Below are 49,012 nucleotides of genomic sequence, written 5' to 3'. Positions count from 1 at the left end.
CGACCCACGGAGGCACTGTTGTTTGAGCAAAGCGATTTGGCAGAGATGCGTAGCATCGGCGCCAAATACGGCCTCAAGTAGCCGAATAGGCGGTAGGCCAAAAAAGATGGGGCCTTAGCTCAGCTGGGAGAGCGCCTGATTTGCATTCAGGAGGTCAGGAGTTCGATCCTCCTAGGCTCCACCATTCCTCGCTTCGCTCGTCATGGTGAAGCCTAGGATTTGTGATGCGCCAATCGTCAAGTCGATTGGCGGTGGCTCCACCATATCACTTCGATTTGATCATCGAGCACTTGTTTGAGTGCTGGATCATCCAATCGGATGGACGTCCTCAAGTAGCCGAATAGGCGGTAGGACACACTAATTTACATCGTATAGAGAGAAATCAATCAACACTGTTTGATCGTGCCGAGTGTGGCACTGATCTCGGTCGTTCTTGTCTTCGTCCTCAAGTAGCCGAATAGGCGGTAGGACAAAAAGGGGATGAGCGGCGCGGTTTGGGTCTAGCCGGCCTTTAATGCGTATCGCGACTGAAACGAACAGAGTTGTCCAAGTCAAATATACTAACCCGAGCGACCTGCGTTGATCAGCTGCACGGCTGAGAGACCATATGGGGTTGCTCATTTGTCCTCGTCCAAGTGGCGGGGGCGGGAAATGTATGTTTTTGGTTCAGAAGAATGACTGCCTTTAGTTACCAGCTGGGCGGTCTCGATTGACATGAGTTCTGGCGCAGCTTCGGTTGTGGACGGTTAAACGTCCTCAAGTAGCCGAATAGGCGGTAGGACAAATATAGTGTGCTCAAGTAGCCGAATAGGCGGTAGCGCACTAAGTTATGTCTTTCTTTTTCTGGATCAAATCAAGCGCGAGAAGGGCGTTTGGTGAATGCCTTGGCAGCAAGAGGCGATGAAAGACGTGATACTCTGCGATAAGCCATGGGGAGCTGAGAATAAGCTTTGATCCATGGATTTCTGAATGGGGCAACCCACCTGATACACTCTTATTTATTCGACTGCATGTTTTGCTATGCGAGGTTCGTCCTCAAGTAGCCGAATAGGCGGTAGGACAAAATAAGTGTGTTAAACAGGTACTTAAGACCTGAATACATAGGGTTTTAAGAGCAAACCCGGGGAACTGAAACATCTAAGTACCCGGAGGAAAGGAAATCAATTGATACTCCCCCAGTAGCGGCGAGCGAACGGGGACCAGCCGAGCCGTGAGTGTGAATAGAACCTGTTGGGAAGCAGGACCATAGAGGGTGATAGTCCCGTATATGAAGCATGATCGGACGTATTAAGTAGGGCGGAACACGTGAAATTCTGTCTGAAGATCGGAGGACCACCTTCGAAGGCTAAGTACTCCTTGCTGACCGATAGCGAACCAGTACCGTGAGGGAAAGGTGAAAAGCACCCCGACGAGGGGAGTGAAACAGTACCTGAAACCGAACGCCTACAATCAGTCGGAGGCTCCTTGCGAGCTGACGGCGTACCTTTTGTATAATGGGTCATCGACTTGGTCTCACGAGCAAGCTTAAGCCGTTAGGTGTAGGCGTAGCGAAAGCGAGTCTTAATAGGGCGTTGAGTTCGTGGGATCAGACCCGAAACCGAGTGATCTAGGCATGGCCAGGTTGAAGGTAAGGTAACACTTACTGGAGGACCGAACCCACATCCGTTGAAAAGGATCGGGATGAGCTGTGCCTAGGGGTGAAAGGCCAATCAAACTCGGAGATAGCTGGTTCTCTGCGAAATCTATTTAGGTAGAGCGTCATCCGAATACCCCGGGGGGTAGAGCACTGGATGGGTAATGGGGCCCCACAGGCTTACTGATCCTAACCAAACTCCGAATACCCGGGAGTACTAGATGGCAGACACACTGCGGATGCTAACGTCCGTAGTGGAGAGGGAAACAACCCTGACCTACGACTAAGGCCCCCAATTCATGGCTAAGTGGGAAAGCAGGTGGGACGACCAAAACAACCAGGAGGTTGGCTTAGAAGCAGCCATCCTTTAAAGATAGCGTAACAGCTCACTGGTCTAAATAAGTTGTCCTGCGGCGAAGATGTAACGGGGCTCAAGCCATGAGCCGAAGTCTAGGGATGCGTAAGCATCGGTAGCAGAGCGTAGTGTGACATAGAACTCATCCGTATTTGCATCTGTGTTGTGTAAGCAGCTGGATGTAATGACGGATCGAGTTCTTTCGATGAAGCCGGGGCGTGAGCCATCCGGTGGAGAGATCACTAGTGAGAATGATGACATGAGTAGCGACAAAGAGTGTGAGAGACACTCTCGCCGAAAGTCCAAGGGTTCCTGCTTAAAGCTAATCTGAGCAGGGTAAGCCGGCCCCTAAGCCGAGGCCGAAAGGCGTAGGCGATGGGAACTAGGTTAATATTCCTAGGCCAGGAGGATGTGACGGATTGCAGATGTAGTTCAGCCTTATCGGATTGGTTGGGCTGCTGAGCAGTTCCTGGAAATAGCCCTCCATCAGACCGTACCCTAAACCGACACAGGTGGACTGGTAGAGCATACCAAGGCGCTTGAGAGAACGATGTTGAAGGAACTCGGCAAAATACCTCCGTAAGTTCGCGAGAAGGAGGCCCGGTTCCTAGGCAACTAGGGGCTGGGGGCACAAACCAGGGGGTGGCGACTGTTTATTAAAAACACAGGGCTCTGCGAAGTCGCAAGACGACGTATAGGGTCTGACGCCTGCCCGGTGCCTGAAGGTTAAAAGGAGAGGTGAGAGCCTTGAATTGAAGCCCAGGTAAACGGCGGCCGTAACTATAACGGTCCTAAGGTAGCGAAATTCCTTGTCGGGTAAGTTCCGACCTGCACGAATGGCGTAACGACTTCCCCGCTGTCTCCAACATCGACTCAGCGAAATTGAATTGCCTGTCAAGATGCAGGCTTCCCGCGGTTAGACGGAAAGACCCCGTGCACCTTTACTACAGCTTCGCACTGGCATCAGGATTGTGATGTGCAGGATAGGTGGTAGGCTTTGAAACCGTGACGCCAGTCGCGGTGGAGCCTCCCTTGAGATACCACCCTTCGCACTCTTGATGTCTAACCGCGGTCCGTTACCCGGATCCGGGACCCTGCGTGGCGGGTAGTTTGACTGGGGCGGTCGCCTCCTAAAGCGTAACGGAGGCGCGCGAAGGTTGGCTCAGAGCGGTCGGAAATCGCTCGTTGAGTGCAATGGCAGAAGCCAGCCTGACTGCAAGACTGACAAGTCGAGCAGAGTCGAAAGACGGCCATAGTGATCCGGTGGTCCCGAGTGGAAGGGCCATCGCTCAACGGATAAAAGGTACGCCGGGGATAACAGGCTGATACTGCCCAAGAGTCCATATCGACGGCAGTGTTTGGCACCTCGATGTCGGCTCATCTCATCCTGGGGCTGGAGCAGGTCCCAAGGGTACGGCTGTTCGCCGTTTAAAGAGGTACGTGAGCTGGGTTTAGAACGTCGTGAGACAGTTCGGTCCCTATCTGCCGTGGGTGTAGGAGACTTGAGAGGAGTTGCCCCTAGTACGAGAGGACCGGGGTGAACGATCCACTGGTGGACCAGTTGTCGTGCCAACGGCAGTGCTGGGTAGCTATGATCGGAAAGGATAACCGCTGAAGGCATCTAAGCGGGAAGCCCCCCTCAAAACAAGGTCTCCCTGAGGGCCGTGGAAGACCACCACGTCAATAGGCCGGAGATGTACGCGCAGTAATGCGTTCAGTTGACCGGTACTAATCGCCCGATAGGCTTGATTTGATCCAGTAACAGAAAGACAAATCAAAAACATACACCTCAGTAAACATGGATAACTTCGTCGCTTCAAACGACGATGTTGATTGACATAGCAACCGTGCAGGAACGCGCATCCGCTTCGCGAATACGCTGCCTCCTGCGCGTCGCCTTTTTGCAAAGCAAAAAGAGCGACGGGGATTTTCCTCGGTTTGGTGGTCATAGCGCAAGTGAAACACCCGGTCCCATCCCGAACCCGGAAGTTAAGCACTGCCGCGCCAATGGTACTTGGGCTTAAGCCCCGGGAGAGTAGGTCACCGCCAAACCTAGAAAAATCCCCAATCTCTCAAAACGATGAAAAGAACACTACCCGGTCTCAAGTAGCCGAATAGGCGGTAGACCAACGCTAAGTGTCGCGGGATGGAGCAGCCCGGTAGCTCGTCAGGCTCATAACCTGAAGGTCGCAGGTTCAAATCCTGCTCCCGCAACCAGCGTTTCCGACATAGCCCCCGCCATTCGCGGGGGCCTTGTTGTATCCAGATCTCCGAAACTCAGAATGCCCGCAAGTTCCCCAACAAGTTCAATGGCATGGCCATAGCGCGCTGCCGCGTCCGGCATCATCCGAACCTCTGAAATCAGCCCCCGCAAGCTTTCTGCCGCCTCTCGTTTGACTTCGGGTGCGTTTAGTGAGCCGGCGAGATCTTCGATCTGCTCGCGGTACAGGGTCGACAGGCTTGGGTGCAGCCGCAGGGCAGGGGGCTCGGGGCTCTCCGCCAACACGGACTGCAGTCTAGACTGTTCCGCTTCCAGCTAGGTCATCTTTGCCTTCATCGAGGCGTGGTACATGCCGTCTTCAATGGCCTTGAGGATACTAGCGATCTTGGTCTTGATCTGATTTAGCGCGTTTGCGGCCTTCTGCCGGTCCTGTGCCGCCCCGGCAGCGGACGCGTTGAAGGCTTTGCGGTACTCCTCTGTGAAATGGCCAAGCAGTTCTGGGGAAAGAAACCGGTGTTTTAGTCCGGAAAGGACCCGATCTTCGACCACTTCGCGCTCAATGGTCGCGCGATTGCTGCAGATCGCGCCTCCCTTGTTGCGGGCGGCGGCGCAGCCATAGCGGGTTTTGTTGATCAACGTGTAGCTGGCGCCGCAGCAGGCGCAGCGAAGAAGGCCAGAGAGCAGATAGGTCGGGCGGCGCGCCCGTTCTGGTCTTGGGCGCTCTGTCAAAATCCCGGCTGGGTTCATGGCTTGCCGCACGTCGTCCTGGCGGGCCTTGACGCGGTCCTAAAGGGCGTCGTCAACGATCCTCAGGTCGGGAACGGACTTGGCCTTCCATTCCGACGTAGGGTTTAGCCGTTACTGTCGTTTGCCGGTGTCGGGGTTGCGATCATAGGTCAGCCGATTCCAGACCCGTCGACCAGCGTAGAGCTCATTGTTGAGGATGCCGGTGCACTCTTAACATTCCCTGAAATCGTTGAGGGTTTCCAGGTTCCGGTGCCTTTGCCGCTTTGCGGGGCAGCGATGCCCTCGGCGTTCAAGGTCGCGGCAATGGCGCGCGCGGACTGCCCCGCTGCGTATTCTTGGAAAATCCGGTTCACGACTTCGGCCTCCGAAGGCTCGATGGTCAGATCACCGGTAGTGGCCGTTCCATCCGCGCGGATCTCTCGCTTTACTCGATATCCATAGCTGAGGCCGCCAGCAGACTTACCCGCGACAACGCGGCCTACCAAGCCTCGGCGGGTCTTTTGAGCGATGTCCTTGATATAGAGGGCGGAGACGAGACCGCCGACTCCGACCTTCAACTCGTCTAGGTCCTGATCTGCGACTGTGTGCAGGCGAACCCCGAAAAAGCTCATGCGTTTGAACAAAGACGCGGTGTCGGTCTGATCCCGCGACAGGCGGTTGAGGCTTTCGGCCACGATAACGTCGACTTCGCCGCGCTCTGCGGCCTGCAAAAGGCGCAAGTAATCAGGACGTTGGCTGGTGGTGCCGCTGATACCGTGATCGGCGTAGACTTCGGTGACCAGCCATCCCTTTTGGTTGCAGTGGCGGCGGCAGAGACGGAGTTGGTCGTCGACGGAGGTCTCTTTTTGCTTGTCGGTGGAATAGCGGGCATAGATAGCAGCGCGAAGGGGGCGGTGGCTGGCATGGATCAGTCCTTTTGTTCTGGGCCCTTCCTCATCTCGGCAGCATCCTCTTCTGCGGCATGGCGCGCGAGCAGGCGGACAAGTAAGAGGAAGGCAGGGGGTGTTGCCGCGCCATTGCCCGCCCGCACAGGTTTAGATGGGACAGTTCGGGTAAATCTCTCTTGGTCTCGTGCCATGGGCCGAGGTCTCCTACCCGCTTGCGGGCTGGCCCGAAGAGCTCATGATCAAAGGTTAGTGCCGGGGAGCGGCTGTTCCCTTGATCATAGAGGGTGCGGCAGGTGACGAGGATCCGATCCGTCAAAGTTTTACCAAGAGAGAGTTCTCCGTATTTTGAGAGCGATCGCGGCGCCATTGCGGCGAGTTTGCCAATGTAAAATGGCAAACCCGCGTCTTCTCAGTGAGGATTGAAACCAGCGTGCGTGCTGTCAGTTGGGGTGTGGGCTGAGGGGATCAGATCGTACAGCCACGGGTGGAGGGCATCGGCGTCCATCCCCCGCACCTTCTAGCAGGTAGGCGGCAAGGTGTTCCAGTCGGTCGTGATGGGGTTCCAGAAAGCGCACGGCCCGGCGCTCCATTTTGTCGAGTTTGACCCGCAGCCGGTCCCGGTCGTGATGTGTCAGGCGAGACATGTCTGCCTTGCCGAGCCAGCTATTGCCATGGATGCCAAGACCTGCCTGGCGATCGCAGCTCAGGAGTAGCTGCGTGGCCAGTTGCAGGTCGCTGCCTTCGGCGCCACCGGCGCCCGCGCTGATCCAGAAGTTCGTATTCCGGCATTGGCTCATGCCCGCCTTTTAGGAAACGCTGCCACAGGCGCTCACGGTGCCCCCAGTAGTGGTGTCGATTGGCTCCGTCATCTCCTTTTATCAAACCTCCCCCGGCGGCATTCTTCGGCGACTAGCGGTTACGATTAACAAAACCGGGCGAATAGGCAGGTTCGATAATTGCATCTGGCGGCGGCGTTCGTGCATCGAGATCTCTTAGTCCCTGCATTGCATCTTCTGGGAAACCCGATGAAAAGCGGGACTTATGTGTTGTTTTTTTCTGTCGCTTCTTCTCGCTTATCGCGACCTTCAGTTGGCCCATTATCTGGCTTTTCATCTCCGAACCCATCTCACATCTTTGACTTCTGACTTTGGCGAATTGATGGTTAACGGTTGGTAAACACCCCAATTGCGTTTCCACAGCGAACGGTGGTTTCACGTAAGTTTAGGGAGACGTTGAGACACTGCAGCCTGATCCAAGCACAGGCAACAAGATGCCTCACACATTTTCAGATTTTCTGCGCACTGGCGGAGAAGGCGAGTTTGTACTGTCCCGGTATCGCCACGGTATGGTCGGGCGGAGAATGGGGTTGTCCGTCAAGAGTACGTTTCCCAACTACGCCGATCTTTAAGATGCATTTGCCAACCGTTTGCATGCGGCGGTTCGTGAAAACGCTGAAGCTCTGATAAAAACCTATGCCGGGTTTCTGGACGAACCGATTTCGCCCGAATCCCTTCCCGATGTCGCCGACGCATTAGATTAAACCATAGAAGAATGGGATAGTAGGCTGGCCGCGATCTGGGCCGAGTGGAACACCCATCCCCAACGACTTCAGCCAGTACGGCAATCTATGGAAAACAGGCTGTTACGGGGATGCAGCGGCCTCATCGGCGAGCTTCGGCAGCGCGCATTGGGCGTTGAATTTTATGTTTGGCGTTCCGAAGACGACGCGAAAGTCCGGCACTCTCACGCTGTTTACGACGACCAAGTTTTTCGTTGGGATGACCTGCCTCAAGACGGACACCCCGGTCAGGCAATCAATTGCCGCTGTCACGCAGAACCTTTTATTCCCGGCGTGACTGACAATGTTGCCGAAAGCTCCGCTGGAATTTGGGATGGATTCACCACTCGCAACCCGAACGGCAACCGAATTCAAGAGTTCCGTAATGCCGCAGCGGAAATGCGTACACTGCGGTCCGCGCTTGAAGCCCTTGCGGCGAACCCAAACAAGTCTGCCGCTCAGGAAGCGGAACAACGGTTGCTGACCCAAGCTTTCCGCGAAGCTGCTTACAGATACTCTCTGGCAGCACCTTTGCCGAATGCTCTGGCATCAAGTGGCTTGTTGTTCGGCCCCCAAGCTGAGCAAAACCGCCTGATTGGAGAGGCTGAAGCCTTCCGCCAAGGGATGCTCGACTTTGCGCGGGGACTCGAAGAAAGCCCTTTCTTCGATGGCATCAGTACCAGCGAAATTCTTGAACAACTGCGCGACTCTGCACCGGAAAGCTCTGGTCGTTATCTTGATGCGGTCGCTCTTCTGGCAGGTGTTGAGCATCTACCACAATCTCTTCTTGTCGGAGATGAACGACGTGATGTGCTGCGCAATCTCGGACGCGGTTTGGTGTCTGCCGCGCGTGGAATCGAGCAAGAGCGTTGGGGTGGACGCTCGGTATTTAGCAATCAAGGCGAATTGGCCCAATGGGACGCCCTGCACGATGAGTTTCAACGGATTGCAGGTTTCGGTGTTTCAGATGCCGACGCGCGGGCCGTCAGGGCTGGTTTGCGCGAAGAAACAGGTCGCAGATTCTACCCTGAGGCTCTGTCAGCCATTTCTGGTGGCATCCTTGGCGCTATTGGTCGTGCTGCATCAAGCCCCATTCGGCTCAAACCGGAGATGCTGGACAATAGCGGACGCTTTCTTGGGCAACGCAACGCTGGCTCTCAAACGCCTCGATTTGGCCGCTGGCTGGAAAATCCCGACAATGTCGTCGAGATTATGCCCGGTGGGCAAGTACGATATACGACGCGGATCAACGAACCGAGCTCGGCGTTTTACGGACAGAATGTTTCGGTCTCTTACACCAACGGAGTGCCGGATTTCTCGCAACTCGGAATCGCCCATGTCAACATCACCAACCCTTTAGGGCGAGGTCCAGGCATCAATGGTTATGCCGATCTAAAGGCTGCAAGCCGCGCATTGTGGCGGGAGATTGAGGCTGACCGGGTATCGCGCTCATTGTTCACACGAGAACAACTGGATGATCTCGCGGATGGCATCGCAAATCCAAGTGGTTTGACATGGCACCACAATGGGACACAACTGAACCCAGATGGCACCGGACCCATGCTGTTGCTCGACACCTCCGCACATGGGGTTTTTCGGCATGTGGGTTGGGCAAGCAGGATAAACAGGTAACCAAAATGATAAAAGACTATGAATGGGGTAGCCACCGAACCAATCCGGCCCCGGGGAATTCACCTGAAAGGATTGACGCTCTGGAGAAACGCTTGGATGTTTCATTCCCCACTGCCTTACGCGAGGGTTACGGGTTCTCTGACAACGCTTCAATCTTCAAACAAGGGCAACGATGTGAAATCGCTGTAACAGGTCCAAAATCTGAAGGTGGCACTTACGCTGGTTATTTTAGCTATCTTGAGGGTCTGGAGAGTATACCGCGTGAAGCGAATGGTCTCCAAGACTGGGTCGATGACGTTTTTGAGCGTGAGATCTTGAACGTCTTTCCATTTGCAACACTTGGTGGCGGTGGATGGGTATGCCTGAATTATCAAGGAGACCCCACACGGGCAAACCCCGAAATTTGGCAATTCGACCAAAATGGAACGTCCTTTGAAGACTGTTTCACGAAAGTTGCGGACAGTTTTGACGACCTAATCGACATACTTGTATCGGACGAGGAACTACGAAAACTTGGGTTCAAGTAAGCAGGGGCGCATCCCTTTCGGGTCGGGCTGTTGTGAACCGAGCCTGTAGTCTCGGCCATATGGCTTCCATCCCTTGCGCAGAAGAGTTGTGGCGGCAGGCATGCCGCCAATTTCAATTCCGCATGCCTTGGCATGCTTGGAACCTGTTCTTTCAGCTTGCATCAAATCCGGGGACGCTTTGGGCTTCGGGTCAATCATCTTGCCGCCGCTTTGGCGGTCTCCCGAGAAGATGTTGACCCATCCCCGGAAAGTTTGATCGAGATGTCCTAACCGCTTCCTCAGATACCTTCGTCGGCGCTTTCAAGTTGGACACTCGCCGCTGGGCAGAGGTTCAAGCGCGGGGCTGATTGTTCGTCTTTGCGGCACTGGCGAGGCGGCACTATCTGGGCGTTGAGCTTGAGTAAAAGTATTGCCGTTTGGTTAAATCCCGTCTTGCTGGTGTGGAACGCTACAAACGTGGCAAGGGCGCACAAGTTCATTCCAATGCTTCAAAGCCAACCGAGACAGCAGGGATTGCCGCGTATGCGCCCAAAAATGTTCAAGCACCGTCTCCATCGGAACCGCGATCCGCAAAAACACACGCGTACCCCAACCTCTTCACATTGCCAAACGCAAAGCTCCCAAATACTTCCGAGGCAAATTCACAGAGTTGCAGACTCGTAGGGTTCTTTGGACGCCGCTTTTCAGGTTGCAGGCTTTTTTGCGATGACTAGGCCGAGTAAAACGCAGCCAAGTCAACGTCGTTGGATTGGATTAACCGGCCTTGAGCCGTTTCACTGTCCCGTACAATGGCGCATCGTATGTTCCAAAACGTGTTCTACCAAGCCCGACACGATATCAAAGGACGCGCGAAAGGAAAGCCTTGGTGCGGGGTTCACGCGGTGCGACGAATAACTCGTTTGGTGAGCCCTGCTCAAGGATGCGACCGGCGTCAAGGAAACAGACTTTATCTGCCAACTCCCGGGCGAAACCCATCTCATGCGTAGCAAGAACCATGGTCATACCCTGCCGGTGTAGTTCACGCAGTACATCAAGCACCTCCCCTACCAGCTCAGGATCCAAAGCGCTTGTAATCTCGTCAAAAAGCATGATTTGCGGTTCCATCGCCAGTGCTCGGATGATCGCAACCCTCTGTTGTTGGCCACCGGAAAGCTGATCTGGATAGTGCTCCATGCGATCGTCCAGCCCAAAGCGGGAAAAAAGCTGTGTCACCCGCGGTCGCAGGTTTTCCCGACTCAGGCCGCGCACGCGGCGCGGAGCGAGCATTACGTTCTCTGCCGCGGTCATATGGGGAAAAAGGTTGTAGCTTTGGAATACAATCCCGATCTTTTGGCGCACGGGTTGAGGATCAAGTCCGGGCTCGGAAATATCAGTACCGTCCAGCCAGATTGTCCCGTCATCAATAGGTTCAAGCAAATTCATGCAACGAAGGAGCGTCGATTTACCTGAACCTGACGCCCCAATAAGACAGACCATTTCCCCTTCTGCCACATCAAGATCAATGCCCTTGCACACCTCATGATCGCCAAACCGCTTGCGTACACCTCGCAGCGATAACTTCATCGTCATGTTCGCGCTCGATTTTGCTTGTTCATGAGATAGTCCGCATAACGTGTGGCAGGAACTGTAAGCGCAAGGAAGATGAGCGCTGCGCCCACATAGGGCGTAAAGTTCGCATAGAGTGATTTGTAAACACCGGCCTGGCGAAAGACCTCCACCGGCCCAATAAAGGACAAAAGCGCCACATCTTTCTGCAGGGCGATGAAAAGGTTCATATTGGCTGGAACCACATTGCGAATGGCCTGTGGCAGCACCACAAATCGCATTGTGTCCTGTTCCGTCAATCCAAGCGATGCGGCGGCAGACCGTTGCGATTGGTGAATCGAGTCTATGCCTGAACGGATCACCTCAGCAACGTAAGCCGAATAGACCAAGACCAGCGCAAGTGTGCCCCAAATATAGGGGCTGTTCCAGGGCCTCGGAAGGCCGAGCCCCGGCACGCCAAAGCCAATGATGTAAATGACAAGAACAACCGGCAGACCGCGGAAGACATCCGTATAGGCAATCCCGAAGAGCCGAAGAGGAAATAGTGCCGGCGCGCGGGTATCGCGACAAAGTGCAATTCCGAGGCCTGTAACTGCGATGAGCGGCGCGGACCAGGCGAAGATCATTGCATTCAAAATAAAGGCATCGAGCAGCCCGGGAAATGTTGCCGCGAACACTCTGCCGTTAAAAAATGCACGCTGTACGGCCTCCCAACCCGGTGCGAGCGGCACCAGCACGACAAGCGCAAGGACCACGCTGACCGTAGAGATCAGCGCAATGCGGTTCGCGCGTCGCCGAACCCCAGCCTCGTAGATTTCGCGACGTGTGGGGCCCAAGGCAGAGGGCTCGGATGTACTGTTTTGCACCGAAGTTTTGTCCATCTACTGAATGACTGGAACTCCAGTGGCCTCTGACAGCCATTGGGCCTCGATCTCGGCAAGCTCTCCACTTTCAGCAAGCTCCGAAATGGCGGCGTCCACGCATTCCTTCAGCGGATTTCCGTCTTCCATCAATAGCCCGAACTGGTCAGGGCTTTCGGACTGCCCTGGCGGGAATTGTCCCAACAGAACACCATCCTCTACAACCACTGCCGACAGATAAAGTGCTGTGGGCAAGTCGTAGAGTGCCGCATCTATCTGGCCTGCCATTATTGCAGCATTTACGTCGGCGTTGTCATTATACAGCAAAGGATCGCTCGTTGGCTGGATCACCTCATTCAGCATAGGGATTGCAGTGGTCGTTGCCACAGCGCCCCATTTGAGTTCCTTAAGGCTATCCAGCGTCGGTTCAGCCCCGGTTGAGACCACGCTTTTGGTGGTTAGAATAGCCATGGCTGAAGTGTAATAGGGCAAACTAAAATCAACCATTTCTTCCCGCTCGGGGGTTATCGAGTATTGTTGCACGTTAAAGTCAAAATTCTTTGCACCGGGTTGTATGGCTTCGTCAAAGCTCGTGCGCACCCAAGCTACATTCTCTGACTGAAAACCCATTTTTTCAGCGATGGCATAGGCAACGGCGGCCTCGAATCCTTCACCACTTTCAGGTGCGTCATTCATTACCCAAGGATAATACGCCGGATTGCCGGTTGCGATGGTCAATGTGCCTTCGCTAAGGGTCTTGCCTGTTGCGCAAGCCCCATTACCCGTAGCAAGCACAGAGGTTGTTGAAAGAATTAAAGACAGAGCGGCGCCAGCAATCAGTTTCATCCAAACGTCTCCATTGTTTTCTGATTGCAAGCAGGTTCTTATGCGAAGGCGAATTTGTCCAGTGTCGCGGTTCCAAACTGAAAACAGCTTACAATCCCGTTCGCCAATAATTGCTTTGAGCTCGGAACTGACTATTGATCACCTTTTCTAAGCTTCAGACTAATTGAATCTTGGAGTCATAAGATAGCCACGGCTGCGAGCGCAATGGCCGACAGGAATGCCTTCGGGCATCTGTCGTAACGTGTTGCAACGCTTAGCCAATCCTTCAAGCGACCAAACATGATCTCGATGCGGCTGCGGCGCTTGTATCTGTGTTTACCGTACCGGACAGGTTTGTCACGCGATGTCCCGCCGGGGTTGCATGGGACTATCCCTTTGTCTTTCAAAGCGTCTCGGAACCAGCAGGTATCGTAGTCTCGATCAGCAATCACCCAATCCTGCGCGCCCTTGATGTCTACGACAAGGTTTTCGCGGTCCCGAAAGTAAGTAAGCGCCAGGTCTCCTGCGGACTTGCATAGTTGGCTGGCAAATTCCTTTCGTCCAGAGACTGCATTCATGATTTCCACGCTCCGTTTCACATATGTTGGGCAGAATCGAGCAGCGCTTTCCCGCTTACTCGTAAATCCGGTTGTTCGTGATACAATGCCATCGACTGAGGGAGGGACCAATGTTTTCATTTGTCGTCCTGACAGTATCTGCGCTGTTTTACCTTTTCTTGAATGCTGGCCTGGCTCATTCGGACGAAAGCGTTCTTGACGCGGTTCGCGATCGGGGGTTCGTGAAATGCGCCATCGGTAACAGGCTTGTTGGCGATACGCGTATCGGCTCGCAAGGTTACGAAGGCTTTTTCCCCGAGTTTTGCAGAATTGCGGCCTTGGCTGTCTTCGGCGATCGGGCTGCAGTACAAATGTCACCGACTCTGATCCGCGCCGGTCTGAAGAGCATCGCAGAAGGTGAAGTTGATATATACGTCTCGAATGTCACGTGGACGTTCTCCCGCGACTTCGTACTTGGTCTGACGCCCGCAGCCGTCTTGTTCTACGATGGTCAGGGGTTCATGTCGCACCGGGGAACCATCAGCGGCAACCTGCAAGATGTACCTGACGCTTCTGTCTGCGTGTCGAGGGCGACCACAACTATCGGAAATCTGGAGGACTTCATAGCACAGCATGGGCTTGGCTGGTCAGTGATGGCTTTCGAATCTTCGCAGGGCAGGAATGATGCGTTTTTTGCCCGCCGGTGCGACCTGCTGACTACGGACCGCTTTGCGTTGGCAACGATGACAGGGACTGCGTTTGGTGATCCAGAAAACTACGTTCTGCACGAAGAAATCATCTCGAAAGAGCCGCTTGTCGCATACGTCTCGACGCGCGACATGGAGTGGGCTCATATCGTTCGCTGGGCGATCTTTGCGACGATACTGGCAGAAGAAAAGGGTATCTCCCAATCGAACCTCGCATCGCATCTTGAAAGCACCGACCCCGAAATCCGCCGCTTGCTGGGGCTTGAAGACGTCGAAGGAACAGCGGTTGCCGGATTGCCTCAGGACTGGGCGCGAAATGTGATCGCCGGGGCCGGAAACTATGGCGAGATTTTCGAAAGATACCTGGGCGAGGGCAGCCCGATGAAAATGGATCGCGGGCTTAATCGGCTGTGGCGTGACGGTGGATTGATGATCAGCCCGCCTTATCGATAGGCCAGTCCGGTGATTGCGCAGCCTTCCAAGCAGATCAACGTTCGACAACGTATTTCGACGCTGCTGTTCACCGTGCTGATTGCCATTTCCGCGCTGTTTGGGCTGGGTTTGGTCCTGATTACGCTTCGTCTGTTCGAAGTTCGCAGCGACCTTGACGAATTAAGGAACCAATCGCTGCCGGTGTTGATCCGCCTGTCACAATTATCTCAGGATTCTTCCGCCTCCAGTTCCATCTCGCCGGCACTTAGCCAAGCGCAGACACGATCCGAGTTCGACACACTCGTGGCCCGCATCAAAGACAAGCAGGCGTCGCAGAAAATGCTCATAGACGAGTTGCAGAGGCTGAACGCCGATGCGGAGCGTATCACCACACTCAGATCCAGCGCAGATATGCTTTCGGCAAATCTTGAACGCCTGGCCGAAACCGTCGAGAACCAGATCGAATTGCGCCGTCACCTTGAGAGACATGCCGCCGAATTTGGGCAGTACTTGACGGACATGCGGAATTTGAAGCCAGGCATTGCACCTTCGACCCTTGATTTGGCAGCGCGCTCGGTGTCCGAGATCAAGCTGTTGCTGAACGACGCTGAACGCGCAAAGCTGTCTCAAAATCTGCAGTCAGCGGATTCAAGCGTCGATGCTTTGGCCCGTCATATCGAAGACTATTATATCGGCCGAAGTGGTGAAACTGAGGTCGGTGCGGCGGGTGATCTCGTCGCAAGTTGGTCGCGCGCTCGAGAAGACATTCTTCAGGCCAAGACATCTCAGTTGTCGAACAGTTTTCAGATCAAGGCGCTTGTCGAGGAAAGCTCTTTGATCGCGAACAGGCTGCTCAGCAGTGTCAGCAACGAATTCTGGCGCACCAGTGCAGAACTTGAGGATCAAATCCGGCTTGTCGCCAGAACAACGCGCTTCACGCTATTAGCGATATTGGGAGTGGCAACGATCCTTCTGGCTGGATCATTTCTTTTTGCCTGGATTCTAAGACACAGGGTGTTTTTGCGGCTGGAAAATCTTAGGCAAGCACTTGGGCAATACGCCAAGGATCGCCAGCACGGCGTAGCCGATGACCGACCCGACGAGATTGGCGAAATTGCAGGCGCTATGACACATTACATGAAGGTCATTGATCACCGCGAATCCGAATTGGCCCAAAAGACTGCGGCATTAGAGGGTCTGGCTAGCCAATTGGCCAAGTACCTCTCGCCTCAAGTCTACGATCTGATCTTCACGGGCAAGCAGGAAGTCAAGCTTGCGAGCAGTCGCAAGAAGCTGACAATCTTCTTTTCTGATATCGTGGGGTTCACGGAAACTGCCGACCGCTTGGAGTCAGAAGATCTGACACAGCTTTTAAACCACTACCTGACGGAAATGTCTCAAATTGCTTTGCGGCACGGGGCCACGATCGACAAGTATGTGGGCGACGCCATTGTTATTTTCTTCGGGGATCCGGAAACGCGTGGCGCCAAAGCGGATGCGCTTGCCTGTGTTCGGATGGCTATAGAGATGCGACGCCGTATGAAAGAGCTTCAGTATCAATGGCGCAAATCCGGCATTGAAAAACCGTTGCAGGTTCGAATGGGCATTCACTCTGGATATTGCACTGTCGGAAATTTTGGAAGCGAAGATCGGCTGGACTACACTATCATTGGAGGCTCTGTGAACATCGCCTCGCGACTTGAGACCTTGGCCGCGCCGGGCGAGATTCTGATTTCCTATGAAACCTTCGCGCTTGTACAGGATAAGATCGAATGTTCGGAGCGTGGTGAAATCGACGTCAAAGGGATCGCCCATCCTGTCGCCGCATATCATGTTCTTGATGATCCGTTAGGAACGGACCGGGCCAAGTTGCGACTGCGCGAACGGCACCCTCACTTTAGTGTGGACATGGACCTTTCTGTGATGTCTGACGATGACAAAGCTGCTGCTGCGCAAAGCCTCAGAAAAGCGCTAACGTTGATCGAACCGCGTAGGCGGAGGTCCTTGACCCGACGCCAACGCCACGATCCAATTTCTGGAGGGATGAATGATTGAGTTGGAACCACCGCTGCGATTGGCCAGGGAAACGGATGCATCTCAGCTCGCCGACCTCGTGAATTATGCCGGAGAAGGGCTGCCATTCCATATCTGGACAAGCCTTGCGAAAGATGGCCAAGACCCCTGGAAGATCGGCCGCGCAAGGCAGGCGGAAAAGGCGCGTGACGGTCAGATTTACGTATTGGACTTGGGGCTTGGTGCAGTTGCGAGTCTGACCGGCTACTCAATCGGGTCGGCGCCGGTGGATATAGGAGAGGATTTTCCAACCTTGTTCCGACCGTTGCAGGAGTTAGAGAACAAGGCGCTCGAAAGCTGGTATGTGAACGTTCTGGCCTGCTATCCAGAACATCGCGGTCAGGGCTACGGATCACGCCTATTGGATCTGGCAGATGAAATCGCGCGGGCTGAGGGCTTAACCAGAATGAGCGTTATCGTAGCCGGAGACAACATCGGTGCGCGGCGTCTGTACGAACGGAAAGGATACCACGAAGTCGCGCAGGCCCCTTGTTTGAAAGAAGGCTGGGAAACAGAAACCGAGCACTGGGTGCTTCTGATGAAATCGCTCCTGTGAGCACGGCCCGATAGTTATCATCGTTCTGACGGTTAACCAAACCGAGGCCTTTCCTTCTGCAATTAAGTTATCTTATTATGATATCTAAATTTAATAGTTACATGATTGAAAAGGGGAGATCATGCGCGTTCGCTGTGCTCAAGTTTTATCGACTTTCACTCTGCTTGCGGGTCAGGCATTCGCGCAGGATGCGCCGATCGTACATGATGCGGAATATTACATTCTGAGTTCTCAGTTGTCTGAACAATGGGCCGAGGATGATGCGGCTGTAGACGCCAGACTTCAGGCGTTCCGCGAAACAAACAATGGCAATCCGCCAAATATCCTGGCAATTCTTATTGACGACCTTGGGTTCGGCGACATGGGGATTCCCGAACTGAATGCAGTTCGGGGGATCGAAACACCCAGGATCAACGACTTCTCTGACGAAGCCATGCGAATGGTTCGGATGTACACTGAACCCTCGTGCACGCCCACCCGCGTGGCGCAAATGACCGGCCGCCTCCCGGTCCGAATGGGCATGGGAGACACAACCGTAGACATCGCAGGGTTCGGATTGCCCGGGAACGAAGTCATCCTTCCGGAAGTGCTGAAAGAGGCAGGGTATGCCACCTCGCATATTGGCAAGTGGCATATGGGCGACATCGCCGAGAGCTGGGCTATGAACCAGGGTTTCGACTATGCCCAACATGCCGTCCACCAGCAGGGTCAACTCACGATCTTCAATGACGATGCGATACGCGAACAGGTCTCTGTCGGTATATCTGATTTCGATGCCGCCTACACACTCGACGATTTGTTCCGTCCAGACGCGTCGGCGATGATGACAGTTATCGAAGGTGAGGCCGGCGGTCCGATCCGCGAGATACGGATGCAGTCAGGCGAACGATGGAATGCTGCAAAATACGACGAAATGAACCTGGCTTTCCAGGAAAAGACCCTTGAAGAGCTTAAGCGCCTGGCCGCAGGCGATGCCCCATTCTTTTTGCAATACTGGCCAATGATCCCTCTCCATAACACGCGTGCTGGAAGGACAGGTGCAGAAAGCCCCAACGGCGGCCTGTACGCGGACAAGCTACAATTGCTCGACCAATGGCTGGGCGACATTTTCACCCGGATGGAAGAGTTAAATGTTGCGGATAACACCATCGTTGTCTTGATGGGGGACAATGGGCATTTCACCAAGTATTCGCCCCAGTCCGGGTTTACGCCCATGATTTTCCGTGGGGGAAAAGGTGATACGCTGGAAGGAGGCGTCAGGGTGGACGCTTTCATCAGATGGCCGGGCGTCATCGAAGCGGATTCGATGATCAGCAACATCATTCATGTCACTGACCTTTACACGACCTTGGCAAGATTTGCCGGAGCAGATCAGTTCATCCCGCGTGACCGTCTGGTGGACGGTGTGGACCAGTCTGCTTCGATCCTCTTCGAGGATGAACAAAAAGGCCGCCGGGATCACGTGATCATCTATTCGGTCGCCAGCCCCAAGGCGATTGTTAAGGATAAGCTGAAGTTGAACCTGCCCGGTGAGGGCGAGAACCCGATAGTCGCAGACTTCTTTGATCTCTTCCGTGACACGCATGAGAAATATCCAGTCTCGACCGAGGTCGGTGCATGGGGCGGTCAGGAGTTTGTCCGCATCTTGCGGCGGCATCTGGCCCGCAAAGAGTTGTACCCTGATACCGCTCCGGCCGTTGGTACACCTTATGAAGGGGTGGAAAACATCCGCCCGGAAACTGCCGCTGCGGTGGATGCGTGGCGTGTCAAACGCGCCAGCGTTCAGCAATAGCCACCTTCGTCGTGCCAATCTCAGAGTGGTGAGCAGTAATTTTCAAAGGTAAAAACAGGACAGATTGCCATGTTGGGGAACATCGTTTTTTTTGCTGGTCTTGTGCCAGCCTTGGTCATCGGCTTTATCTATTTCCGTGACCTTGGTGACGTGACCCAGATGTTCCTGAAGGTGAAACGAGAGAATATGGATCGTTTCATCCGCAATGAATACAAGCTGGTCGGTATCGGACTGACAGCGTTTCTTGTTGCGACCATCGCGCATTTCGGATTTGGCGGCGGACCAAGGTGGATTTGGTTGGTCAGTTTGATCCTTGTCGTCTTATGTTACGGCTTTCCCTATGTCTGGGTTCACATGGGGCTGCGCAATCAAATGAACCGGGCAGAGTACTACTCAAACGCCGAGGCGCAGGATTACATCAACCCGTCTGCAAGTGTCATTGTGATCGAAAACAACGGCCACGCGCGCGCCCATGCTGACGCGCAGATCATGCACCCGCATTTGGCCGGTGATGACAAAGGCCTTGGCGGTGAGGACATCATCATGACGTACTGCGCCATGGCAAATCTTGGACAAGGGTACCGCCCCTCAATCGCGGGAAAACGTCTTCGCCTGGAGGTTCTGGCCCAGCACGGAAACAACCTTATCCTGCGGGACAATGACACGAACGAGCCAATCCAACAGATCTATGGTTTCCAAGCCTCCGATCTTGATACCAGTACGGATGGCCCGGCCTGCCCGTTGCGGCCTGAGATGGCCATGCAGCCCTGGCCCACATTTCGCATGACCTTCCGCGCTTTCCAGAAAGCCTATCCGGACGGCGAGGTTTTTCTGAACAAGCCGTCACCTAACCCGGTCCTGAGACTGCTTGACCTTGCCACAGGTATCGCCTTTGGCTCGGGGATTGCCCAGCAGCATCAACACGCTGCCCCTGTGATGGACAACATGACCCGTCCGCCGGACCACCGTTTGCCCAACAAGACCTATGTCTGGGGCGTTACCGTGGGAAATGAGGCCGTTTGTTGGACTGAGGATTTCATAATCGAAAACGACTGGCTGGTTAATGCAACGGTGGGTGGTCGCGATTTGGTCGTTCAGATAGATCCCAAATTTGAAAGTCTGGGCGTCTGGTACAATAACAGCGGTCAAAAGGTTTCACGATGCGATTTTTGGGGAAATTCCGATCAAGGGCAGTTGACGCGGGTTGAGACATTGCGCCCCGGCCTGTTCTGGCATGTTTGGGCAGAGTTCTTCCCCAATACAGATGTGAACCGCACAGGAGACCAAACCGAGGCGACTGCAGCGTGATATCGCACCCTTCGGCTCCGCCCGCAGAATTGAAGACTGGCCCGACACTGAACCACTACTTTCGCGCGACGAGGCGTCTAAGGCAGGGTCAGCAAGGCGCTAGTCGGCGCGCGGGCATCCAGTGGTGAACAATGCATCACATCTTTCGCCACTTGATTGAACATCCCATGGATGGCATTTGTTTTTCCGGTCCGTGACCGCTTTGTGAAATAAGTCGCATCGCGTCCACAAGTTCCCGAGTGCGGTTCGAACCTGAGTCTAGCCGGGTGTTGTCCAATCGACCACGATATTGCAGTTCACCATTAGCGTTTAATCCGAAGAAATCTGGCGTGCAAACCGCACCCCAAGCCTTGCCAACGGACTGGTCTTCGTCGATCAGATACGGAAAACGCCAGCCTGACCGGGCCGCGAATGACCGCATGTATGCGGGTCCGTCCGTTGGTACGGCTCGGTAGTCATTAGACATGACACCAAGAACACCAATGCCTTCGTCAAGCAAAGTGCTGGTGTCTTCCGCTAAACGGTCCGCGATGGCCTGGACATATGGGCAATGGTTGCAGAGAAAGGCAACCAGCAGGCCGTTTTCTCCTAAATGATCTGACATGGTGTATGAATGGCCATCCGGATCGCGCAAGGTGAAGTCAGGCGCCTTCCATCCAAAATCGCAAATGGGGGTGTCGAGCAGCATTGTTGGCTTCCTAAGATTGAAAAAGGTGGCCCCGCACTTCGCCGCGAGGCCGTCTGGAGAACAGTGATCGCTTATGCGGCCGCGGTTTCGACTTTGTGCCAGGCAAATGGCTTAAACGGTTCATCAACAGGTGTCTCAGCAAGATGGTTAGTATAGTTTGACAGAACCTTCTGTGCCAGACCAACGAGGATGTCCAAAATAGCTCTTGGTTCGAAGCCGGCAGCGAGAAAGGCATCCACGTCCTCTTTGGGGGCATTTCCACGCCCGCGTACAAGGGTCAGAGTGAACTGGCGCAAGGCTTCCAATCGGGAATCCTCAAGGGGGCGCTCGTCACGAAGTGCTGAGATGATGGCGTCATCGACACCTTGCATCTTTGCGATCGCAGTATGTGCCGGAACACAGTAGTGGCAGGCATGTTCAACATTGATCGTAAGCCAAACGACATTGCGTTCAACCACGGAAAGCGCTGTGCGCTCGAACAGTTCGTGCAGTTTGAAATAGCTCTCCAGCAGTTCCGGTGACGACGACATCACCTGATAGAGACCGGGCAGCATGCCATAGTCCTTAACAGCTTGCTGAAGCATCGGTTTTGCCGCCTCCGGGGCGGTTTCGATCGAGTGGTGGGTGAAAGTTGACATTCGTTTTCTCCAATCCGGTAGGTGGTGGCGGGTGCCAGAAAATCAATCGAGACCGGAACCCGAAAGATTATGAACAAGCAAACATAAATTGCCCGAGTGATGTTGACCTCGACTGGTGGCAGTCAAGGCATGACTAGGTGATAAGTGACAGAAGCGCCTCGTGTGCGGTTTGTGATATCTTTGGATTCTTGCGCGCAACGGCTTGGATCATTGCGCCGTTACCAACCGAAATGACAAGCCGGGCGAGTGCGTCTGGCGGCGTCTCAGACGTCAGCTCTCTGTTGTTTTTTGCCCGACGGAAAGCTTGCGTAAGAGCGTGCAACAGCATGGTGTCCCCGCGTTGCAACTCTGACATCATATGTGCATCTGCGCCGACCTCAGCCGTAGAGCGAACCAACAGGCATCCGCGGCCGTTGCCCGATGACGCGTCCTCTTCCCAAGCCTTTAGAAGTGCGCGCAGGTTGTCTTTGAACGGCGCATCTGACGCAAGCAACTCAGTGGCTTTGGCAACACGTTGGTCAATATACAATGATAGGGCGCGGCGGAACAGATCTTGCTTTTCTCCAAAAGCATAGGTCAAGCTCTGCCGTCTGAGGCCCGTTGCTTTTTCAAGGTCAAGATAAGTTGTCCCGCTATAGCCGCCTGCCCAAAAGGCATTCATAGCCGCGGTCAGAGCGGTCTTTTCGTCAAATGATCTGGGTCGGCCGATGCGTGTCATGGCGACTATATGTACATCCGTACATAAATATACAAGCCCTATGAAACTGTGAATATGCAAGCAGTGAGAATTTATGAAAGGACTTGCCCATCAGGGATGCAGCGATGACCGGAAAGAAGCCAACTTGGCGCGTGTCGCTGTATCCTTCAGCGTGTCATGCAGGGGCAACTAGGCAGCGCCCGAGGTCGCCCTTTGCGCGATCTCAAGCCCCCCGATCCGTGCCAGAATGTCCACGATCTCATCAATGCCTTTTCTTTGCCGCAAGGATGAGAAAACAAAGGGCCGACCGTTGCGCATGCGCGTCGCATCGCGGTCCATCACCTCAAGCGAGGCACCGACATGCGGGGCAAGATCAGTCTTGTTAATAATCAATATGTCGGATTTCGTGATCGCCGGGCCGCCCTTGCGGGGGATTTCCTCGCCCGCTGCCACGTCGATCACATAAAGCGTCACATCTGCCAGTTCCGGGCTGAACGTGGCGGACAGGTTGTCGCCGCCGCTTTCTATCAATACCACCTCAACATCGGGATGGCGGGCCTGCATCTCGGCCACGGCTGCCAGATTGATCGACGCATCCTCGCGGATGGCCGTATGTGGGCAGCCACCAGTTTCGACGCCGATAATCCGGTCCTGCGGCAGAACCTGCATCCGCATTAGCGCTTCGGCATCTTCCTGCGTGTAAATGTCATTGGTGATCACGCCGACCGAGACTTTGTCTCGTAATGCCTCGGACAACGCAGCGGTCAGTGTTGTCTTGCCAGCGCCCACAGGTCCACCGATGCCCACGCGCAGAGGGCCGTTCATACTGCTCATGTTCGGAATATCCTTGAATATTGGGTTTCGTGTTTCATCGACGCGATGTCCGATAGGAACGCGGTTGAAGTCAGTTCGTTCAGACCGGTTTCAATCGCATCGTTCGCTATCCGCTGGTACATGGGGGTCAGGTCACGGATCAGCCGCTGCGCATCCGTTTGCCCCAAAGGCACCAACCGGGTTGCGCATGCGACAAGGTTGGCGAGGAAAGCCTGCAGAAACATTTGCGCCGTCAGGCCAAGGGGCAGTTTCCTTGCCGCAGCAGCATGGCCGATGGCGACCGGGTAGGTCAGCTTCCTAAGGTCCAGCGCCCACACATCCGAGGTGACGGTACAGAAAGCGTCGCCCAGCAAAACAGTCTCGGACAACCGTTCTGAAGAGGCGCAGAAGGCGCGCGCCGTTCGGTCGATTTCGGCAAGCTTCTCTGGTGTTTCTGCCCGGTAGGCGGCTGCAAGGAACACACAATCGCTGTGGCCTGATCCGTGTTGGATCACGTCTGTGATCCAACTGCCGACCTCTGCGACGGTACCCACAGCGCCGCATTCAATCGCCCATTCCAACCCGTGTGAATACGCAAACCCGCCCACCGGATAGGCAGGGGACAGCCATTGTGTCAGGGTCAGGATATCCGCGTTAGTGGGAATGGCCATGCGTCCTGCCGTGGCCATATGCGCCGCCTTCAGGGGTAAAAGGTTCAACGGTTTCCCGAATACTTGCACCCAGCTTTTCAAGCATATCGCGGATGACGTGATCGTGCTGGATCAGCAGGCGGTTACCTTCGATCTGACAGGGCGTGTGGCGATTGCCGATATGCCAGGCAAGGCGCAATAGATTATCTCCGGTCACTTCCAGCAGGTCTTCGGGCGCGGCGACAATCTCGATCTCGCGCCCGTCTTCCAGAACCAGAACGCCGCCGTGGTCTAACGACTTTGTCTGCGCCAGATCGACCAGAAAGGATTCGCCGTCATCTGTGGCCAGCATCTTGCGGCGTAGAAAACGCCCGTCATAGTCCAGTGAGACCTGAGCATGGGCCTGAGCGTGGTGGTGATCGTGATAGATGCGAGCAGTTTTGATCGCGGTGGTCATCTGGGCCTCCTTAAATCTCAGAACATGAAATAGCGTTGCGCCATCGGCAGCACTTCGGCGGGTTGGCAAGTCAACAATTCGCCATCGGCGCGCACTTCGTAGGTTTCGGGGTCGACATCGATTTGGGGCGTCGCATCGTTCAGCATCAGGTCGCGCTTGCCGATAGTACGCGTGTTGAGCACGGCGACGGTTTGTTTCGCCAATCCTAGTTTATCACCAATCCCATCTGCCTGCGCGGCGGCAGAGACAAAAGTGATCGCTGACTGCTCGACCGAGCGGCCATAGGCGCCGAACATCGGGCGGCTGTAAACGGGTTGCGGCGTGGGGATTGACGCATTCGGATCACCCATCTGCGCACAGGCGATGGTACCACCCAACAGAACCATCTCGGGCTTTACGCCGAAAAAGGCCGGGTTCCACAGCACCAAATCGGCACGTTTGCCTTCTTCAACACTTCCGATCTGGTGGCTCAACCCGTGGGCAATTGCCGGGTTGATCGTGTATTTGGCGATGTATCTACGAACCCTCAGGTTGTCGTTGTCGCCGGTTTCCTCAGCCAACCGCCCGCGCTGCTTCTTCATCTTGTCGGCGGTTTGCCAGGTGCGGATCAAAACCTCTCCGACCCGACCCATGGCCTGGCTGTCGCTTGCGATGATCGAAAAGGCACCCATGTCGTGCAGGATGTCCTCGGCTGCGATGGTCTCACGCCGGATGCGGCTTTCGGCAAAGGCCACGTCCTCGGGGATGGATTTGTCGAGGTGATGGCAGACCATCAGCATGTCCAGATGCTCCTCGACCGTGTTTACGGTGAAGGGACGCGTCGGGTTGGTGGATGAAGGCAGAACGTGGGTCTCGCCGCAAATCTTGATGATGTCCGGCGCGTGGCCCCCGCCTGCGCCTTCGGTGTGGAAAGCGTGAATCGTGCGGCCTTTCATGGCGGCCACAGTGTTTTCGACGAAACCGGATTCATTAAGTGTGTCGGTATGGATCATAACCTGCACATCCATCGCGTCAGCGACCGAGAGGCAGCAGTCGATGGCGGCAGGGGCAGTGCCCCAATCCTCGTGCAGCTTGAGGGCGCAAGCTCCGGCCTTGACCTGTTCTTCCAGCGCAGCGGGCAGCGAGGCGTTGCCTTTGCCCGCAAAGGCCAGATTCATCGGAAAGGCATCGGCCGCCTGCAACATGCGCCCTATATGCCAGGGGCCAGGGGTGCAGGTGGTGGCCAGCGTTCCATGTGCAGGGCCGGTGCCACCACCCAGCATGGTGGTCAGGCCGGAATGTAGCGCATCTTCGATCTGTTGTGGGCAGATGAAGTGGATATGGCTGTCGAAGCCGCCCGCAGTCAGGATACGCCCTTCGCCAGCTATGGCCTCGGTGCCGGGGCCGATGATGATGTCGACGCCTGGCTGCGTATCGGGGTTTCCGGCCTTGCCAATCTTGGCTATGCGCCCGTCTTTCAGGCCCACATCGGCCTTATAGATGCCGGTATGATCCACGATCAGGGCATTGGTGATCACCGTATCCACAGCCCCCTCAGTACGCGTCGCCTGCGATTGCCCCATCCCATCGCGGATCACCTTACCGCCGCCAAACTTGACCTCTTCACCATAGGTGGTCAGGTCGCGCTCGACCTCGATAATCAAATCGGTATCGGCTAGTCGCAGCTTGTCGCCGGTGGTGGGGCCGAACATTGCGGCATAGTCAGAGCGTTTGATTTGTGCTGGCATCAGAGCGGCCCCATGACCTTTTGATTGAACCCATAAATCTTGCGTGCCCCGCCTATCGGGATCAGCGAAACTTCGCGGGCTTGGCCGGGTTCAAAGCGTACGGCGGTGCCGGGCGCGATGTCCAGACGCAGGCCGTAGGCCGCAACACGGTCGAACTCCAACGCCGGATTGGCCTCGGCAAAGTGAAAATGCGACCCCACCTGCACCGGTCGGTCGCCGGTGTTGGCAACCATCAAGGTGACCCTGACCGCATCCGCATTCAGGGTGATTTCGCCCTTGGCTGGGAAAAGCTCTCCTGGGATCATTTTGGCAGCTTCAAAACGAAGGCTGCTGCAATCAAGGCGCTCACCGCAAGGCCGATGCCCAATGTGCCATAGTCAGACCCATGCGCATGTATATGCGTATCGGTATGAGCCGTCGCAGGGCCAGCCAGGATCAGGGCAGGGAACAACATGCGGGTCATTTCGGGATTCCTTTTCAGCGAATGGGGTTGTGGACGGTCACCAGCTTGGTGCCGTCGGGAAACGTGGCCTCGACCTGGACCTCGTGAATCATCTCGGGCACGCCCTGCATGCATTGCGCGCGGGTAATTACTTCGGCCCCGGCTTGCATCATGTCAGCGACCGAACGCCCGTCACGCGCGCCTTCGACCACGGCGTCGGTGATCAGAGCAATCGCTTCGGGATGGTTCAGCTTGACGCCACGGGCCAGCCGCTTACGGGCAACCTCCGCAGCCATAGCGACCATCAATTTATCTTTTTCGCGGGGGGTCAGGTTCATTTTAGATCATCCAGCATCGAGGCAGCGTAGAGCTGTTAAGGTGGTGCAAAACCGGCATCAGCGCCTGGCGCAGGGCAAAGCTGTTTTCTGCCAGCATCCGGACCACAAGCAGGTCGTCTTGGATCAAAGTTGCGCCAGCGTTAACAGGCAACATCTGCCGAACCGCGCGCAGATGACCGGTAGCCGTGGGCGAGGCGAAGACGACGAGCGCCGTAGCACCGGCACCTTCGGCAATGTGTGGTTTGGACAGATGCGCGGTAAGGTCGCCCGCGAAACGGGTGGCGTCCAGGAAAACAGGAAGGCCGTTGCGCCGAATCTCGATCCGGTCGTGAAGGCGAATATCGGCAAGCGTCTCGCCCATAGCAGCGCGTCCGAAAACGAGCGGTTCAACCATCAGTGCGGAGGCAGTTGGGGCAAGCTCAATGATCAGGCGTCGATTTAGCGCGCTGCCGTTGAACAAGATGGTTTCCTGCGGCAACCAGTTCAGCCGTGCATCTGAGTCTACTCGCAGTCGGTTGATGACCTGTCCAGATAGGCCTGGCTGTGCCCTGTAAGCCCGCTCGCAGGCTTGGGTCGTCAAAGTTAGGGTCGTACCCTCAGCGGCAGCACCGCTGAATCGAAACACGTCCCCGCCGGTGATTCCGCCTGCAGTGTTCAGCAGAACCGCATCCAGCCCGTGTTCGTCGCTGCGCGGAAACAGGCACTTGAATGAGCCTGACTGGCGAAACCCATCCAAAACCGTCTTCTTGCCCAGTTTTTTTGTGCTCAGCCGAATCTTACCGTGGGCACGCGGGGGCGAAATACCCTGGTGGGGCAATATCGAGGCAAGGTGGGTGATAGCAGACCTGCGGTACAAGAGTTTCGCCTCTTGTTTCGCCGGTGAAGCCTCTGAACTCTATTCTGCAACGCAGAGGCAAATGGGATTTCCCGCTGGTATGATTAAATTTTAGACGCGTGCGTGGAAGTTGGTCCAAAAAATAAGCAGACGAAGCCAAAACCGCAAATTGATATGTCAGGTGGTTTGCTTACTTCGCTGCGATGCAGAAACCGTGTGGGTGCCCGCCGTGGACATGGCCCGGGGGTGTGTGACGGCTGCGCGATTTGGACCTCGAACACAACCGCCACACGGAACGCAACAACAGTTGCGGGGATCAGGTAGAAGAAGAGCGCGCTTGAGCGCAAGCCCTCTCCTGCGACCCTGCCAGGAGGATTACATGAAATTTCTCACATCCACACTCGTCGGATCAGCGGTCTGTGCCGCCATTGCGACGGCGGCATTGTCGGAAGAAGACACAATCAAGGTCGGTGTATTGCATTCTCTGTCTGGCACCATGGCCATCTCAGAGACCACGCTGAAGGACACCATGCTGATGCTGATAGATCAGCAAAACGCCAAAGGCGGCCTGTTGGGTAAACAACTTGAGGCCGTTGTGGTCGACCCGGCCTCGGATTGGCCGTTGTTCGCGGAAAAAGCGCGTGAGTTGCTGACAGTGCACGAGGTCGACGTGATCTTTGGCAATTGGACCTCGGTCAGCCGTAAATCGGTATTGCCCGTCATCGAAGAATTGAACGGCCTGCTGTTTTACCCCGTGCAGTATGAAGGCGAGGAAAGCTCGAAAAATGTATTCTACACAGGTGCTGCACCAAACCAGCAGGCGATCCCTGCCACGGATTATTTCCTGGAGGAACTGGGGGTCGAGAAATTTGCTCTGCTCGGCACGGACTACGTCTACCCCAGGACCACCAACAACATTCTGGAAAGCTACCTTAAGCAAAAGGGCATCGCAGAAGAAGATATCTTTGTGAACTACACGCCTTTTGGACATTCCGACTGGTCCAAGATTGTGGCTGACGTCGTTGCGCTGGGCGAAGATGGCAAAAAGGTTGGCGTGATCTCGACCATCAACGGGGATGCCAATATCGGTTTCTACAAAGAGTTGGCTGCAGCCGGCGTTTCCGCGGATGACATCCCGGTGGTGGCTTTCTCGGTCGGTGAAGAGGAATTGTCCGGACTGGATACGACGAACCTGGTGGGCCATCTGGCGGCGTGGAACTATTTTCAGTCCGCGGATACCGAAGCAAATGCAGAGTTTGTTGAGACGTGGAAAGCCACCATGGGCGAAGATCGCGTAACCAATGATCCCATGGAGGCCCATTACATCGGTTTCAACATGTGGGTAAACGCTGCGACCCAGGCAGGCTCGACCGATGTTGATGCCGTGCGCGCCGCGATGTACGGGCAAGAGTTTCCGAACCTGACCGGCGGAACCGCCGTCATGCTGCCGAACCATCATCTGGCAAAACCGGTTCTGATCGGAGAGATCCAGGAAGATGGCCAGTTCGATATCATCAGCGAAACGGATGTTGTGCCCGGCGATGCCTGGACCGACTACCTGCCGGAATCAGCCGTCCTGAAATCGGATTGGCAGAACCTTGGCTGCGGAATGTACAACACCGAAACCGAAACCTGCGTTCAAACCTTGTCGAATTACTGAGCACTCTGCAAGGCGGGTGCCATTGCCCGCCTTGCAGCAAGACACTTGGGTTTCACCATATGCTACGACTATTCCTTGCGGGTCTGGTTTTCATTTGCACCTGCCTGACGGCCAGTGCGCAGGACGCAGGCTTGCAGCCGATCCTGCAAGAGCATCAGGCAACGATCGCCAAAAGCTCCCGTAAAACGATCAAGCCGGCAATTGACGCGATTGTCGCCAGCGGTCTGCCGCAAGCCCAAACCATGCTTGAGACCTGGACCGCGAAAGACATGTGGATGCGCGAATCTGACGGTCTCTTCTTTGCTGGAAAAGAAGGTGAGGGGCGGTCTCAAGTGTTGACCGATTTCGACACCGAAGAGGTTGTTGGCACATTTGAAAGATCCGAACTGAAACAACTGAAGCCTAATAGCGGCGTCCGCGCGATGATTGCCACTGCACTGGTACAGTTTCAGCTGACCGACCCCAGCCGCGCCAAACGCGCCGCGGCGCTTCAGTCTATTCAACGCAACCCCGAAGGTGACTTGTTGGATCCCTTGCGGGCTTCTATTCCAGATGAAACAGATGCTGAGCTGAAGGCACAGAAACAGCGTCTGGAGCGTTTGCTGACCATTGGCTACGGCACGGATACCGCCGTCCGCGTGTCTGCGATTCAGGACATGTCCGATGACCTTGGCGTTGACGTGCGTGCAGCGCTGAACCCGCTGGTCGTGACCACACGCAAAGCCGCAAAAAAGGTGCCGGAAGATGTCAATCTGGCCGCTGTGCTTGATCCTGGATCTGCGGACTTTTCCAAGGCTGAGGCGTATGAGCTTTTGGTTGCAAACAGTCTTGCATCACCCCTTGTGCTCTCTGATGAAATCCGGACCGCGCTGGCGGATAATATCGAAGGTGGCCGCGTAGGCGGCGTTCCGGTTGCTCAGTTGGACACGGAAGAGGCGCGGGCCACAGCCTACGCGGCCCTGGCCGACGTCGGAGCCGTTCCCGCACTGATCACGCAGACTGATATTGACGCGGCGGTGGGTGCGCACGTGTTCTTTGAGACCTATGCCGAGCCATCGCCCGAAGTGACCGCAGCCGCCGTACTGGCATTGGAGACAATTGGGTTGAAGGTCGGGGTGAACCAGACCCTTGACCTGACACTGGACGCGATCTCTCTGGCCTCGATCTATTTCCTTGCCGCTATCGGTTTGGCTATCACTTTTGGCGTGATGGGTGTGATCAACATGGCCCATGGCGAATTCATCATGATGGGCGCCTACACCGGGTACGTGGTGCAGCAGTTCATTCCCGATCACACGCTTTCGATTGTTGTCGCCATCCCGATGGCCTTCGCCGTGACCTTTGCTATGGGTGTCGCGATGGAGCGGCTTGTTATCCGTTGGCTCTATGCCCGCCCGCTTGAGACCCTGCTGGCGACTTTCGGCATCTCGATTGCGCTGCAGCAGTTGGCCAAGAACATCTTTGGCACGCAGGCGCGACCGCTGACCGCGCCCGGCTGGCTGGACGGGGCGTGGGTGCTGAACGATGTGGTTTCGATCAGCTACATTCGCATCGCGATCTTCGTTCTGGCGATGATCTTTCTGGGGCTGTTCCTTTACATCATGAACCGTACACGACTGGGGCTCGAGATGCGGGCGGTGACGCAGAACCCCCGCATGGCGGGGTCAATGGGGATCAATCCAGAACGCGTGAATATGCTGACCTTCGGGCTTGGGTCTGGAATTGCCGGGATCGCAGGGGTCGCAATCGGCCTTTTTGCCAAGGTCACGTCTGATCTGGGCAGCGACTACATCGTTCAGAGCTTCATGACCGTGGTTGTTGGCGGTGTCGGCAACATCTGGGGCGCACTGGCAGGGGCCGGTATGATCGGATTTCTGCAAAAGGGAATTGAATGGATGAACCCGTCGAACACCCTCGCGGCGCAGACCTACATGATCATTTTCATCATTATTTTCATTCAGTTCCGGCCAAGGGGCATCATAGCCCTTAAAGGCCGCGCGGCAGGGGATTGAACCATGGAGCGTAGTTTTGTCGCCAAGAATCCATCCGTGCTGGCCTTTCTGGCTATCCTGTCGCTGTTCACGCTGGGCGTGACGGTTCTGTCCGAAGGGTTCGGGATCGGCGTGATCTCGACCAGTTTCGTCAAGACGCTGGGCAAGACCTTGTGCCTGTGCCTTATCGCCGTGGCAATGGATCTGATCTGGGGATACACCGGTATTTTGTCATTGGGTCATTTCGCATTCTTTGGGCTGGGCGGCTACATGATCGGTATGTGGCTGATGTACGAGCGGACGCGGCTTATTGTTGTCGACTCGCTTGCACAGTCCGAAATCCCACCGACGTCGGCTGAGGTCGTGGATGCGATTGGCACACAGATTTTTGGTGTGGTCGGGTCATCTGAATTTCCGCTGATCTGGGCTTTTTCGAACAGTCTGGTCCTGCAACTTGCGCTGGTGGTTCTGGTGCCGGGGGTGCTGGCGTTGGTATTCGGCTGGCTGGCCTTTCGCAGTCGCGTGACAGGTGTTTACCTTTCCATCCTGACACAAGCGATGACGCTGGCACTGGCGCTGTATCTGTTCCAGAACGACAGCGGCTTGCGCGGGAACAATGGCCTGTCAGGCCTTCAAAACCTGCCGGGGGTTACGGCGTCGCAAGATGTGGTGTCGGTGTGGTTCCTTTGGGGCTCGGCCTTGGCTTTGGGGCTGGGGTACATGCTGGCCGCATGGGTGGTTTCGGGCAAATTCGGGTCGGTCATACGCGGTATTCGCGACAATGAAGCACGGGTGCGGTTCCTTGGCTATTCGGTTGAGCTCTACAAACTGGCCGTTTTTACATTGACCGCCTGTATAGCAGCGATTGCGGGGGCGCTGTATTATCCGCAGGCGGGCATTATCAATCCAGAAGAAATGGCCCCGATTGCTTCGATTTACCTTGCCGTTTGGGTTGCCATCGGCGGGCGCGGTCGCTTGTACGGTGCGGTGATCGGTGCGGCCTTCGTGAGCCTTTTGAGCACGTGGTTCACGGGTGGGCAGGCCCCGGACATTTCATTGGGATTCTACACAATCAAATGGGTCGACTGGTGGCAGGTCTTGTTGGGCGTTTCTTTTGTACTGGTCACGCTGTTCACGCCGCAGGGGATCGGCGGGTTGTTCGATCTTTGGACAAATCGCCGCCACCCAGATCGACACGGGGCCAATCTGGGTCCCGATGATGGAGCGCTGCGCGAGAAGGAGGCCACCGAGTGAGCACCTTGTTAGAGGTCAGCGGCGTGTCGGTCACCTTTGACGGATTCCGCGCGATCAACAACCTGTCCTTCCAAATCGGCCCGGCCGAACTGCGCGCCGTCATTGGCCCAAACGGAGCGGGCAAGACGACCTTCATGGATATTGTCACCGGTAAGACCCGGCCTGACGAGGGCCGTGTGATATGGGGTGAAAAGTCCGTGTCCCTGCTGCGCATGAGTGAAGCCAGGATCGCGCAAGAGGGAATTGGGCGGAAGTTCCAGAAACCCACGGTGTTCGAAGATCAGACTGTTCAGGAAAACCTCTTGATGGCTCTAAAAAACAACCGCAGCTGGTTGGGCGTGTTGTTTTACCGCCCCTCGGCCCAGAACCTTGAAAAGGTCCAAGCTTTGGCAACCGAAATCGGACTGAAGGATGAACTGAAACGTAAATCCGGCGAGTTGAGCCATGGCCAGAAGCAATGGCTTGAGATCGGCATGTTGCTGGCTCAGGAGCCACGTTTGTTACTTGTCGACGAACCCGCGGCGGGAATGACCCCACAAGAGCGCGAACATACCAACGATCTGTTAGTGCAGGCGGCCAAGACGCGTGCCGTGGTGGTCGTCGAGCATGATATGGAGTTTGTCCGCCGTCTGAACTGCAAGGTTACGGTGCTGCATGAAGGTTCGGTACTGGCCGAGGGCTCACTGGACCACGTGACATCAAACCAGGACGTCATTGACGTCTATCTGGGGCGCTGAGCGATGCTGAGACTGACCGATCTGACCCTGCATTATGGGCATTCGCAAATCCTTTATGGTATCTCTATGCAAGCCGCGATGGGCGAGGTGACTTGCGTGATGGGCACCAATGGCGTCGGCAAGACCAGCCTGATCAAAGCGATTTCTGGCACCCATCCACGATCCGGAGGCAAACTGAGCTTGGATGGCGAGGAGTTGGGCGTTCTTTCCGCGCATAAAATGGCATGGAAGGGGGTGGCCTATGTCCCGCAGGGGCGCGAGATATTCCCACTCCTGACCGTGCGCGAGAACCTTGAAACCGGCTATGCCTGCTTGCCAACCAATGAGCATGTCATTCCCTCCGAGATATTTGAACTTTTTCCCGTACTCAAGACGATGCAAAACAGGCGCGGCGGGGACCTGTCAGGGGGTCAGCAACAGCAACTGGCAATTGCGCGGGCTTTGATCACCAAACCGAGGCTGTTGCTGTTGGACGAACCGACAGAGGGTATCCAGCCGAACATAATTCAACAGATCGGTGAGGTGATCCGTCATCTGAAATCCCGCGGTGACATGGCCATCATACTGGTCGAGCAGTATTTTGACTTTGCCTATGAGCTTGCCGATCAGTTTGTTGTTCTGCGCCGCGGGGAAATTCTGATGTCCGGTAGCAAATCCGAGCTTTCCCGCAACCAGGTTTTACAAGGTGTCACGGTTTAAGACGGCTTGGACAGGTCATGCAACAGGCATCCAGCCCTTTATATTGACCAGTCAAGGCGCGTGAGCAAAAAAATAACCTTTGATTTCAGCGCTATCCGAGGGGCTACGGGAAACCCCCTATATCCCGTTTCGAAGGGATTGGTTAATTGTATTTCATCGAACGGGTCATACGGACGATATCACTTTTCCCCTATGAGGGGTTGGCTACTTACCCCCTCGGCCAGCCCCTCAGTTACCGGCCGAGACCCGTTTCGATATCCCCTCGAACAACGCATGTACGTTTACTTCGCCGACGCGAGGATTTGGGTAACAAGCGCCGGTAGTTCCAATGAGTCGCTATAGTTTGCGCTATGCGGAATCTCGGAGATCGGAGATTTGCGATACCCCTCGGTAAACAACAAAAACGGCACCTGCGCACGCTGGGCGGTTTCGGCATCCACTTCGCTGTCGCCGACAAATATCCTCGGGCCGGCAGAGGTGACCGCCGCAAAGCTGGCCTCAAGATGCGCGGGGTCCGGTTTTCGAGTGCGCAGGCTGTCCCCACCTATGACAGTATCAAAATGGGGGGCCAGCCCCATTGCATCCAGCACGTGGCGCGCCGGACCTTCTGGTTTGTTGGTACAGACTCCCATGACACAACCCATGTCGCGCAGTTGACCAAGGGCTTCCAGTACCCCGGGATATGCGACGGTTCTATCGCTTGAGGCGGCGTTATAGTGCGCCAGGGTTCGTTCGGTAAGATCGGCGTGCTCCTCCATCGGTAACCCGCAATGGCGTATTACGCGTTCCACAAGGATGGGCAGGCCCTTGCCCACAAATTGCTTGATACGATCCTGCGGTAGGGGTTCGACACCAACATCGTGCAACATCCTGTTCGCGGCTGCCGCAATGTCCGGCAGGCTGTCGACAAGTGTACCGTCCAGATCGAACATGATTGTTGCAGTCATCAGAGTCCTCGAAAAATTTTGCTCGGGCCAAGACGTATCCTGATTGATATCGCGGCACAATCACACTGGGCTTGGGAATTATTGGAAACGGGCCTTGACATACCTGACTAATTTAATCAGATTAAGCGCCAGTATAGCAGCCAACCCATCAGGGTCAGCCAGAAAACAGTAATGCGAACAGACCAAGGCATTTCGCCCGAGAACCTCTGGAGTCGTCCTGATGAATGTACAGAACCCGAATCCCAGCCAAAATTATGCCGTATCAATGCTGCCTGCCCACAAAGCGGAAGATCTGACCAAAGGCGGCAACCTGGCCCATATCGAACTGGGCGACCAATTGTACACTTTGCGCATTACCCGCGCCGGCAAGTTGATCCTGACGAAATGAGCACGCGTCCTTCTCGGGGTGGGGCGGCCGTTGGTCGCCTTGCTGATCTGAGCCCGGTTGAAGCTGGTGCGGTGATGTACCTGCGTCTCTGGGGTGGTGGAGCACAGGGCCGCGCAGACGCGGCGAGCGATTTTCAAATTGCGTTGGGATCAGAACGCGGCCGAGCTGTAATGGTAACGCTGGACCGTCTGTGCTCGCTTTGCGCGCATCACGGGCGCCGTCCACTAATCCGTCATGGGCTGGGTTGTTCCTGTCTTGGCGCAGATGAAAACTGTTTTGCGCAGATGATTGCCGCCGCTTCGGAAGGGGCGCGTGAAGATGCGATGATGATGGCTTCCCTTATTGTACGGCCCGATTTTGCACCAGCCCTGGCATCCCTGTCGGAAGAGTTGGGATTGGCGTTGCGCCGCATGACGGCAGCTGTCACGATGCCAACCACCGGGCACCAGACCTCTGCAGCTGTTCTGCATTAATCGGCAGGCAAGAGCAGAACCCCGGCCGTCCCTCGTGCCGGGGTTTGTTTTTAGCAACATCCGCAACCTGAATGGTGATGGTCATGATCGCGGACCGGAGCGGGCGCGTAGTCACCAACCTCGCTGAGAACGTCACGCAAGGCCCAAAGGATCATATCCACATCTTCGCTCTCGATGGTCAGGGGCGGTCGAATTTTCAGAATGTTGTCTTTCGGCCCTTCGCTGCCGATCAGAATGCGGTGATCGCGCATCCGGTTTTTGACGTATCTACAAATCTCGGAGCCCTCTGATCCATCGGGGTTGATCAATTCGACCCCAAGAAACAGACCCATCCCGCGAACATCGCCGACACATCCGAAATCGACCTCGATCTGGCGCAAACCGTCCATCAGGCACGCACCCATGTTGCGAGCACTGTCCTGCAAGCCTTCGTCGTCCACGATGTCCAGGACCTCTTTGCCGATCCGGCAGGAGAGGGTCGAGCCGCCGAAGGTCGAGAAGAACTCGATCCCGTTGTCAAAGCTACGAGCAATCTCTTTGGTTGTAACCAGAACGCCCATCGGATGCCCGTTGCCAATGGGTTTGCCCAAAACAACGATATCCGGCAGCGCGCCCTGATGTTCGAAGCCAAAATAGTATTCACCCAAACGCCCAAGTCCGGTCTGTACTTCGTCAGCAATGCAAACACCCCCAGCGGCACGGATTTTTTCGTAGACAGCGGGCAGGTAGCCTGTCGGAGGAATGATCTGCCCGCCGACCGAAGGAAAAGTTTCTGCAATAAATCCTGCAACCCCGTGCCCCTTAGCCTGCAATGCGGCAATCGCCGGGTCCACAAGGTTCGCAAACTTTTTGGCGCGGTCCGGATCGTCGCGTTTGAACGACCCGCGATAGTCGTCGGCGACCTCAACCAGTTCAACCCAGTCGGCCTGGCCAATCCCGCCCGGCTTATTGAACTTGTAAGCTGAAATCGCAACGGCTGCGTTGGTGTTCCCGTGATAGCCGTGATCCGGCGTGACGATCCCCTTTGCCCCGGTATGGGCGCGGGCCAGGCGCAGCGCCAGCTCGTTCGCCTCGGTCCCGGAATTGACAAAGAAACAGACCTCGAGGTGATCGGGCAGTTTGGAAAGCACCTTGTCGGCAAAGGCCGTTTGCGCGGGGTGCAGATACCGGGTGTTCGAGTTCATCCGCTTTAGCTGATCCGCCGCCACCGCCTGAATGCGCGGATGCGCGTGGCCCACATGAGGGACGTTGTTATAGGCGTCAAGATAAGGCCGCCCCCATTCGTCGAACAGGTGATGCTTCCAGCCGCGTACCAGCATGACCGGTTCGTCATAGCTCAGGCTGAGGTTGCCGCCGAAATGGTCCCGCCGCCCTTGCAGGATCGCCTGTTTGTCGGTCGGTTGATAGAACACCTTATCGTCCGGCAGGTTCAGTAACGCCGCCGGGTTCGGGCAAACCGCGTGCCACAGGTCCAGTTCATCCGGATCAGCAACACCCGGCCAATCTGCCTGCATTCCATCTGTGCTCAGCGCCAGTTGAAAATGTACGTGCGGCGCCCAGCCGCCGTTTTGACTGGCATCCCCAAGCTGGGCAAAGGCCGCGCCCTGCGCCACCGGATCACCGTGTTTCAACCTGCTGCAGACCTCTGGGTCAAGATGGCCATAGAGCGTATAGAAAGGATCACCTTCCGGCGTCTCATGATGCAGGATCACAACGCCGCCATAATCCAGATGCGCATCGCGGTTCTCAACCGCTTCGACGCGACCGCTCATGGGGGCGTGCAGAACGGTTCCTGCGGGCGCAAACACGTCCACTGCCAGATGAACGGTGCGCCGGTCCGAGGCCTTCCACGGCCCCTTGCGAAAGCCGGGTTCGGTGTAGATCAGCCGCGGTTCATTGTAATAGCCCAGCCACAGACATTCGCCGAATTCCTCGCCCACGCGTGCGGCTTCATCCAACGGCATGTGGAACGGGTTCTGAGGCCAGGTCGAGTGTTCGACAGAGAGGGAACCCATTGGCGCATCGTTCAGGTCCTGACCGAACATCTGGGCGAATTGGCCACGATGCTCGGACAGGTAGGCGTGGATACGCTGCGCGCCATCTGTCACCGGCAAATGACAGGCTGTGCGCAGCCGCGCCGCCATCAGGTCGCCATTCACACCCGTGTTCTCAAGGAAGCGCCAAGCTGCGGCCTGACTGACAGTCACATATGGGTCGTCCGGGTTCTCTGCCGCCATCAGGGTCGAATTCACAACGGATACCGCCAGCCGCATCCGCAGCAGCGGCCATATCAGGTCGACCTCATCAGGTCGCAGCCGATTGGCGGCATGGTATCCGCGCACCAAAGCGGCAAGTGCACGTTCCGGTTTGGGGTGATCCAGTACGATGTAGGCCCCCGCAATAGCAAGTTCGCAGACACGCGGTGCGGCGCACATGTCACCAAGATCGATCAGGCCCGAGACGCTTTGGCGCTGACCCAGTTCACCGTCAACCAATATGTTGTAATCATTGGCATCGTTGTGGATGGCCTGTTTGGGCAATTCCCCCAACGCATCCGACACCGCATTGAACCTGTCGCAAATGTCTGACAGCAGAGCCCGCCGGGCAGGATCGGTCACCGCATCAAGATGATCAGAAATCCAACCCGCTTGCGTCAGGTCCCATTTGAAATCGGCGCGATGCAACCCGTCATGCGCGAACCGCTCAAGTGCCTTGTCAGTTGCACCCAAGACGCGGCCCAGCTTCAGGATCAATGCCTCAGACTTTGGCGCAACGGTGGCGTAGCACCGCCCCGGCAGGCATTCGAGCAGCCAGACCAACCGCGTCTGTCCCTCGGTATCGGCGATCTCCGGCAGCAATGATCCGTTGAGGTCCGGGTAAACCTGGGGAAACGGCAGGCCCGGCGCCTCTGTGGCGATATGGGCCAAGGCCTTGATTTGCAGGTCGACGACCTCTGCCGCGCATCCCGGGCGCATGACCTTCAGTACATAGTCCTGACCGTTGGTGGCCCGAACTAAATAGTTGAGGTCGTATTCGCCATCCAGCCGCGTCAATTTGGCGTCCAGCCCCCAATGGGCGCGCAGAGCATCCGCCCAAAATGCAGTCATGTCGCTCATACGCTTTGCTGTCCTCTTTTGGCCTTGAACCTTACTGTGTGCATCACAGGGGCCTTGCCGGCCCGAGTGCCATTACCCCACCGCGCGCAGCCGTTTGATCAACGAGGATGTATCCCACCGTCCGCCGCCCAGTTTCTGCACGTCTTTGTAGAATTGATCGACCAGCGCCGTCAGCGGCAGAGACGCGCCGTTTTCGTCTGCCTCATCCAGGCAAATTCCAAGATCCTTGCGCATCCAGTCCACTGCAAAGCCATGGTCGAAATGGTCGTCCAGCATCGTCTCGTGCCGATTAACCATTTGCCAGCTGCCAGCGGCCCCCTGGCTGATGACCTCAATCACCGCGCGGCCGTCCAAACCGGCCTTTTCTGCGAAATGCAACGCTTCGCTGAGACCTTGAACCACGCCCGCGATGGCGATCTGGTTACACATCTTCGTCAGCTGCCCGGCACCGCTTTCGCCAATCCGCCGGCAGATTTTCGAATAAACCGCCATCACCGGCTCTACCGCTTCATAGGTCGCCTGATCACCACCGCACATGATTGACAGAACCGCGTTCTCGGCCCCGGCCTGTCCGCCGGATATCGGGGCGTCCACAAACGCCAGCCCCTGTGCCTTGGCCTGCGCATAGAGCTCCCGCGTCACCTGCGCAGAAACCGTGGTGTGATCGACAAAAATCGCGCCTTCTGCCATGGCGTCAAACGCGCCTGCCTCGCCCATGCACACAGCGCGCAGATCGTCATCATTGCCGACACAGGCAAAAACGATCTCAGCACCCTGGGCGGCCTCGGCTGGCGTTTTGCCCATGGAGCCACCGTGTTCCGCGACCCAGGCTTCGGCCTTCGCGGTCGTGCGGTTATACACGGTTACGTCGTGACCGGCGGCCTGAAGGTGCCCGGCCATGGGGTAACCCATAACACCCAGACCCAAAAACGCGACTTTTGCCATTTGTTGATCCTCTTTGCTATCCGAAGCCCATCCTGTTCAGCAGGCTAGATTTTCTGCCCGAGACAAATCAAAGCCACGCGCAAAGAGCAACCCCGCGTTATGGCTTGCCGCCCAAATCCTGCAGGATAGGACAATCGGGACGGTCATCGCCAGCACAGGCGTCGATCAGATGCCCCAACGTGTCGCGCATGGCGTTAAGGTCGGAAATCTTGGCTTCGATCTGTGCCAAATGGGCCCGGGCAACCTTTTTGACATCCGCGCTGGCCCTAGTTTCATCCTCGTAGAGTGCAAGCAGGGTGCGGCAATCTTCGATCGTGAACCCAAGGGCGCGGGCGCGGCCCAGGAAATTCAGTTTGTGCACATCCTGTTCGCGAAATCGACGATAGCCGTTTTCGTCGCGCAGTGGTTTGATCAGACCGATATCCTCGTAATACCGGATGGTCTTGGCGGGCAGGCCGGTTTGGGTTGCAACGTCTCCAATATTCATGTTGTCACCGCTTGCGAGGCTTGGTCCTGTTTTGCCACGGGTAAGGTGGCTCGTACGCGCCGCAGACGCAACGCATTGGACACCACGAAAACGCTGGACAACGCCATCGCCCCGGCGGCTAGTGCGGGGGACAGGAGCTGTCCGCTGAGCGGGTACAGTACTCCAGCGGCCACAGGGATCAGCAAAATGTTGTAGCCAAAGGCCCAACCGAGGTTTTGGCGGATGTTGCGCATCGTGCGGCGGCTGATTTCAACGGCATTGGCTGCGCCGCGAAGATCGCCGGACATCAGAACGACATCCGCTGTTTCAATCGCAACATCAGTGCCCGTACCGATGGCCACGCCGACATCTGCCGCTGCCAGCGCCGGGGCGTCGTTGATACCGTCGCCGACAAAAGCCAGCGCGCCAAACTTGTCGCGCAACGCGGTGATTGCGTCCAGCTTTCCATCTGGCAAAACTTCGGCCGTGACATCGTCGATACCAAGCTTGTTTGCCAACGCTTGCGCAGTACGAGCGTTGTCGCCCGTTATCATCGCCAGTTTCAGACCCATCGCGTGCAGCCGTTCCAGCGCGTCCCGTGTACCGGGTTTTATCGGGTCAGATACCGTCAGCAGCGCCGCCGCCTTACCGTCAATGGCAACAAACAGGGGGGTCGCCCCTTCGCTGGCCCTGTGATCGGCCTCCGCCGTCAATGCGGCCAGATCAATGCCGTTCTGAGCCATAACGCGGGGCGAGCCGATCAGCAGGTCACGCCCTGCGACCTTGGCCCGGACGCCCAGCCCGGTCAGGGACTCAAATTCCGACACGTTGGGCAAATCCGCTGGTCCTGCGCGAGTGATTGCCGTGGCAATGGGATGCTCTGACCGGGCCTCGACCGCGGCAGCCAATCGCAGGACGTCCTCGCGGTCAAATCCGTTGACAGGGGACACATGCTCCAGCTCGGGCCGCCCCAGCGTCAAGGTTCCGGTCTTGTCCAGCGCGATCACTCTGGCCTGTTGCAACTGTTGCAACGCGTCGCCCTTGCGGAACAGGACCCCAAGCTCTGCCGCGCGTCCGGTTCCCACCATGATCGAGGTTGGTGTTGCAAGCCCCATCGCGCAGGGGCAGGCAATGATCAGAACGGAAACTCCGGTTACAAGCGCCATTGGCAGCGCTGGTGCCGGGCCAAAGACCAGCCAAACCACCAGCGTCAACAGCGATATGGCGATTACGATTGGCACGAACCACGCGGTTATTCGGTCGACCAGCCCCTGGATCGGCAGCTTGGCCCCCTGCGCCTGTTCCACCATGCGGACGACTTGGGCCAACACTGTATCAGACCCGACTCGCGTGGCGCGGACCCGCAATGCGCCGGTCCCGTTTACAGTGCCTCCGACGACCTGATCCGAGCGCTCTTTTCCGACGGGAATAGGTTCACCCGTGATCATGCTTTCATCAACATAGGAAGAGCCTTCCAGCACGTCGCCGTCCACGGGCACCCGTTCACCGGGACGGATTTGCAGGGTATCACCGATCGAGATGTCAGCGATTGGACGATCAATAAACGCGCCGTCCATCTCGACCCGCGCGGTCTTGGGCTGCAGCCCCACCAGCTTGCGGATCGCGGCCCCGGCCCGCCCTTTCGCCCGGGCCTCCATCGCGCGGCCCAGAAGGATGAGGACGACGATGACAGAGGCGGCCTCGAAATACACGTTGGCGCTGCCTTCAGGCAAGATCTGCGGCGCAAAGGTCGCGGTGACCGAGAACAGGTATGCCGCCCCGGTCCCCAACGCCACCAGCGCGTTCATATCCGGTGATCTGCGCAGTAAGGAGGGGATGCCCTTTTCGTAGAAGACACGCCCCGGCCCCAGCAACAGCACCGATGTCAGCGCAAATTGAATCAAATGGCTGTTTTGAGTGCCAATGGTCGCGTGAATCCAGTGATGGAATGCCGGAATCATATGGCCGCCCATCTCAAGCACGAACACAGGCAAAGCCAGCGCGGCGGCAATTATCGTAGACCGGTTCAGCGCGCGGGCCTCTTCGAATTTGACGTCATCAGTCTGGACATCGACATCCTCTGCCACGCGCGCCGAATACCCTGCGTCCTTACAACGTTTCGCGAGGGCTTGCGGTTCTGTCGCCCCTTCAACAAGGGAAATCTGGGCGCTTTCCGTGGCCAGGTTGACATGGGCGTCAATCACTGCCGGGTCAGCCTTTAGGCTGCGTTCGATCCTCGACACACACGAGGCGCAGCTCATCCCTTCGATTTTCAGGGTGGTTTGCCGCGTTGCCGCAGGATAGCCCGCGTTCGACAGCGCTTCGATCAAAGCGTTGACCTGACCGTCATGGGTGACCTGAGCGGTTTCCGTCGCGAAATTGACCGATGCGCCGGACACACCGGGCACAGTCCGCAATGCGGCTTCCACCCGCCCCACGCAAGAGGCGCAGCCCATGCCGGAGATTTTCAGTTGAGTTGTTTGCGGCGTGGCCATCCGACTCATCCTATCGTCATGTTCACCCTCCAAATGGGGGTTCCAGTCACAGGAAGGTCAAGGGGCTACGGCAGCTTTCTGCAGAATATGCCTGCAGGTTATTTCTGTGTCAGTTGGTTCAGCAACAGTGAATCATATTGAACGGGCGGCGATGTGCGCACCGCCTCGGGTGAGGCAAAGAACGCCACCATCAGGGCAGCCACCGTCAGCAACGATCCAATCAGAAAGAGGCTGGCGGCATTTAACGCAGAACGCAGCATGATGAGGCTCCTTTTGTCCGTTGTGACCGTTCCCCGCAGACGCAGAGAGGTCACAACTTTTGTGCCAGTTGTTGCTTTAGTTTTTCGTTCTCGGCCTGAAGCTGTTGCAGTTGCTGTCCAAGCGCATTCAGGTGAGGGCGCAGTTCGTCTTCGGTAAACCGGGGCGCGATGTGGCGCGGGCAGTTCCAATCCAACGCTTCGACCCGGATGATCGCGGCGCGTTCGGCGGGGGTTTCCGCCCCTTCGGGATAGAGGCTGGTCGCGGCAGCTTCGCCTTCGGTGAATTCCATGCGCCCAAGGATCTTGAGGCGCTGCTGGTTGGCATAATCCATCAGGATCAGGGCAATGCGGTCATTGCCATCCAGGTTCCCGCGCGAGATATATTGTTTGTTACCCGAAAGATCCGCGTACCCGATGGTCTGCGGGCCCAAAACCTTGAGAAACCCGACCGGCCCGCCGCGATATTGGACATAGGGCCAACCCGTTTCAGAAACGGTAGACTGGTAAAACCCGTCGCGCGCTTCGATAAATGTCTTTTCTGCCGCACCGATCTGGTGACCCTGTTGCGGGCCGCCCTCGATGAACTTTGCGTAGGTTCTGGCCGAGCCCATCCTTTCTTGATGCGCCCGAACAGCGGGAGTGAAGGTAAGTTCCGAGAAAGCGCGCGGCATGTAGTTTCCTTTTAGTGACCCAACGCATGAGTGCTGGGGCGGTCTTCGGGGTTGGGATATTGCGTCCAGTGATGTGGGTGGCCATTTGTGGCAAGTTCGCAGTCTTTATCGCTGCAACGCCTTAACCACTGTCCGTTCATACCGTGCAACTCGTCAGGAATACGTGCCGCGATGCGGTTTCCGGAACGGGTCCACAGATCCTTGATCAACCGGTCGTCTTGTTCCGTGTTCCACACGCGGGGCAAAAGGGCTTGGGCGGCCTTGTGCACGCTTAGGAATTTGGTCCGGTTTCCCAGTTCACTGTCGACCGTAACATCCGGTGTCACCACATCCGCATCGCGGCCGTTCCACGCGGTTGGTGCCATGCGAACCCTTTGCATGGTGCCGTCCCACGTGGAGGGGGGGAGAGGGGGGCGTGTCATCCTGTGGTCTTTTATGTTAGTGCGGCGGCGATCATTGCGACTGTCAGCAGAAAGGGGACGTATTGAGGGGAGAATAGGCTGGCATGTCGTCTCATCTGATCGCTCCAAGGTTAACAGATCGGTACATCCTGGTATTAATATGTACAGATCGGTAAACCTTTGCAAGTCTTTTTTGGGTGTCTTTGCATGTTCCCTTGAAGGTTGTCTAAACGGCCCTAGCGTATTATGTACTGATCTGTACACTTAGGAGCCCGTAAATGCGCCCAAATAAACGCGATGAACTGGTTAGGAAGGCCTTGCAGGTTTTTTATCGGCACGGCTTTCACGCCACCGGCATGGATAAACTTGTGGTTGAGACGGGTGTTTCCAAAACCTCAATGTACAAGCATTTCCGCACCAAGGAGGAACTGATTCTCGCGGTTCTGAAACTGCGCGATGAAGATTTTTGCGAAAACCTCTTCCGCCGCATGAACGAGCTTTCGGATACGCCCGCCGGTCAATTGCTTGCCAGTTTCGACGCCCTGAACGAGTGGTTTCATGAGAAAGAATATCGCGGTTGCATGTTCATCAAGGCCGGCGCGGAATTTCAAGAAGTGGATCACCCAATCCACAAGCAATCGGCTGAGCACAAACAGATTATCCTGGATTATTTGACCGATCTGGCGCGCAAGGCAGGGGCACGCGACCCGGAACACCTGGCCTGCCAGATTTTTCTGTTGCAGGAAGGTGCAATTGTGACTGCGGTTTTTCTGAAATCTTACGAACCGGCAGAGGATGCCAAGGCCGCTGCCGCGCTTTTGTTGAACGCCGCTCTGGACTGAACGGGTTATTATCTCTGAAAGAACGTTGCGTTGTCGCGCGTTGGCCGGATTGGAATACGCCGGCTTCAACGCTAATTTGACGACAGAACGATTTGGGGAGAACGTCCTATGACGCTGTTTACCGCGACCGCAGGTTGGGTGACCGACGAGCATCAAATGTTTGCCGAAATGGCAGACCGCTTCATGGAAGATGAACTGGTTCCCAATATCGACCTCTGGATCGAAAACGGAGCTGTCGACCGTGACATGTGGCGCAAAGCCGGTGACATGGGTCTGATGGCCGGCGCGATCCCCGAGGCCTATGGCGGTGTAGGCGGCGGGATCGGCTTTGACGCGGTCACGATGTATGCGCAGTCTTCGCACGGCGATTCCGGCTGGGGCTACGCGGTTCAGTCGATTGTTGTCCACTACATCAATGCCTATGGCAGCGAGGATCAAAAGGCGAAATGGCTGCCGAAACTCGCATCAGGTGAGATGGTCGGCGCACTGGCCATGACCGAGCCAGGAACCGGTTCGGATGTGCAGGCCATTCGTACGACTGCAGACAAAGATGGGAACTCCTACCGTTTAAACGGGTCAAAAATATTCATTACGAATGGGCAATCTGCGGACTTGATCCTAGCGGCCTGTAAGACCGACAAGACTTTGGGTTCCAAGGGTGTTTCGCTGATCGCCGTTGAAACCGAAGGTGCCGAGGGCTTCCGCAGGGGGCGTAACCTGAAGAAACTTGGCATGAAAGCCAATGACACAGCCGAGCTGTTCTTTGAGGACGTGAAGGTCCCGATGACCAATCTGCTGGGCGCAGAGGAGGGTCAGGGCTTTTATCAGATGATGAACCAATTGCCGTGGGAACGTCTGACTATCGGCATCGGCGCGCTGGGCGCAATTGATTTCGCAATTGCCGAGACGGTGAAATACACGCAAGAACGCAAGGCCTTCGGACAGCGGGTGATGGATTTCCAGAACACGCGGTTCAAACTGGCAGAATGCAAAACGAAGGCAGAGGTCCTGCGCAGCTTTGTCAATGATTGCATCGCGCGGCTTGAGGCCGGAGTGCTTGATGCAGCGACGGCGTCGATGGTGAAGTACTGGGGGTCGGAGGTGCAGAACGAGATCATGCATGAATGCCTTCAGCTCTTTGGTGGCTATGGCTACATGATGGAATACCCGATTGCTCGCCTCTATGCGGATGCTCGCGTTCAAATGATCTACGGTGGTACGAACGAAATCATGAAAGAGCTTATCGCCCGGTCCTTGGATACTTGATTGAGCCGGGTGGTGCTCCCACCTGCCGTCCGCAGGACGCAAGGCCGAAGGCCGCGCAGTGTTTGAAGTGATCTTGGATTTACGAGACCAAGGTCTGATCAATCTGACCTTGCAGCCAGGTGCGGAAAGAGCGGAGAGGTTCGGATTCTGCGCGGGACTGTGGCCAGACAAGATAGAAATTCCCTAGACTGACGCCTGGACCATGCCATGCGGGAACCAGCCGCCCGGCTGCAAGATCGGCCTCAATCAGGTAGCTGGGCAGAAGCGCAACACCCAGACCGTGGATGGTGGCTTGCCCCATGGTTGAGAATTGATCGAACAACATGCCGTGTATTCCGCTCACCGCGCGCCCCTGTGCGGCAAACCATCTTTCCCAGGCATCTGGGCGTGTCTCAAGGTGCAGCAGGGGGGCTGTTGTCAGCCAGCCGATGTCATCCGCGCTATCAGGCAGCAGTTCGGGTGAGCAGACCGGCAGCACATCTTCACGCATTATCGGAAGGTAATTCACTCCGGCCCAGTCCCGTTGACCAAAGTGAATTGCAGCGTCGAAACGCTCAGATTCGAAATCAAAAGGCCGAAGCCTTGTATTCAGATTCACGGTGACTTCGGGGTGGCGGCGGGCAAAATCCTGAAGACGCGGGGCCAGCCAGTGCATGCCAAATGCGGGCAGGATCGACAGGTTCAAGGACCCGCCGGTCGGGTTGGCCTTGAGTTTCAGTGAAGCCTGCGCAAGCTGGTTCAGTGCTGTCCGGGCGACTTGTACATATTCCTTCGCTGCCGGGGTCAGATGCAGACGCATCTGGCTGCGCTGGATCAGATCCACCCCCAACTGTTCCTCCATAGACTTGAGTTGCCGGCTGATCGCGCTTTGTGTAAGCGACAGTTCTTCGGCGGCGGCTGAGGCGCTGCCAAGGCGGTCAACGGCTTCGAGGGCGAGCAAAGAGGGGATCGAAGGCAGAAACCGACGGGGGGCAATCATATGATGAATCCTCATACCTTTCGAATGGAATATCACTGGCAATTGCCGGGTGCCAGTCCGATACAAACACAGGTTTTTCTTTTGGCTGGCCGGTTGAGAATGCAGGCGGTATCCAAGATAGAATTGCCGCACTCATGCCGTAGTAGACCGGGGGACAGGCCATGGATCGCGCTCAGATCGTTCACGAAAACTTCCTGACCCGTGTCGCAAAACGCGATTTCCCCGCCGGAGCGGCCCCAATGCCGGGTCTGACCAACCCGGATGCAGTATCGCTTTATCGATCTCAGGTCCTCAGCCGGGCATTGGATCGCGCCAGCCGCGCAATGCAAAAAGCGGGGCAGGGTTTTTACACGATCGGCTCATCCGGGCATGAGGGGATGGCCGCGGTCGCGCATGCGCTGCGCCCCACGGACATAGCCTTTCTTCACTACCGGGACGCGGCGTTCCAGATCGCCCGGGCCGAACAGGTGCCCGGCCAGCAGATTGCCTGGGACATGCTGCTGAGTTTCGCATGCTCGAAAGAAGACCCGACCTCGGGCGGGCGGCACAAGGTGTTGGGGTCCAAAGCGTTGATGATCCCACCGCAGACTTCGACCATCGCCAGTCATCTGCCCAAGGCGGTTGGCGCGGCGTACAGTCTGGGTGCGGCCCGGAGGCATGACCCCGAGCATCGGGAGTTGCCAGAGGATGGGATTGCGATCTGTTCTTTTGGGGACGCATCAGCCAACCATTCGACGGCCCAAGGGGCGATCAACACCGCCGGTTGGACCAGTGTGCAGTCGACACCGCTGCCCCTTCTATTCGTGTGTGAAGATAACGGGATCGGCATCTCGGTCAAAACCCCGAAAGGCTGGATACAGGCATCGATGGAGCATCGACCGGGGATAAAGTACTTTCAGGCCAACGGGCTGGACATCTATGAAACCTATGCCGTTGCGCGTGAGGCGTCCGAATATGTGCGGACGCGCCGAAAGCCCGCGTTCCTGCACCTTAAAACCGTACGGCTTTACGGCCATGCTGGCGCGGATGTTCCGACCACCTATCTGTCCAAGGCGGAGGTCGAGGCCGATGAGGCCAATGATCCTCTGCTGCACTCGGTCCGCCTTCTGGATCAAGCAGGCGCGCTGTCGCCCGGGCAGGCGCTGAAAATCTACGAGGATACCTGTGCGCGCACCGATCGTGTTGCGGCACAGGCAGCAAAACGCCCGCATCTGGCCAATGCCGCCGAGGTGATGGCAAGCCTGATCCCACCAAAACGCGCCTGTAAACCGACCAACGGCCCAAGTCCTGAGGCGCGTGCAAAGGCATTTGGCGGAGACATGCGCGCGATGGACGACCCACAACCCATGAGCCGCCTCATCAACTGGGCTCTGACTGATCTGATGCTGGAACACCCAGAGATTGTCTGCATGGGCGAAGACGTTGGTCGCAAAGGCGGCGTTTATGGCGTAACCCAGAAACTTCAACAGCGGTTTGGCCCGGACCGGGTGATCGATACACTGCTGGATGAGCAGTCCATTCTGGGTCTGGCGATTGGTATGGGTCACAACGGCTTCATCCCGATCCCCGAAATCCAATTCCTTGCCTATCTGCACAATGCCGAAGATCAGATCCGGGGCGAGGCCGCGACCTTGCCGTTTTTTTCGAACGGACAGTTCACCAACCCGATGGTGCTGCGGATTGCCGGGCTGGGCTATCAGAAGGGGTTCGGCGGGCATTTCCACAACGACAACTCTCTGGCCGTGCTGCGCGACATTCCCGGTGTGGTCATCGCCTGCCCATCGACCGGCGCGGACGCCGCCCAGATGCTGCGTGAATGCGTGCGGCTGGCACGTGAGGAGCAGCGGGTTGTGGTGTTTCTGGAGCCCATCGCCCTTTATCCGATGCGCGACCTACATGAGGCGCAGGATGGTGGATGGATG

43 protein-coding genes, 2 tRNA genes, 2 rRNA genes and 2 pseudogenes (1 of these 49 only partly in view) are annotated in these 49,012 nt (G+C 56.4%); 21 read left to right on the top strand and 28 right to left on the bottom strand.

The annotated features are described in order from the left end of the window. Positions 1–108 precede the first annotated feature (108 nt). The 4 genes from ACXAET_RS10250 to ACXAET_RS10235 all read left to right on the top strand — a co-directional run bounded on the left by ACXAET_RS10250 (position 109) and on the right by ACXAET_RS10235 (position 4,205). Positions 109–184: transfer RNA gene (locus tag ACXAET_RS10250), tRNA-Ala, on the top strand. 667 nt (positions 185–851) lie between these two features. After that, positions 852–3,741 (top strand): 23S ribosomal RNA (locus ACXAET_RS10245). 184 nt (positions 3,742–3,925) lie between these two features. Then, a 5S ribosomal RNA gene (gene rrf / locus ACXAET_RS10240) occupies positions 3,926–4,040 on the top strand. Positions 4,041–4,128: 88 nt separating this feature from the next. Continuing rightward, positions 4,129–4,205 (top strand) — tRNA-Met (locus ACXAET_RS10235). Between the two features lie 319 nt (positions 4,206–4,524). On the opposite strand, the gene ACXAET_RS10230 is transcribed toward ACXAET_RS10235, so the two are convergent. From ACXAET_RS10230 to ACXAET_RS10215, 4 genes are all read right to left on the bottom strand, one after another. Further along, the gene (locus ACXAET_RS10230) at positions 4,525–4,956 is read right to left on the bottom strand and encodes a recombinase zinc ribbon domain-containing protein (RefSeq protein ID WP_475184263.1); all 432 of its coding nucleotides are present in this window, start codon (positions 4,954–4,956) and stop codon (positions 4,525–4,527) included. 149 nt (positions 4,957–5,105) lie between these two features. Further along, positions 5,106–5,831 carry a recombinase family protein gene (locus ACXAET_RS10225; RefSeq protein ID WP_475187187.1) on the bottom strand — a complete coding sequence of 242 codons (726 nt, stop codon included), beginning with the start codon at positions 5,829–5,831 and terminating at the stop codon, positions 5,106–5,108. A 452-nt stretch (positions 5,832–6,283) separates the two neighbouring features. Then, on the bottom strand, positions 6,284–6,640 hold the full coding sequence (locus ACXAET_RS10220; protein WP_475184262.1) for a hypothetical protein: 357 nt from the start codon (positions 6,638–6,640) through the stop codon (positions 6,284–6,286). 112 nt (positions 6,641–6,752) lie between these two features. After that, positions 6,753–6,941, bottom strand: coding sequence for a hypothetical protein (locus ACXAET_RS10215; protein WP_475184260.1), 189 nt, complete (start codon positions 6,939–6,941; stop codon positions 6,753–6,755). Between the two features lie 529 nt (positions 6,942–7,470). Between ACXAET_RS10215 and ACXAET_RS10210 the strand changes: the two genes are divergently transcribed. Together ACXAET_RS10210 and ACXAET_RS10205 are read left to right on the top strand one after the other, a co-directional pair. Beyond that, positions 7,471–9,033, top strand: a complete 1,563-nt coding sequence (locus tag ACXAET_RS10210; RefSeq protein WP_475184258.1) for a phage minor head protein — start codon at positions 7,471–7,473, stop codon at positions 9,031–9,033. Between the two features lie 5 nt (positions 9,034–9,038). After that, entirely contained in the window at positions 9,039–9,560 is a 522-nt protein-coding gene (locus ACXAET_RS10205; protein WP_475184256.1) for an SMI1/KNR4 family protein, read from the top strand. Positions 9,561–10,397: 837 nt separating this feature from the next. Here the strand turns inward: ACXAET_RS10205 and ACXAET_RS10200 are convergent. The 4 genes and pseudogenes from ACXAET_RS10200 to ACXAET_RS10185 all read right to left on the bottom strand — a co-directional run. Continuing rightward, positions 10,398–11,129, bottom strand: a complete 732-nt coding sequence (locus ACXAET_RS10200; RefSeq protein ID WP_475184254.1) for an amino acid ABC transporter ATP-binding protein — start codon at positions 11,127–11,129, stop codon at positions 10,398–10,400. After that, positions 11,126–11,986, bottom strand: coding sequence for an amino acid ABC transporter permease (locus ACXAET_RS10195; RefSeq protein WP_475184252.1), 861 nt, complete (start codon positions 11,984–11,986; stop codon positions 11,126–11,128). The genes ACXAET_RS10200 and ACXAET_RS10195 overlap by 4 nt, the downstream gene beginning before the upstream one ends. Further along, positions 11,987–12,811, bottom strand: a complete 825-nt coding sequence (locus ACXAET_RS10190) for an ABC transporter substrate-binding protein (RefSeq protein WP_475184250.1) — start codon at positions 12,809–12,811, stop codon at positions 11,987–11,989. A 176-nt stretch (positions 12,812–12,987) separates the two neighbouring features. After that, positions 12,988–13,248 (bottom strand): annotated as a pseudogene (locus ACXAET_RS10185) (transposase); the annotation flags it as partial. A 230-nt stretch (positions 13,249–13,478) separates the two neighbouring features. Here ACXAET_RS10185 and ACXAET_RS10180 point away from each other — a divergent pair. The 5 genes from ACXAET_RS10180 (at position 13,479) to ACXAET_RS10160 (ending at position 20,215) form a co-directional block, all read left to right on the top strand. Beyond that, positions 13,479–14,507 carry a type 2 periplasmic-binding domain-containing protein gene (locus tag ACXAET_RS10180; protein ID WP_475184248.1) on the top strand — a complete coding sequence of 343 codons (1,029 nt, stop codon included), beginning with the start codon at positions 13,479–13,481 and terminating at the stop codon, positions 14,505–14,507. A gap of 9 nt (positions 14,508–14,516) precedes the next feature. After that, the gene (locus ACXAET_RS10175; protein ID WP_475184246.1) at positions 14,517–16,541 is read left to right on the top strand and encodes an adenylate/guanylate cyclase domain-containing protein; all 2,025 of its coding nucleotides are present in this window, start codon (positions 14,517–14,519) and stop codon (positions 16,539–16,541) included. Further along, the gene (locus ACXAET_RS10170; RefSeq protein ID WP_475184244.1) at positions 16,534–17,115 is read left to right on the top strand and encodes a GNAT family N-acetyltransferase; all 582 of its coding nucleotides are present in this window, start codon (positions 16,534–16,536) and stop codon (positions 17,113–17,115) included. The genes ACXAET_RS10175 and ACXAET_RS10170 overlap by 8 nt, the downstream gene beginning before the upstream one ends. 121 nt (positions 17,116–17,236) lie before the next feature. Next, positions 17,237–18,907, top strand: coding sequence for a sulfatase-like hydrolase/transferase (locus ACXAET_RS10165; RefSeq protein WP_475184242.1), 1,671 nt, complete (start codon positions 17,237–17,239; stop codon positions 18,905–18,907). A gap of 69 nt (positions 18,908–18,976) precedes the next feature. Next, a complete protein-coding gene (locus tag ACXAET_RS10160) occupies positions 18,977–20,215 on the top strand; it encodes a DUF3179 domain-containing (seleno)protein (protein ID WP_475184240.1) in 1,239 nt (412 codons plus the stop codon). Between the two features lie 136 nt (positions 20,216–20,351). Here ACXAET_RS10160 and ACXAET_RS10155 read toward each other — a convergent pair whose 3' ends face one another. From ACXAET_RS10155 to ACXAET_RS10105, 11 genes are all read right to left on the bottom strand, one after another. Beyond that, positions 20,352–20,903: a thioredoxin family protein gene (locus ACXAET_RS10155; RefSeq protein WP_475184238.1), complete on the bottom strand. Its 552-nt coding sequence runs from the start codon at positions 20,901–20,903 to the stop codon at positions 20,352–20,354. A 71-nt stretch (positions 20,904–20,974) separates the two neighbouring features. Next, positions 20,975–21,541: a carboxymuconolactone decarboxylase family protein gene (locus ACXAET_RS10150; RefSeq protein WP_475184236.1), complete on the bottom strand. Its 567-nt coding sequence runs from the start codon at positions 21,539–21,541 to the stop codon at positions 20,975–20,977. A 133-nt stretch (positions 21,542–21,674) separates the two neighbouring features. Further along, complete coding sequence (locus tag ACXAET_RS10145) at positions 21,675–22,259, bottom strand: TetR/AcrR family transcriptional regulator (RefSeq protein WP_475184234.1); 585 nt, start codon at positions 22,257–22,259, stop codon at positions 21,675–21,677. 168 nt (positions 22,260–22,427) lie between these two features. Continuing rightward, complete coding sequence (ureG, locus tag ACXAET_RS10140) at positions 22,428–23,072, bottom strand: urease accessory protein UreG (protein ID WP_475184232.1); 645 nt, start codon at positions 23,070–23,072, stop codon at positions 22,428–22,430. Beyond that, positions 23,069–23,740: an urease accessory protein UreF gene (locus ACXAET_RS10135; protein WP_475184230.1), complete on the bottom strand. Its 672-nt coding sequence runs from the start codon at positions 23,738–23,740 to the stop codon at positions 23,069–23,071. Before ACXAET_RS10135 ends, ureG begins: the two co-directional genes overlap by 4 nt. Next, positions 23,706–24,158 (bottom strand): urease accessory protein UreE, encoded by a 453-nt coding sequence (gene ureE, locus ACXAET_RS10130; RefSeq protein ID WP_475184229.1) that lies wholly within the window; start codon positions 24,156–24,158, stop codon positions 23,706–23,708. Before ureE ends, ACXAET_RS10135 begins: the two co-directional genes overlap by 35 nt. Positions 24,159–24,175: 17 nt before the next feature. After that, a complete protein-coding gene (ureC, locus tag ACXAET_RS10125; protein ID WP_475184227.1) occupies positions 24,176–25,885 on the bottom strand; it encodes an urease subunit alpha in 1,710 nt (569 codons plus the stop codon). Next, on the bottom strand, positions 25,885–26,190 hold the full coding sequence (locus tag ACXAET_RS10120; protein ID WP_475184225.1) for an urease subunit beta: 306 nt from the start codon (positions 26,188–26,190) through the stop codon (positions 25,885–25,887). The genes ureC and ACXAET_RS10120 overlap by 1 nt, the downstream gene beginning before the upstream one ends. Next, on the bottom strand, positions 26,187–26,348 hold the full coding sequence (locus tag ACXAET_RS10115; RefSeq protein ID WP_475184223.1) for a hypothetical protein: 162 nt from the start codon (positions 26,346–26,348) through the stop codon (positions 26,187–26,189). Before ACXAET_RS10115 ends, ACXAET_RS10120 begins: the two co-directional genes overlap by 4 nt. A 14-nt stretch (positions 26,349–26,362) precedes the next feature. Beyond that, entirely contained in the window at positions 26,363–26,665 is a 303-nt protein-coding gene (locus ACXAET_RS10110) for an urease subunit gamma (RefSeq protein ID WP_068339396.1), read from the bottom strand. A 1-nt stretch (position 26,666) separates the two neighbouring features. Further along, positions 26,667–27,521 (bottom strand): urease accessory protein UreD, encoded by an 855-nt coding sequence (locus ACXAET_RS10105; protein ID WP_475184220.1) that lies wholly within the window; start codon positions 27,519–27,521, stop codon positions 26,667–26,669. A gap of 358 nt (positions 27,522–27,879) precedes the next feature. Here ACXAET_RS10105 and urtA point away from each other — a divergent pair, with 358 nt between their 5' ends. From urtA to urtE, 5 genes are read left to right on the top strand one after another with little or no spacing between them, the layout of a single operon-like run. Beyond that, complete coding sequence (gene urtA / locus ACXAET_RS10100; protein WP_475184218.1) at positions 27,880–29,160, top strand: urea ABC transporter substrate-binding protein; 1,281 nt, start codon at positions 27,880–27,882, stop codon at positions 29,158–29,160. A gap of 59 nt (positions 29,161–29,219) precedes the next feature. Beyond that, positions 29,220–31,172 (top strand): urea ABC transporter permease subunit UrtB, encoded by a 1,953-nt coding sequence (gene urtB, locus ACXAET_RS10095; protein WP_475184216.1) that lies wholly within the window; start codon positions 29,220–29,222, stop codon positions 31,170–31,172. Between the two features lie 3 nt (positions 31,173–31,175). Next, positions 31,176–32,405 (top strand): urea ABC transporter permease subunit UrtC, encoded by a 1,230-nt coding sequence (urtC, locus tag ACXAET_RS10090; protein ID WP_475184212.1) that lies wholly within the window; start codon positions 31,176–31,178, stop codon positions 32,403–32,405. Then, positions 32,402–33,142, top strand: a complete 741-nt coding sequence (gene urtD, locus ACXAET_RS10085) for an urea ABC transporter ATP-binding protein UrtD (RefSeq protein WP_475184211.1) — start codon at positions 32,402–32,404, stop codon at positions 33,140–33,142. Before urtC ends, urtD begins: the two co-directional genes overlap by 4 nt. A 3-nt stretch (positions 33,143–33,145) precedes the next feature. Further along, positions 33,146–33,841, top strand: coding sequence for an urea ABC transporter ATP-binding subunit UrtE (urtE, locus tag ACXAET_RS10080; protein WP_475184209.1), 696 nt, complete (start codon positions 33,146–33,148; stop codon positions 33,839–33,841). Between the two features lie 281 nt (positions 33,842–34,122). On the opposite strand, the gene gph is transcribed toward urtE, so the two are convergent. Continuing rightward, complete coding sequence (gph, locus tag ACXAET_RS10075; RefSeq protein ID WP_475184208.1) at positions 34,123–34,788, bottom strand: phosphoglycolate phosphatase; 666 nt, start codon at positions 34,786–34,788, stop codon at positions 34,123–34,125. 220 nt (positions 34,789–35,008) lie between these two features. Here gph and hemP point away from each other — a divergent pair, with 220 nt between their 5' ends. After that, positions 35,009–35,176 carry a hemin uptake protein HemP gene (hemP, locus tag ACXAET_RS10070; RefSeq protein WP_475184206.1) on the top strand — a complete coding sequence of 56 codons (168 nt, stop codon included), beginning with the start codon at positions 35,009–35,011 and terminating at the stop codon, positions 35,174–35,176. After that, positions 35,173–35,649, top strand: a complete 477-nt coding sequence (locus ACXAET_RS10065; protein ID WP_475184205.1) for a hypothetical protein — start codon at positions 35,173–35,175, stop codon at positions 35,647–35,649. The genes hemP and ACXAET_RS10065 overlap by 4 nt, the downstream gene beginning before the upstream one ends. A gap of 50 nt (positions 35,650–35,699) precedes the next feature. Here ACXAET_RS10065 and ACXAET_RS10060 read toward each other — a convergent pair whose 3' ends face one another. The 7 genes and pseudogenes from ACXAET_RS10060 to ACXAET_RS10030 all read right to left on the bottom strand — a co-directional run bounded on the left by ACXAET_RS10060 (position 35,700) and on the right by ACXAET_RS10030 (position 44,024). Continuing rightward, entirely contained in the window at positions 35,700–38,765 is a 3,066-nt protein-coding gene (locus ACXAET_RS10060) for an aminotransferase class III-fold pyridoxal phosphate-dependent enzyme (protein WP_475184203.1), read from the bottom strand. A 72-nt stretch (positions 38,766–38,837) separates the two neighbouring features. Then, positions 38,838–39,719: pseudogene (locus tag ACXAET_RS10055) on the bottom strand (NAD(P)-dependent oxidoreductase); the annotation flags it as partial. Between the two features lie 88 nt (positions 39,720–39,807). Next, entirely contained in the window at positions 39,808–40,197 is a 390-nt protein-coding gene (gene cueR, locus ACXAET_RS10050; RefSeq protein ID WP_068339383.1) for a Cu(I)-responsive transcriptional regulator, read from the bottom strand. Further along, positions 40,194–42,671 (bottom strand): heavy metal translocating P-type ATPase, encoded by a 2,478-nt coding sequence (locus tag ACXAET_RS10045; protein WP_475184201.1) that lies wholly within the window; start codon positions 42,669–42,671, stop codon positions 40,194–40,196. Before ACXAET_RS10045 ends, cueR begins: the two co-directional genes overlap by 4 nt. 98 nt (positions 42,672–42,769) lie before the next feature. Next, complete coding sequence (locus tag ACXAET_RS10040; protein ID WP_475184199.1) at positions 42,770–42,931, bottom strand: hypothetical protein; 162 nt, start codon at positions 42,929–42,931, stop codon at positions 42,770–42,772. Between the two features lie 50 nt (positions 42,932–42,981). Next, entirely contained in the window at positions 42,982–43,602 is a 621-nt protein-coding gene (locus tag ACXAET_RS10035) for a pyridoxamine 5'-phosphate oxidase family protein (RefSeq protein ID WP_475184197.1), read from the bottom strand. Between the two features lie 11 nt (positions 43,603–43,613). Next, positions 43,614–44,024, bottom strand: a complete 411-nt coding sequence (locus tag ACXAET_RS10030; protein ID WP_475184194.1) for a DUF1348 family protein — start codon at positions 44,022–44,024, stop codon at positions 43,614–43,616. 257 nt (positions 44,025–44,281) lie between these two features. On the opposite strand from ACXAET_RS10030, the gene ACXAET_RS10025 reads away from it, so the two are divergent. After that, a complete protein-coding gene (locus tag ACXAET_RS10025) occupies positions 44,282–44,845 on the top strand; it encodes a TetR/AcrR family transcriptional regulator (protein WP_475184193.1) in 564 nt (187 codons plus the stop codon). A 108-nt stretch (positions 44,846–44,953) separates the two neighbouring features. Then, the gene (locus tag ACXAET_RS10020; RefSeq protein WP_475184191.1) at positions 44,954–46,111 is read left to right on the top strand and encodes an acyl-CoA dehydrogenase family protein; all 1,158 of its coding nucleotides are present in this window, start codon (positions 44,954–44,956) and stop codon (positions 46,109–46,111) included. 79 nt (positions 46,112–46,190) lie between these two features. Here the strand turns inward: ACXAET_RS10020 and ACXAET_RS10015 are convergent, their stop codons facing one another. After that, positions 46,191–47,090: a LysR substrate-binding domain-containing protein gene (locus tag ACXAET_RS10015; RefSeq protein WP_475184189.1), complete on the bottom strand. Its 900-nt coding sequence runs from the start codon at positions 47,088–47,090 to the stop codon at positions 46,191–46,193. A gap of 161 nt (positions 47,091–47,251) precedes the next feature. Between ACXAET_RS10015 and ACXAET_RS10010 the strand changes: the two genes are divergently transcribed. After that, positions 47,252–49,012, top strand: partial view of a dehydrogenase E1 component subunit alpha/beta gene (locus ACXAET_RS10010; RefSeq protein WP_475184188.1) — the 5' portion only. The gene runs 432 nt beyond the window's last position; the window shows 1,761 of its 2,193 coding nt (coding positions 1–1,761); it begins with the start codon at positions 47,252–47,254; the stop codon falls past the right edge of the window.

It is taken from the genome of Ruegeria sp. AWH4_226 (genome assembly GCF_056159225.1).
Note: the sequence above shows the minus strand (reverse complement) of the source record. Positions and strands in the feature narration are given on the sequence as shown.

Excerpts from the sequence above, each read along its gene's own strand:
- ACXAET_RS10230 (WP_475184263.1), bottom strand. The coding sequence starts at position 4,956 with ATGAACCCAGCCGGGATTTTGACAGAGCGCCCAAGACCAGAACGGGCG.
- ACXAET_RS10220 (WP_475184262.1), bottom strand. The coding sequence starts at position 6,640 with ATGAGCCAATGCCGGAATACGAACTTCTGGATCAGCGCGGGCGCCGGT.
- ACXAET_RS10215 (WP_475184260.1), bottom strand. The coding sequence starts at position 6,941 with ATGGGCCAACTGAAGGTCGCGATAAGCGAGAAGAAGCGACAGAAAAAA.
- ACXAET_RS10210 (WP_475184258.1), top strand. The coding sequence starts at position 7,471 with ATGGAAAACAGGCTGTTACGGGGATGCAGCGGCCTCATCGGCGAGCTT.
- ACXAET_RS10205 (WP_475184256.1), top strand. The coding sequence starts at position 9,039 with ATGATAAAAGACTATGAATGGGGTAGCCACCGAACCAATCCGGCCCCG.
- ACXAET_RS10200 (WP_475184254.1), bottom strand. The coding sequence starts at position 11,129 with ATGACGATGAAGTTATCGCTGCGAGGTGTACGCAAGCGGTTTGGCGAT.
- ACXAET_RS10195 (WP_475184252.1), bottom strand. The coding sequence starts at position 11,986 with ATGGACAAAACTTCGGTGCAAAACAGTACATCCGAGCCCTCTGCCTTG.
- ACXAET_RS10190 (WP_475184250.1), bottom strand. The coding sequence starts at position 12,811 with ATGAAACTGATTGCTGGCGCCGCTCTGTCTTTAATTCTTTCAACAACC.
- ACXAET_RS10180 (WP_475184248.1), top strand. The coding sequence starts at position 13,479 with ATGTTTTCATTTGTCGTCCTGACAGTATCTGCGCTGTTTTACCTTTTC.
- ACXAET_RS10170 (WP_475184244.1), top strand. The coding sequence starts at position 16,534 with ATGATTGAGTTGGAACCACCGCTGCGATTGGCCAGGGAAACGGATGCA.
- ACXAET_RS10165 (WP_475184242.1), top strand. The coding sequence starts at position 17,237 with ATGCGCGTTCGCTGTGCTCAAGTTTTATCGACTTTCACTCTGCTTGCG.
- ACXAET_RS10160 (WP_475184240.1), top strand. The coding sequence starts at position 18,977 with ATGTTGGGGAACATCGTTTTTTTTGCTGGTCTTGTGCCAGCCTTGGTC.
- ACXAET_RS10155 (WP_475184238.1), bottom strand. The coding sequence starts at position 20,903 with ATGCTGCTCGACACCCCCATTTGCGATTTTGGATGGAAGGCGCCTGAC.
- ACXAET_RS10150 (WP_475184236.1), bottom strand. The coding sequence starts at position 21,541 with ATGTCAACTTTCACCCACCACTCGATCGAAACCGCCCCGGAGGCGGCA.
- ACXAET_RS10145 (WP_475184234.1), bottom strand. The coding sequence starts at position 22,259 with ATGACACGCATCGGCCGACCCAGATCATTTGACGAAAAGACCGCTCTG.
- ureG (WP_475184232.1), bottom strand. The coding sequence starts at position 23,072 with ATGAGCAGTATGAACGGCCCTCTGCGCGTGGGCATCGGTGGACCTGTG.
- ACXAET_RS10135 (WP_475184230.1), bottom strand. The coding sequence starts at position 23,740 with ATGGCCACGGCAGGACGCATGGCCATTCCCACTAACGCGGATATCCTG.
- ureE (WP_475184229.1), bottom strand. The coding sequence starts at position 24,158 with ATGACCACCGCGATCAAAACTGCTCGCATCTATCACGATCACCACCAC.
- ureC (WP_475184227.1), bottom strand. The coding sequence starts at position 25,885 with ATGCCAGCACAAATCAAACGCTCTGACTATGCCGCAATGTTCGGCCCC.
- ACXAET_RS10120 (WP_475184225.1), bottom strand. The coding sequence starts at position 26,190 with ATGATCCCAGGAGAGCTTTTCCCAGCCAAGGGCGAAATCACCCTGAAT.
- ACXAET_RS10115 (WP_475184223.1), bottom strand. The coding sequence starts at position 26,348 with ATGACCCGCATGTTGTTCCCTGCCCTGATCCTGGCTGGCCCTGCGACG.
- ACXAET_RS10110 (WP_068339396.1), bottom strand. The coding sequence starts at position 26,665 with ATGAACCTGACCCCCCGCGAAAAAGATAAATTGATGGTCGCTATGGCT.
- urtA (WP_475184218.1), top strand. The coding sequence starts at position 27,880 with ATGAAATTTCTCACATCCACACTCGTCGGATCAGCGGTCTGTGCCGCC.
- urtB (WP_475184216.1), top strand. The coding sequence starts at position 29,220 with ATGCTACGACTATTCCTTGCGGGTCTGGTTTTCATTTGCACCTGCCTG.
- urtC (WP_475184212.1), top strand. The coding sequence starts at position 31,176 with ATGGAGCGTAGTTTTGTCGCCAAGAATCCATCCGTGCTGGCCTTTCTG.
- urtE (WP_475184209.1), top strand. The coding sequence starts at position 33,146 with ATGCTGAGACTGACCGATCTGACCCTGCATTATGGGCATTCGCAAATC.
- gph (WP_475184208.1), bottom strand. The coding sequence starts at position 34,788 with ATGACTGCAACAATCATGTTCGATCTGGACGGTACACTTGTCGACAGC.
- hemP (WP_475184206.1), top strand. The coding sequence starts at position 35,009 with ATGAATGTACAGAACCCGAATCCCAGCCAAAATTATGCCGTATCAATG.
- ACXAET_RS10065 (WP_475184205.1), top strand. The coding sequence starts at position 35,173 with ATGAGCACGCGTCCTTCTCGGGGTGGGGCGGCCGTTGGTCGCCTTGCT.
- ACXAET_RS10060 (WP_475184203.1), bottom strand. The coding sequence starts at position 38,765 with ATGAGCGACATGACTGCATTTTGGGCGGATGCTCTGCGCGCCCATTGG.
- cueR (WP_068339383.1), bottom strand. The coding sequence starts at position 40,197 with ATGAATATTGGAGACGTTGCAACCCAAACCGGCCTGCCCGCCAAGACC.
- ACXAET_RS10045 (WP_475184201.1), bottom strand. The coding sequence starts at position 42,671 with ATGGCCACGCCGCAAACAACTCAACTGAAAATCTCCGGCATGGGCTGC.
- ACXAET_RS10040 (WP_475184199.1), bottom strand. The coding sequence starts at position 42,931 with ATGCTGCGTTCTGCGTTAAATGCCGCCAGCCTCTTTCTGATTGGATCG.
- ACXAET_RS10035 (WP_475184197.1), bottom strand. The coding sequence starts at position 43,602 with ATGCCGCGCGCTTTCTCGGAACTTACCTTCACTCCCGCTGTTCGGGCG.
- ACXAET_RS10030 (WP_475184194.1), bottom strand. The coding sequence starts at position 44,024 with ATGACACGCCCCCCTCTCCCCCCCTCCACGTGGGACGGCACCATGCAA.
- ACXAET_RS10025 (WP_475184193.1), top strand. The coding sequence starts at position 44,282 with ATGCGCCCAAATAAACGCGATGAACTGGTTAGGAAGGCCTTGCAGGTT.
- ACXAET_RS10020 (WP_475184191.1), top strand. The coding sequence starts at position 44,954 with ATGACGCTGTTTACCGCGACCGCAGGTTGGGTGACCGACGAGCATCAA.
- ACXAET_RS10015 (WP_475184189.1), bottom strand. The coding sequence starts at position 47,090 with ATGATTGCCCCCCGTCGGTTTCTGCCTTCGATCCCCTCTTTGCTCGCC.